The sequence below is a fragment of the Alkalicoccobacillus murimartini genome, from assembly GCF_030813245.1.
Taxonomy (GTDB): domain Bacteria; phylum Bacillota; class Bacilli; order Bacillales; family Bacillaceae_D; genus Alkalicoccobacillus; species Alkalicoccobacillus murimartini.
Window position 1 is genome coordinate 634385 of sequence record NZ_JAUSUA010000002.1, and the last position, 57671, is coordinate 692055.

General features: G+C 40.4%; 52 protein-coding genes (1 of these 52 cut by a window edge). 14 read left to right on the forward strand and 38 right to left on the reverse strand.

What is annotated here, in order from left to right:
• Nucleotides 1–205: 205 nt before the first annotated feature.
• Entirely contained in the window at nucleotides 206–541 is a 336-nt protein-coding gene (locus J2S05_RS09630) for a helix-turn-helix domain-containing protein (protein WP_306982224.1), read from the forward strand.
• A 4-nt stretch (nucleotides 542–545) separates the two neighbouring features.
• On the opposite strand, the gene J2S05_RS09635 is transcribed toward J2S05_RS09630, so the two are convergent.
• Nucleotides 546–806 (reverse strand): helix-turn-helix domain-containing protein, encoded by a 261-nt coding sequence (locus J2S05_RS09635; protein ID WP_306982226.1) that lies wholly within the window; start codon nucleotides 804–806, stop codon nucleotides 546–548.
• A gap of 83 nt (nucleotides 807–889) precedes the next feature.
• On the reverse strand, nucleotides 890–2086 hold the full coding sequence (locus tag J2S05_RS09640) for an ornithine--oxo-acid transaminase (protein ID WP_370873634.1): 1197 nt from the start codon (nucleotides 2084–2086) through the stop codon (nucleotides 890–892).
• A gap of 157 nt (nucleotides 2087–2243) precedes the next feature.
• Here J2S05_RS09640 and J2S05_RS09645 point away from each other — a divergent pair, with 157 nt between their 5' ends.
• Nucleotides 2244–3428, forward strand: a complete 1185-nt coding sequence (locus J2S05_RS09645; protein WP_306982229.1) for an MFS transporter — start codon at nucleotides 2244–2246, stop codon at nucleotides 3426–3428.
• Between the two features lie 406 nt (nucleotides 3429–3834).
• On the opposite strand, the gene J2S05_RS09650 is transcribed toward J2S05_RS09645, so the two are convergent.
• The 3 genes from J2S05_RS09650 to J2S05_RS09660 all read right to left on the reverse strand — a co-directional run bounded on the left by J2S05_RS09650 (nucleotide 3835) and on the right by J2S05_RS09660 (nucleotide 8638).
• Nucleotides 3835–5253, reverse strand: coding sequence for an anion permease (locus J2S05_RS09650; RefSeq protein ID WP_306982230.1), 1419 nt, complete (start codon nucleotides 5251–5253; stop codon nucleotides 3835–3837).
• A gap of 196 nt (nucleotides 5254–5449) precedes the next feature.
• On the reverse strand, nucleotides 5450–6070 hold the full coding sequence (locus J2S05_RS09655; protein ID WP_306982231.1) for a DAK2 domain-containing protein: 621 nt from the start codon (nucleotides 6068–6070) through the stop codon (nucleotides 5450–5452).
• Nucleotides 6071–6229: 159 nt separating this feature from the next.
• On the reverse strand, nucleotides 6230–8638 hold the full coding sequence (locus J2S05_RS09660; RefSeq protein WP_306982233.1) for a bifunctional diguanylate cyclase/phosphodiesterase: 2409 nt from the start codon (nucleotides 8636–8638) through the stop codon (nucleotides 6230–6232).
• Between the two features lie 242 nt (nucleotides 8639–8880).
• On the opposite strand from J2S05_RS09660, the gene J2S05_RS09665 reads away from it, so the two are divergent.
• On the forward strand, nucleotides 8881–9900 hold the full coding sequence (locus tag J2S05_RS09665) for an acyltransferase family protein (RefSeq protein WP_306982235.1): 1020 nt from the start codon (nucleotides 8881–8883) through the stop codon (nucleotides 9898–9900).
• Between the two features lie 39 nt (nucleotides 9901–9939).
• Here J2S05_RS09665 and J2S05_RS09670 read toward each other — a convergent pair whose 3' ends face one another.
• From J2S05_RS09670 to J2S05_RS09685, 4 genes are all read right to left on the reverse strand, one after another.
• Nucleotides 9940–11877, reverse strand: a complete 1938-nt coding sequence (locus J2S05_RS09670; protein ID WP_306982668.1) for an LTA synthase family protein — start codon at nucleotides 11875–11877, stop codon at nucleotides 9940–9942.
• A gap of 172 nt (nucleotides 11878–12049) precedes the next feature.
• Nucleotides 12050–12676: a flavin reductase family protein gene (locus J2S05_RS09675; protein WP_306982237.1), complete on the reverse strand. Its 627-nt coding sequence runs from the start codon at nucleotides 12674–12676 to the stop codon at nucleotides 12050–12052.
• 57 nt (nucleotides 12677–12733) lie between these two features.
• Nucleotides 12734–13351, reverse strand: a complete 618-nt coding sequence (locus J2S05_RS09680) for a hypothetical protein (RefSeq protein WP_306982240.1) — start codon at nucleotides 13349–13351, stop codon at nucleotides 12734–12736.
• A 155-nt stretch (nucleotides 13352–13506) separates the two neighbouring features.
• Complete coding sequence (locus tag J2S05_RS09685; RefSeq protein ID WP_306982242.1) at nucleotides 13507–14295, reverse strand: SDR family oxidoreductase; 789 nt, start codon at nucleotides 14293–14295, stop codon at nucleotides 13507–13509.
• A 168-nt stretch (nucleotides 14296–14463) separates the two neighbouring features.
• On the opposite strand from J2S05_RS09685, the gene J2S05_RS09690 reads away from it, so the two are divergent.
• From J2S05_RS09690 to J2S05_RS09700, 3 genes are all read left to right on the forward strand, one after another.
• Nucleotides 14464–15369, forward strand: coding sequence for a methyl-accepting chemotaxis protein (locus J2S05_RS09690; protein ID WP_306982244.1), 906 nt, complete (start codon nucleotides 14464–14466; stop codon nucleotides 15367–15369).
• Nucleotides 15370–15532: 163 nt separating this feature from the next.
• Nucleotides 15533–16654, forward strand: a complete 1122-nt coding sequence (locus J2S05_RS09695; protein WP_306982246.1) for a 5-methyltetrahydropteroyltriglutamate--homocysteine S-methyltransferase — start codon at nucleotides 15533–15535, stop codon at nucleotides 16652–16654.
• A 65-nt stretch (nucleotides 16655–16719) separates the two neighbouring features.
• A complete protein-coding gene (locus J2S05_RS09700; protein ID WP_306982248.1) occupies nucleotides 16720–17193 on the forward strand; it encodes a DMP19 family protein in 474 nt (157 codons plus the stop codon).
• Nucleotides 17194–17370: 177 nt separating this feature from the next.
• On the opposite strand, the gene J2S05_RS09705 is transcribed toward J2S05_RS09700, so the two are convergent.
• Complete coding sequence (locus J2S05_RS09705) at nucleotides 17371–18252, reverse strand: nucleoside triphosphate pyrophosphohydrolase family protein (protein WP_306982250.1); 882 nt, start codon at nucleotides 18250–18252, stop codon at nucleotides 17371–17373.
• A gap of 200 nt (nucleotides 18253–18452) precedes the next feature.
• On the opposite strand from J2S05_RS09705, the gene J2S05_RS09710 reads away from it, so the two are divergent.
• A complete protein-coding gene (locus J2S05_RS09710) occupies nucleotides 18453–19151 on the forward strand; it encodes a DsbA family oxidoreductase (protein ID WP_306982252.1) in 699 nt (232 codons plus the stop codon).
• Nucleotides 19152–19215: 64 nt separating this feature from the next.
• On the opposite strand, the gene J2S05_RS09715 is transcribed toward J2S05_RS09710, so the two are convergent.
• Complete coding sequence (locus tag J2S05_RS09715) at nucleotides 19216–20766, reverse strand: PTS sugar transporter (protein ID WP_306982254.1); 1551 nt, start codon at nucleotides 20764–20766, stop codon at nucleotides 19216–19218.
• A 228-nt stretch (nucleotides 20767–20994) separates the two neighbouring features.
• Here J2S05_RS09715 and J2S05_RS09720 point away from each other — a divergent pair, with 228 nt between their 5' ends.
• From J2S05_RS09720 to J2S05_RS09730, 3 genes are all read left to right on the forward strand, one after another.
• On the forward strand, nucleotides 20995–21171 hold the full coding sequence (locus J2S05_RS09720) for a hypothetical protein (protein ID WP_306982255.1): 177 nt from the start codon (nucleotides 20995–20997) through the stop codon (nucleotides 21169–21171).
• A 73-nt stretch (nucleotides 21172–21244) separates the two neighbouring features.
• Nucleotides 21245–22060 (forward strand): alpha/beta fold hydrolase, encoded by an 816-nt coding sequence (locus J2S05_RS09725; RefSeq protein WP_306982257.1) that lies wholly within the window; start codon nucleotides 21245–21247, stop codon nucleotides 22058–22060.
• Between the two features lie 117 nt (nucleotides 22061–22177).
• The gene (locus tag J2S05_RS09730; protein WP_306982259.1) at nucleotides 22178–23122 is read left to right on the forward strand and encodes a metal ABC transporter solute-binding protein, Zn/Mn family; all 945 of its coding nucleotides are present in this window, start codon (nucleotides 22178–22180) and stop codon (nucleotides 23120–23122) included.
• A 57-nt stretch (nucleotides 23123–23179) separates the two neighbouring features.
• Here J2S05_RS09730 and J2S05_RS09735 read toward each other — a convergent pair whose 3' ends face one another.
• The 9 genes from J2S05_RS09735 to J2S05_RS09775 all read right to left on the reverse strand — a co-directional run bounded on the left by J2S05_RS09735 (nucleotide 23180) and on the right by J2S05_RS09775 (nucleotide 31100).
• Nucleotides 23180–23422, reverse strand: coding sequence for a hypothetical protein (locus J2S05_RS09735; protein ID WP_306982261.1), 243 nt, complete (start codon nucleotides 23420–23422; stop codon nucleotides 23180–23182).
• 21 nt (nucleotides 23423–23443) lie between these two features.
• The gene (locus J2S05_RS09740) at nucleotides 23444–23707 is read right to left on the reverse strand and encodes a hypothetical protein (RefSeq protein ID WP_306982263.1); all 264 of its coding nucleotides are present in this window, start codon (nucleotides 23705–23707) and stop codon (nucleotides 23444–23446) included.
• Nucleotides 23708–23719: 12 nt separating this feature from the next.
• Complete coding sequence (locus J2S05_RS09745) at nucleotides 23720–24286, reverse strand: flavin reductase family protein (RefSeq protein WP_306982266.1); 567 nt, start codon at nucleotides 24284–24286, stop codon at nucleotides 23720–23722.
• Between the two features lie 134 nt (nucleotides 24287–24420).
• Nucleotides 24421–25578 carry a metallophosphoesterase gene (locus J2S05_RS09750; protein WP_306982268.1) on the reverse strand — a complete coding sequence of 386 codons (1158 nt, stop codon included), beginning with the start codon at nucleotides 25576–25578 and terminating at the stop codon, nucleotides 24421–24423.
• A 122-nt stretch (nucleotides 25579–25700) separates the two neighbouring features.
• Nucleotides 25701–27197: a UxaA family hydrolase gene (locus J2S05_RS09755; protein WP_306982270.1), complete on the reverse strand. Its 1497-nt coding sequence runs from the start codon at nucleotides 27195–27197 to the stop codon at nucleotides 25701–25703.
• 12 nt (nucleotides 27198–27209) lie between these two features.
• Nucleotides 27210–28490: a TRAP transporter large permease gene (locus J2S05_RS09760; protein ID WP_306982273.1), complete on the reverse strand. Its 1281-nt coding sequence runs from the start codon at nucleotides 28488–28490 to the stop codon at nucleotides 27210–27212.
• A 2-nt stretch (nucleotides 28491–28492) separates the two neighbouring features.
• Nucleotides 28493–28975, reverse strand: coding sequence for a TRAP transporter small permease (locus tag J2S05_RS09765; RefSeq protein ID WP_306982274.1), 483 nt, complete (start codon nucleotides 28973–28975; stop codon nucleotides 28493–28495).
• A 13-nt stretch (nucleotides 28976–28988) separates the two neighbouring features.
• On the reverse strand, nucleotides 28989–29999 hold the full coding sequence (locus tag J2S05_RS09770; protein ID WP_306982276.1) for a C4-dicarboxylate TRAP transporter substrate-binding protein: 1011 nt from the start codon (nucleotides 29997–29999) through the stop codon (nucleotides 28989–28991).
• An 87-nt stretch (nucleotides 30000–30086) separates the two neighbouring features.
• Nucleotides 30087–31100 (reverse strand): zinc-binding alcohol dehydrogenase family protein, encoded by a 1014-nt coding sequence (locus tag J2S05_RS09775; RefSeq protein WP_306982278.1) that lies wholly within the window; start codon nucleotides 31098–31100, stop codon nucleotides 30087–30089.
• Nucleotides 31101–31216: 116 nt separating this feature from the next.
• Between J2S05_RS09775 and J2S05_RS09780 the strand changes: the two genes are divergently transcribed.
• Complete coding sequence (locus J2S05_RS09780; protein ID WP_306982280.1) at nucleotides 31217–32083, forward strand: AraC family transcriptional regulator; 867 nt, start codon at nucleotides 31217–31219, stop codon at nucleotides 32081–32083.
• A 253-nt stretch (nucleotides 32084–32336) separates the two neighbouring features.
• Here J2S05_RS09780 and pdxR read toward each other — a convergent pair whose 3' ends face one another.
• On the reverse strand, nucleotides 32337–33755 hold the full coding sequence (gene pdxR / locus J2S05_RS09785; RefSeq protein WP_306982282.1) for a MocR-like pyridoxine biosynthesis transcription factor PdxR: 1419 nt from the start codon (nucleotides 33753–33755) through the stop codon (nucleotides 32337–32339).
• A 110-nt stretch (nucleotides 33756–33865) separates the two neighbouring features.
• Between pdxR and J2S05_RS09790 the strand changes: the two genes are divergently transcribed.
• Both J2S05_RS09790 and J2S05_RS09795 read left to right on the forward strand, forming a co-directional pair.
• The gene (locus J2S05_RS09790) at nucleotides 33866–34567 is read left to right on the forward strand and encodes an aspartate/glutamate racemase family protein (protein ID WP_306982284.1); all 702 of its coding nucleotides are present in this window, start codon (nucleotides 33866–33868) and stop codon (nucleotides 34565–34567) included.
• A gap of 488 nt (nucleotides 34568–35055) precedes the next feature.
• Nucleotides 35056–35619, forward strand: coding sequence for a YdhK family protein (locus J2S05_RS09795; protein ID WP_306982286.1), 564 nt, complete (start codon nucleotides 35056–35058; stop codon nucleotides 35617–35619).
• A 47-nt stretch (nucleotides 35620–35666) separates the two neighbouring features.
• On the opposite strand, the gene nirD is transcribed toward J2S05_RS09795, so the two are convergent.
• From nirD to J2S05_RS09830, 7 genes are all read right to left on the reverse strand, one after another.
• Nucleotides 35667–35993, reverse strand: coding sequence for a nitrite reductase small subunit NirD (nirD, locus tag J2S05_RS09800; RefSeq protein WP_306982287.1), 327 nt, complete (start codon nucleotides 35991–35993; stop codon nucleotides 35667–35669).
• An 11-nt stretch (nucleotides 35994–36004) separates the two neighbouring features.
• Nucleotides 36005–38434 carry a nitrite reductase large subunit NirB gene (gene nirB / locus J2S05_RS09805; RefSeq protein WP_306982670.1) on the reverse strand — a complete coding sequence of 810 codons (2430 nt, stop codon included), beginning with the start codon at nucleotides 38432–38434 and terminating at the stop codon, nucleotides 36005–36007.
• Nucleotides 38435–38512: 78 nt separating this feature from the next.
• Nucleotides 38513–39667 (reverse strand): uroporphyrinogen-III C-methyltransferase, encoded by a 1155-nt coding sequence (gene cobA, locus J2S05_RS09810; protein WP_306982289.1) that lies wholly within the window; start codon nucleotides 39665–39667, stop codon nucleotides 38513–38515.
• A gap of 315 nt (nucleotides 39668–39982) precedes the next feature.
• Nucleotides 39983–40345: a DUF1516 family protein gene (locus J2S05_RS09815; protein ID WP_306982292.1), complete on the reverse strand. Its 363-nt coding sequence runs from the start codon at nucleotides 40343–40345 to the stop codon at nucleotides 39983–39985.
• 96 nt (nucleotides 40346–40441) lie between these two features.
• A complete protein-coding gene (locus tag J2S05_RS09820; RefSeq protein ID WP_306982294.1) occupies nucleotides 40442–42043 on the reverse strand; it encodes a glutathione ABC transporter substrate-binding protein in 1602 nt (533 codons plus the stop codon).
• A 342-nt stretch (nucleotides 42044–42385) separates the two neighbouring features.
• Nucleotides 42386–44467, reverse strand: coding sequence for a Fe(3+)-hydroxamate ABC transporter permease FhuB (fhuB, locus tag J2S05_RS09825; protein ID WP_306982296.1), 2082 nt, complete (start codon nucleotides 44465–44467; stop codon nucleotides 42386–42388).
• A 22-nt stretch (nucleotides 44468–44489) separates the two neighbouring features.
• Nucleotides 44490–45491, reverse strand: a complete 1002-nt coding sequence (locus tag J2S05_RS09830) for an ABC transporter substrate-binding protein (RefSeq protein WP_306982298.1) — start codon at nucleotides 45489–45491, stop codon at nucleotides 44490–44492.
• A gap of 208 nt (nucleotides 45492–45699) precedes the next feature.
• On the opposite strand from J2S05_RS09830, the gene J2S05_RS09835 reads away from it, so the two are divergent.
• Nucleotides 45700–46980, forward strand: coding sequence for a globin-coupled sensor protein (locus J2S05_RS09835; protein WP_306982300.1), 1281 nt, complete (start codon nucleotides 45700–45702; stop codon nucleotides 46978–46980).
• 207 nt (nucleotides 46981–47187) lie between these two features.
• Here the strand turns inward: J2S05_RS09835 and J2S05_RS09840 are convergent, their stop codons facing one another.
• The 10 genes from J2S05_RS09840 to J2S05_RS09885 form a co-directional block, all read right to left on the reverse strand.
• Complete coding sequence (locus J2S05_RS09840; RefSeq protein ID WP_306982302.1) at nucleotides 47188–48186, reverse strand: ABC transporter permease; 999 nt, start codon at nucleotides 48184–48186, stop codon at nucleotides 47188–47190.
• Nucleotide 48187: 1 nt separating this feature from the next.
• The gene (locus J2S05_RS09845) at nucleotides 48188–49678 is read right to left on the reverse strand and encodes a sugar ABC transporter ATP-binding protein (RefSeq protein WP_306982304.1); all 1491 of its coding nucleotides are present in this window, start codon (nucleotides 49676–49678) and stop codon (nucleotides 48188–48190) included.
• Between the two features lie 24 nt (nucleotides 49679–49702).
• Nucleotides 49703–50650 carry a sugar ABC transporter substrate-binding protein gene (locus J2S05_RS09850; RefSeq protein WP_306982306.1) on the reverse strand — a complete coding sequence of 316 codons (948 nt, stop codon included), beginning with the start codon at nucleotides 50648–50650 and terminating at the stop codon, nucleotides 49703–49705.
• Nucleotides 50651–50917: 267 nt separating this feature from the next.
• Entirely contained in the window at nucleotides 50918–52225 is a 1308-nt protein-coding gene (locus tag J2S05_RS09855; RefSeq protein ID WP_306982308.1) for a TRAP transporter large permease, read from the reverse strand.
• The gene (locus tag J2S05_RS09860) at nucleotides 52222–52713 is read right to left on the reverse strand and encodes a TRAP transporter small permease (protein WP_306982310.1); all 492 of its coding nucleotides are present in this window, start codon (nucleotides 52711–52713) and stop codon (nucleotides 52222–52224) included. Before J2S05_RS09860 ends, J2S05_RS09855 begins: the two co-directional genes overlap by 4 nt.
• A 15-nt stretch (nucleotides 52714–52728) precedes the next feature.
• The gene (locus J2S05_RS09865; RefSeq protein ID WP_306982313.1) at nucleotides 52729–53733 is read right to left on the reverse strand and encodes a TRAP transporter substrate-binding protein; all 1005 of its coding nucleotides are present in this window, start codon (nucleotides 53731–53733) and stop codon (nucleotides 52729–52731) included.
• Between the two features lie 153 nt (nucleotides 53734–53886).
• Nucleotides 53887–55029 carry a Gfo/Idh/MocA family protein gene (locus J2S05_RS09870; protein WP_306982315.1) on the reverse strand — a complete coding sequence of 381 codons (1143 nt, stop codon included), beginning with the start codon at nucleotides 55027–55029 and terminating at the stop codon, nucleotides 53887–53889.
• Nucleotides 55026–56114 (reverse strand): Gfo/Idh/MocA family protein, encoded by a 1089-nt coding sequence (locus J2S05_RS09875; RefSeq protein WP_306982317.1) that lies wholly within the window; start codon nucleotides 56112–56114, stop codon nucleotides 55026–55028. Before J2S05_RS09875 ends, J2S05_RS09870 begins: the two co-directional genes overlap by 4 nt.
• Before the next feature lie 24 nt (nucleotides 56115–56138).
• Nucleotides 56139–56960, reverse strand: coding sequence for a sugar phosphate isomerase/epimerase family protein (locus J2S05_RS09880; protein ID WP_306982320.1), 822 nt, complete (start codon nucleotides 56958–56960; stop codon nucleotides 56139–56141).
• Nucleotides 56957–57671, reverse strand: partial view of a dihydrodipicolinate synthase family protein gene (locus tag J2S05_RS09885; RefSeq protein ID WP_306982322.1) — the 3' portion only. The gene runs 464 nt beyond the window's last position; the window shows 715 of its 1179 coding nt (coding positions 465–1179); its start codon lies beyond the right edge, outside the window; it ends in the stop codon at nucleotides 56957–56959. Before J2S05_RS09885 ends, J2S05_RS09880 begins: the two co-directional genes overlap by 4 nt.

Sequence of the window (57671 nt, forward strand, 5' to 3'; positions counted from 1 at the left end):
CTAGATTACGTTTTTACCTTATTAATAGCACTTTTTACCCACTTCAAATGTCTATGTTTATTATTTGAATGCACCAATTATATTGGGAAAAATCATTCCCCAATCACGTATTGTGTCAAGGTTGAGAGGTAATGTTCTATTTACAGAACAAACTGTGTGCTGTTATAATAGCCACTAGTATAAGACATAAGCGAGGTTACCTAAAATGATTGGAAATCAAGTTAAAAAATGCAGATTAGACAGAGGACTTTCCTTATCAGAACTAGCAGAAAATGCCGGAGTCGCTAAATCCTACTTAAGTTCTATTGAGCGTAATATTCAATCAAATCCCTCTATTCACTTTCTCGAAAAGATTTCTCTTATCTTAAATGTCCCAATTGAAACATTGCTTTATGGTAAATCCGTATCCTCTAACACGAATGATTTGGATGAGGAATGGGTTGAACTGGCTCGTGAAGCAAAAGAATCAGGAATTAGTCAAGAACAGTTCCGTGAATTTCTAGCGTTTAATCGTTGGCGGAAAGATCAATCAAAGTCATAAACCGTTATTTTTCCATATGCTTTATTAATTCTATAAATGTAATATCCATAGCCTTAGATAACTTCGATAAGATCTCGATGCTCGGATTTTTCTGAAGACCTCTTTCAACATAACTAATATACGACTTGGACACGCCAGAGTATTCTGAAAGTTGATTGAGTGTCATACCCCTTTCTTTCCTTAGAGATCTAATTCTCTTTCCATCCATTTTCTTAATTCTCCTTATGCCTTTTTTGTTCTCTAATAAGAACGACCTACCCATCATTATACGTTCCTAAAGGTAGTACCGCAATGTTTTTTCCTTTATAAAGAACAAAAGGCCGCTTTCACGACCTTTCTAACGATTATTTACGCTTGATCAAGAACACCTTTAAGTTGGCTAAATGCCCAATCAATTTCTTCTTTTGTAATAACAAGAGGCGGAGCTAACCGAATGACCTTCTCATGTGTCTCCTTGCAAAGTAATCCTGTTTCTTTTAACTTCTCACAATAAGGCCTTGCTGGTTCTGAAAGTTCTAGTCCAATAAAGAGTCCCTTGCCCCGCACTTCTTTAATAATTGGATTTTGAAGCGTTTGAAGCTTCTCCATAAAATAACTTCCTAATTCTAAAGACCGTTCTACTAACTTCTCATCTTCTAACACTTGTAAAGAAGCTACGGATACCGCACAGGCTAGAGGATTCCCGCCAAACGTTGAACCATGTGATCCTGGTTCAAAAACGCCCAATACTCGTTCATCTCCAGCAATGGCTGAGATTGGCATAACCCCGCCACCCAAGGCTTTCCCAAGTATATAAATATCCGGTATGACATTAGCCCAATCACTGGCAAACATTTTTCCTGAACGACCAAGTCCTGATTGGATCTCATCTGCGATAAATAATACTTGCTCTGAACGGCAGATCTCAGCGGCTTCTGCTAAATAACCATCTGGCGGAAGAACAACACCTGCTTCTCCTTGTATTGGTTCTATTAAAAAAGCTGCCGTATTTTCTGTTACTACTTCACGTAAAGCCTCAATGTCTCCATATGGAACAATCTTAATCCCAGGAAGCATTGGCCCAAAGCCTCGTTTATATTCAGCATTAGATGATAAGGATACTGCGGTCATTGTTCTTCCATGAAAATTATCTTCACAGACAATGATTTCTGCTAGATTATCCGGCACACCTTTTACATCATATGCCCACCTTCTTGCTGCCTTCACTGCTGTTTCTACTGCTTCTGCTCCTGTATTCATAGGTAGAACCATACTTTTTCCTGTAATAGAGGCTACCTTTGAATAAAAAGCACCTAACTGATCATTATGAAAGGCTCTTGAGGTTAATGTAATTTGTTCAGCCTGATCTTTTAGTGCTTGAATAATGACTGGATGGCAATGACCTTGATTAACAGCTGAATATGCACTTAGCATATCCATATACTTCGTACCTTCTGGATCCCAAACCCAAACCCCTTTCCCTTTTGAAATAACTATGGGAAGCGGATGATAATTTTTCGCTCCAAATTGTTCCGTTTGTTTAATAATGTCGTGTGTTGTAGCCATCATAAATCCCTCCTCACACTAATTGGTCCTGCATTTCCATTGTACGTTTAGTACCAACTATTCAGCAAGCTAATTAAAGCTTGCAAGCTCAATAGCGATGTAATAGGTTAGATAGGTACACCATGAGTAATTTGCTAAGCGTAAATAGGAGGCCTTTATGTCAAATGCACCACAACAGTCTGTAATTCAAACAAAAGACCACGTTCTATTCCTATCTACGGTTTTTTGTTTTTGGTTTGCTACTTATATTTACGTCCCTACATTTAGTCTGTACTTAGAATATAAACATTTCTCTTATTCGGCTATAGGCATGATTTTAGGTAGCTATGGAGTGACCCAGGTTTTACTACGCTTTCCACTAGGTATTTTATCTGATATTTTGCAGCATATTCGGAAGCAACTCTATATTGCAGGGTTTGCTGTCGCTATGATTAGTGGGATCATTCTTGTTTATTTCGATTCGTTTGCGGCTATCTTAGCTGCCCGTCTTCTAGCAGGAATCACGGCTTCAATGTGGGTTATGGCCACGATTCTTTATGCTCAGTATTTCGTTCGCTCTCATTCTTCTCGAGCGATGGGGACCCTGCAGTTCCTAACGGTTATGCCGCAATTTGCAAGCATGGCCCTTGCAGCACTTATTGTTCAAAGCTTCGGATGGACGCTTCCTTTTTGGATAGCTGTGGTCGCCTCATTCGTTGGATTCATTCTGGCATGTTTTATTAAAGTGATTCCACAGACACGACCGGAGGGACAAGTACGTATTAAACAATACATTTCGCAAACAATACGAGTCCCCTCCTTGCGATCCATTACCGTCTTATCTATGATTGGACATGCCATCTTGTTTATCACAATATTTGGGTTTACACCGTTATATGCAGCAAGTATCGGGATAACAGATGGTAGCTTGGTTTGGCTCGTTATTGCCTTTTTTATTCCACACGCTGCTGCATCATTAGGACTGGCTTTTGTTAAGTTACGAGATGCTTATATTGATCGAATTCTTCTAATTAGTTTTATTGGAACAGGGATCGCTATGTTTGCTGTCCCCTTTACAAACAGCCTCATCAGTTTAAGCATTGTACATGCTGTCATTGGTTTAACACTTGGACTCTTACTTCCTTTGTTACTCGGAAAAATAGCTGGTCTACCCGTTGATTCTCTTAGAACGTCTGTTATGGGCTTTTATCAATCATTTTATGCCTTAGGTATATTCCTCGGGCCACTTCTAGCAGGATCCATTGCTGAGTGGTTTGGATTAACTGAAATGTTCTGGTTCGGAGGAATTTTGGCTTTAATTGGACTACCCTTTCTTTTTGTCATTAGAAAACGTATTGCTTGAGTGTGGTTAGTAAAGAAACAAGGAACAGTGCAACAACTCGTGTTAGAAGAAATGAAGAACGATAGCGCGTCATTAGAATACCACTAATCAAGCGGACGAAAATGGAGGGCCGACACCTGCGGGATAAAAAGGCATATTGAAATAAACGGGCTTGCCCGGTTAGTTCAATGCCTTCCCGCGGTAAGCGTGCCCCCATTTTCGGGAGCGATAGCGAAAAGCCTTATATAGTTAGCCACTGAACCCTTCTTGCTGGAGTACCGGGTCATCTTACCAGCTCCTAAAACATCAGAGTATCTTTCTTAATGGGAGCTTATTCTTATATAAAAAGGCCAAGCAATAATGTCTGAAACATCATTGCTCGGCCTTTAATGTGTTTAAAAAACTTTCCTAATTGCGGTTATTCTGTTCACCATAATCCGATTATTTTCCACCAGATTCCACCAATTCCTAGCCATACAACAATATGAATAATAGAAATTAGAAAACCAAGTGACCACCACTTTTGTTGTGTCACATACCCTGCTCCAAAAAATGCTGGTGCAGGACCACTACCATAGTGCGTGGTGCAGCCGAACAAGTTACTAAAGAACCCGAGTACTAGAGCAGATAATACAGGTGGTGCACCTGCCGCCACAATAACTGATAGAAACGCCGCATACATGGCACTAACATGAGCCGTGTTGCTCGCAAAGAAATAATGAGAATAAAAATACACAACAGCTAAAATAACTAACGTATAGGTCCAACCAAGCCCTTGAACAGCTCCTTGCATAAGATCACTGAACCATGGAATCATCCCTAAGCTATTTAAATAGCTGGCCATCATGACCAAAACCGAAAACCAGACTAGCGTATCCCAAGCCCCTTCTTCCTTCTTAATATCTGACCATGAAAGTACCTGAGTCAGAAGTAAAATAACAAGGCCAATAAAAGCAGCTACGGTTGCATCAATTCCAAAGGTAGTTCCGCCTATCCATAAGACTAAAAGAATGATGAATACCGAAATCATAAACCATTCTTCACGCTTAAGTGAGCCCATTTCCTTTAACTTTTCTTTCGCCATCGTTGGAGCTTTAGGTGTTTCTTTGACTTCTGGAGGATAAAGCTTATAGATAACTAAAGGAATAATGAATAAGCTAATTAAACCAGGGACAATAGCTGCCAGCATCCAGCCCGTCCAAGTAATCTCCACTCCTGTTATATCACTCGCTAGTTGAACTGCTAATGGATTTGCTGCCATAGCAGTTAAAAACATAGCTGAGGTGATCATATCCCCTTGAAAAGAAGACTTAACTAAGAAGGCGCCAATCTTACGTTCTGTCCCATCTCCAACTCTAGAACCATACGCCTCAGACAAAGAACGAATGATTGGCATAATGATTCCGCCTGCTCGAGCTGTATTAGAAGGCATAGCGGGAGACAGCATCAAATCACTGGCAATCAATGAATAAGAAAGCCCAAGTGTCTTTTTTCCAAATAGATAAACAAATAAATAAGCAACTCTTGCTCCGAGTCCTGTTTTAATAAATCCTCTTGATATGAAAAAAGCAATAACGATTAACCATATCGTCTTATTTTGAAACCCACTTAAAGCCTCTTCAATTTCAAGTGTATTTGTTAACACAACGGCTGTGAGACCCATAATTGCTACACTGCCCATGGGTAGCGGCTTAATAATTAATCCAATGATCGTTGCTACAAAGATAGAAAATAAATGCCAAGCTTGCTGATCCAATCCTGCTGGAGTCGGAATAAACCAAAGAATTGCTCCAATTGCAATCGTTATGAATAAATGCAAATAACGTACCTCAGATGTCTTGTTCATTTTCCCACTCCATTAAGAACACTCTTTTGGTTAATACGGACAAAACTATATCATTTATTAGTGTTTGATAAAAGAAGATCGCCATTCATTTATTGCTTTATTTAATTAAAAAATAAAAAACACACGAATCATCAATTGATAATCCATGTGTTCATTTTGAGCGATCGTAAACAGCTCTATGAAAGTCCTTTTTCTATTATTGATTCCCTTGTTCAAATGCTTTTGTTAATGATAAGAACAAATGGTAACTTGATACGATACCTGGATCAAGAAAACCAACCGAATTTGATCCATACTCTGACGCTTGACCTTTTTGCGCTACGAGCCTTTTAGAGGATTTCAGTGCACTTTTGGCTGCGTCTTCAAACACTAATGAACTTGGATGATCTTTGCTTTGTATCGAATCTGCCACAGATGACCACACGTCTACTAATGTTTTATCTCCCCTTTTGGTTTGACCTACTTCTTTCATTTTTTCGACAGCCGCCTGTAGCGCCTCACCAAATTGAGTAATAGACACGTCCTTTCCATTTAGATGATCAGACATTTCCATAAATGCTTCTCCGTATAAAGGAATGGATGAAGACTCTGACTCAGTCTTTAGTGTTTGTCCGACATATTCGAATATCTGTTCAAGTGTGTCCAGCTTTTGTAGCTCTTCTGACTTTATCCCAGAAAATCCGTTTGCAACATGCTGCCCATGATCCCCATCTCCAACATCTTTATCTAGTAGTGACAGATACTCGTTAACTTCAAAAAGCTCCTGAGTGCTTATTCGAAACCAAGATTTGGCTACATCACTTGTGAAAAATTCCATGCGAATCATCCCTTCTTAAACTATTCTCTACTATTTCTTACATACCCGAATGGATTCATATTAAAAACAACGTGGACAAATCAAAAGTATCCAATAAAAAGACGAATCATCCAATTAGGACCATTCGTCTATTTGTTTCATTTTCTTTTATTCGAGCGCCTATTCCAAAACGGCTCTTCGCATATAATGTATTTCTACATCTTCTGCAGTAAGTGGTTTACTAAAGTAATATCCTTGAATTTCCATTGATTTGTTTGGTAGTAGAAAATCAAGTTGATCCTTTGTTTCAATTCCTTCAGCTGTCACTTCCATGTTTAAATGTTTAGCCATTGAAATGATCGTAGATACGATGGCTTTGTCGTGCTCGTTATTCGTGATATCCATAATAAATGAACGATCAATTTTCAAGCGATTGATTGGAAATTGTTTAAGGTAGCTTAATGAGCTATAACCAGTCCCAAAGTCGTCGAGACTAATCTTCACACCAAGATTGCTCAGCTTCTGTAGTGTTAAAGTTGACGTTTTAGCATCCATCATCATACTCTCGGTGATCTCCAGTTCTAAGAACTTTGGTTCTAGCCCTGTATCTACTAAGATGGATTGAATATGCTGTTCAAAGTTTAATTGATGAAACTGCTGGGATGAAAGATTAACTGCTATCGGAATCTGCAAACCTCCCTTATCCTGCCATGTTTTCATTTGTGAGCAGGCCTTCTTTAAGACCCATGTCCCTATATCAAAGATAAGCCCAGTTTCTTCAGCAATGGGTAAGAATAAGCCAGGAGGTATCAGTCCTCTTTGAGGATGCTGCCACCTAACTAGAGCCTCCATTCCTAATACTACTTCTCCATCCACACTAAACTTAGGCTGATAATGCAGAACCAATTCATTATTAGCTATGCCTCTTCTTAATTCAGACTCTAGTTCTAGCTTTTCTTCAAGGTGTTCATTTAAAGACTTCGTATAAAATTGATATCCGTTCTTGAAGTTTTTCTTCACTTCATACATAGCCGTATCTGCATGTTTGATTAATTCTCCAGCTGCTTCTCCATGCTCTGGATAGATGGCTATACCAATACTTGCAGAGATATAAAAATCATGTTCTTTTAGGTGAAATGGTTTTTGAATAAGAGTTAAGATCTGTTCAGCAAAAGACTCAACTGTTTTTATATCAAGATAATTTTTGTACACAATAACGAATTCATCCCCACCTAGCCTTGCTAAAATGGCATCGTCATTTTTTATTTGATTACTTATACGTTTACTAACCTTTTGCAAAAATAAATCACCATACATATGGCCTAGAGAGTCGTTAATCATTTTAAAGCGGTCAATATCCAGCGCCAATACAACAAATGGATCTCCCGTTTGATTACTATCTTGTACTGCTTTTTCGATTAAATGGTTGAATCTCCGGCGATTTGGAAGTCCTGTCAGTTCATCATGATAAGCTAAATGCTGGATTTGCTTTTTCGTCTGTTTTTCCAACGTAATATCTCGCATCATAATATGTGTTCCTGCTACTTTTCGATTGATAATTACAGGGACATGCATTAAGTTCAGATCTATTTTTGCTCCATCGGGTCGGATGTACACTGTGTCATAGTTTTTACGTTTAAATTGCTGAAATTCCTTATCACTACATCCTTCAATTAACCCTATTTCAGTTACTGGCTGTTGAAGAAAATGTGCTGTATTCATCCCTGTAATCTTCTCGACAGCTGGATTCACATGTAGAATCTTACCTTCGTGACTAACTGAAATAATGCCATCTATATTATGGTCATATAACGAGCGATACCAGCGTTCATGTCGTTCAATATCAAAATCTTTGTCACTCAGACGTTTATTCAGAAGAGACGTTAGGATTGTGATTGTTAAGGTCAGGAGTGTAGCTGCCCCGATTCCATAGGCAATTCCTTGTGGCTGCAGCAAGCCTGAATTAAGCTCTACAGAATTAGAGACATTAAATGAAGCGGCCGCCATGCCTGTATAATGCATTCCAGTTATGGCCACTGCCATAATCATGCCACTACCCACTTTAAACCATACAGCATATGGGGATTGTGTATCTCTTAGTTTAAGCAGTAACCATAACGCAGCGAACGATGCTAATGCAGCAATCGCTACCGATAGCATGACAATTCCCCAATCATATGAAATCTCAAGAGACATAGCTGCCATTCCTACATAGTGCATACCAGATATCGCTGCTGCCATAAGTAGCCCACTAGCGAATAGTCTCCCTGAACGATTCTCTTTGTGTAAACCTACAATTGATAAGGCGATAGCTGAGGCGATAATAGCAAAAATGATCGAAAGAATCACAGTTCCTATATGATAAAAAACTGGAATGGGGAATGAGAACGCCAGCATTCCAACAAAATGCATAGACCATATGCCTATTCCCATGGAGAAGGCTCCACATAGAAGCCAAACAATCTTTATCTTTCCCTTTCCAGCTTGAATTCGACCTGCTAGATCAAGTGCGGAATAGGAAGTAGCTGTAGCAATAATAAAAGATAAAAAGACAAGCGGTAAACTATACGAACCATGTAAATGTTCCATATTATGAGCTCCTTCAGTTCAAACCCACCCAAAATAGTTGGGCCGTACGTGTTTATGTCATGCTATTAATAAAACGCAATATTAGATCTATAAGATCACAACTATAGACCTATTTTAGCATAAAAAATGAAACAGGATGTATTATTACAAACCATTCTCTATAGTTGTTTTCAAGTTAACTGAATGAGGGTAGGATATAGGGGTTAGGTATAGTTCGCACACCAAAGAAGGAGCACAGGACGATGGATAAACGCGTTAGATGGATTGATACAGCTAAAGGTATTGGGATCATCCTAGTTGTTATGAGCCATGCCCCTATTAATGATACGTTTAAAGATTTTTTATTTGCTTTTCATATGCCTTTATTTTTTTATTTATCTGGGATTGTCTACAAAACATCAACGATATCGCCAGGTTCGTTTTTGCTAAAGAAAGCCAGAGGACTACTACTCCCTTACTTTTTGTTTTCATTTATCACGTATGTATTGTGGTTTTTTGTTACACGTCATTTCCCTTTCACGTCGGGTGATGATGTCGATCCAGTTGTACCCTTTTCAGGTATCTTCATTTCTACACCGCAGGATTATCAACTTACCTACAATCCAGCTATATGGTTCTTAACCTGCTTATTTGTGGTTGAAGTTCTATTTTACTTTTATGATCGTATTAGCAAAGGCCGTGGATTGCCTATTTTCCTAATTAGTTGTGGCATTTTGGGTTACGCCAGCTCCATGTTATTTGAGTCGAATGCCTTACCTTGGAGTATACTTGTTGCACTTACAGCCATTGTCTTTTACGGACTTGGTTATCTAACAAAACACGTTTGGTCAACGATTTCATGGCCGTTTGTCATACCTGCTGTCAGCTTACTTTTCTTCGTGACATATGTAGCTCATACGTTTAATAGCGAAAGGATTGACATGAGAGGGAATGTCTATGGAGAGGTTTGGTTCTTCTATCTCGGAGCCATAGCAGGCGCTGTAGCGATCATCCTGCTTGCCCATAAGTTAGCTCGATTTAATTTCCTTGTGTATCTGGGACAATTCTCTATCGTTATTTTAGTATTACACTTTACTGCCCTTAACCTTGTCAAAGCATCTGTTTATTATGGGTTAGGATACGAGATGAGTGATACAACAACGTTACCTTGGACGTTATTTTATACCACGGTCACTTTATTGCTTATGATCCCATGTATTATGTTTCTCAAACAGTTTCCTATGTTGTTAGGTAAAGGACGGAAAAAGACAAAAACGCCATAGAAAAATCCGCTGTCACCTTTTAGGTAACAGCGGATTTTTTTAATTATCTTCCTGGTCAGTGCCTCTAGCATCGTTCTCTCCATAGTCATATTGCTTTGGATCGGTTGGTTCAAATCCAGGAATCTCATGAAAACGAAGTAGATCTTGATACAAAACTTCATCAGAAAGCTGCAGCTGTTCATCTACTTTCTCTTTCAAACGAGCTGTTTCTTCATTTGGTTCTACTTCTTCACCAGAGTCCGTGTCATACACGGTACCTCCGACATTTGTATATTCAGGTGAGACAAAGCCACCATCCCGGAAAGCCACAGTCTCGTCATGTTCATCAGAGAATAGGTCTGTTCCGAAGGTCATGTACTTTTTATGATCAATTCCTTGTAGATGAAGCAACGTTGGCATCACATCAATCTCTCCACCATATGTGTGGTTCACTCCACCCTCTTCACCGGGTACACGAATCATTAGGGGAACGCGTTGATTCTGGGCATTTTGATATGGAGTAATTTCCGTTCCAAGTACCTCTGCCATCGCACGATTATGGTTCTCTGATATCCCTTGGTGATCTCCGTAAATCATAATAATTGAGTCATCATACAGGCCTGCCTCTTTTAACTCACCAAAAAATTCTTCCACTGCTTCATCTAGATAACGGGCCGTTTGGAAATAACCATCAACTGTTTTATCCCCAGTTGTGCCTCGATCTAGCGTCGCATCTTCTTCATCCAAAATAAACGGATAATGATTGGTTAGTGTTAACAAGTGTGCATAAAAAGGTTGTTCCAAGGATTGCAGCATCGGAATTGATTCCTCAAAAAATGGCTTATCTTTCAGCCCGAGATTCACTACCGACTCATCATCCATATTATATGAACTGGCATCAAAAAACGTATCTATGCCAAATTGTTTATATATCTGATCACGATTCCAAAATGACTTATAGTCACCATGAAGAATGGCACTAGTGTAATTCTCTTCGCTGTTAAGGATAGCAGGAAGGGATTGATACGTATTTTGACCTTTAGTCACAAAAGCAGCACCAGTTGGTAGACCAAACATGCTGTTATCTAATATCAACTCTGCGTCAGCTGTTTTTCCCTGACCCGTCTGATGAAAGAAATTATCAAAATAATTCATGTCTTCCCCACCATGCGCCAAATCATTTAGGAAAGGCGTAACTTCCTCTCCATTTAGTTCATAATCAATCAAAAATGACTGAAAGCTCTCCAAGTGAATCTTGATGATATTCTTCCCTTGGCCTTTACCAAACATCTTCTCGTCTGGTTCTGCATAATGTGAGCTTGTGTAATGCTTAGCATTCGACAGATCATCACTACTTGCGTAAGCCCTTTGAGATTCCATTTGAGCAGTCTGCACACCATCATAGACAGTGTAGTTATACAAACCAAGATATTTAACGATGTAATTACGGTCAAATGTACGCGTAAGAAGTTGAGGTCGATCAATTTCTGCCAAAGTAAGGTTCAAAGTAAAGATAGCAATCCCCGCGATAATGGCCGTTGAAGCCAAGCTTTTTCTGAACTTAGTTTCGCTAATTGCTTTATTTCGAAGGAGCCATAACAAAAGAACAGCCAAATCGATGAAATAAAGCACGTCGTACCCGTACATAGTAGAAAAAATACCTTCTGACATATTGCCAACATTGTCGGTTTGAAGCAAATTAGGCAAAGTCAAAAAATCATCAAAAAAACGATAAAACATAATATTTGAGTACAAAACAATGGTCATTGCTGTACTCATTCCAAAAATCCACCAGCATGCTCGTTTTCCTTTCGCAAACAAAGCAAAACCAAATAAGATGACGGCCGCGCTAATTGGATTAATAAGTAATAAAAATTCCTGAAGCATTCCTTTTACGCCCAAATTAAATTCAATCTTATATGAGAGATAGGTCTTGATCCAAAGAAGGATGACAGCAAGCAGGAAAAAACCACCCTTGCTGCTTCGTAGTGTTTTCATCATGCAACTCTTCTTTCTTTTCTTAATCAACGACAAATAATGTTCATAATTGTAGGACGGCAAACCTAAAGTGACAAGTATCAAAATTAGCCATATATCCGCTTATTTTAGAGAAATAAGCTTGTAAAACGATCTCATGCACTCATTTCTTGGTCTCAATCCTTCTCACACATTATGATGTCGGTCGGGCCATTGCATATGTTTTGCCTAAAGAGGCATAATCATGACCAGCTAACCGGGCTACTGGCCTTAATTTTTCAACAGATATATACCCAGCCTCTGCATCATATACACCCTCTGAGATATGATAACACACTACTTTTGCAAGGATCAGATCATTCACAACCGTCCCTTGGTCATTCTTAATTGTAATATGTTCATGTAACACACATTCGTAGCGGATTTTCGCTTCTAGTATGCCCGGAACTTCAATCATTTCACTTGGTTTTACATGGAATTTCGTTAATTCAAGCTCACTTTGGTTTGGCTTTAGTGGTGCTGCCGTTTCGTTAATATCTTCAATCATCTCTTCAGTAGAGACATGAATCACCAATTCTTTGTATTGAAGAATATTACGTGCTGTATCTTTCATCTCACCATTAGATCTAGATATAGAAACAGATAGTAAAGGTGGATCTGCTGACACAACATTAAAGAAACTAAAAGGAGCCGCATTTACGACCCCTGAGTCTTCCGTTGATAAAGTTGTAACAAACGCAATGGGTCTTGGGACAACGGACCCTGAAAGTAATTTGTAATGCTCTTTCACAGACAAATCAGTTGCTGACAATATATGCATATTCTTTGCTCCTTTTTTTATGCTTTTTCATAGCTTATACTTGCTTCACTACCGCAACTATTCTTCGTTTGATCTTAACTCACTTATATATTGATACACCTTATTAATTTCTTCTTCTGAACCATAGGCATACGTAACATTCCAAATCTTATCTACATCAGTGTCGTTTAATTCTGCATCTATATCATGAAAAATACGATGAAGATAACGGACCGACATCTCATTTGTATGTTCTTCGGAAACGTTAATTAATGCTTCTGCATTTTTTAAATCATTCACAGCTTCAGACGGAGCAAGTCCGTGCTCTTTGAGCCATTGTACATCCTTTTTTAACTCTCTCCACTTCTCCTTTTCAGAAAGTTCGGAGTGATCAAGCCTCTCTACACCGCCCCAACCAGCTAGGCTGTTTAAATAATCATGCTGCTTCTTAAATAATTCTTTAACCGTCTCCTCTTCTCCTTCTTGAAAAGCAATTCGTTTATCAGAAACTTCATAATCGATGATTCCTTCAGCCGCATCTGTTTTCGTCCCCAATTCTCTTGTCGAGACTTCCTTCTCTTGCTGACTACGATCTGATGAAAATAAACTACCGCGTTCTGAAAAACCTATATATGCGATTGCAACTCCAGCTAATAAAATTAGGACTGTGGATATAATAGAAATTCTCTTCAACAATAGATTTCATCCCCTTAAACTAATGAAAAAGTATTGTATCAAAGGTAACATAAACCCCAGGTTCCTCCTATCTAAAGTTGTATATCTTTAGAAAAATGTAACAAAAAAAGGCGGGAAATAGTCCTATGGTAGAACTACACGCCTTTTTTCATTTTCTATATAGCTCTAATCATGCCACCATCCACTAATATCGATGTTCCAGTCATGTAACTAGAAGCATCTGATGCTAAAAATGTGACCACATTAGCAAATTCCTCTGGCTTACCGTAACGCCCTAATGGAATATTCTTTCTTGCCTGTTCTGCAACCTCTTCGGTTGAAATGCCTTGCTTTTCTGCTTTTAATTGATCCAGGTGTGCTACTCGATCCGTTGAAATACGGCCTGGTGATACGGTATGTACTAAGATCCCGTATGGAGCTAACTCCTCAGCTAGACTTTTCGCTAATCCTTGAATACCCATTCTGAATGTGTTGGATAAGATCAAGTTAGGAATTGGCTGCTTAACAGAGGACGACGCAATATTAAGGATACGTCCCCCTTTTTTCTTAAGATCAGGCAATACCTCACGAATGAGTCGAATATAACTTAGTAAGTTTAGTTGAAAAGCCTGTTCCCAATCCTCATCTGAGAACTGCTCAAACCCTCCACCAGGAGGACCACCTGCATTATTAACAAGAATATCGATGGCACCGAACGCTTGCCTTGTTTTTTCGGCTAGCAGCTTAATCTCTTCTGCCTTCGTAATATCGCATGCAAAATACTCAACACGGCCTCCACCTTCTATTTCAAGAAGCTCTTCTTTTACTTTAGCCAATTTCTCTGCATCTCTGCTCGAGATCATGACATCTACCCCTTCTTTAACAAACTGGGTAGCAACCGCCTTTCCTAGCCCTTGGCTAGATGCAATCACTAAAGCTGATTTCCCTTTCAAATGTAGATCCATTTTCTTTCGCCTCCATTATTTAGACTGATTTACTCTGTATTTTGACCAACTATTTATAAAAAGGCAAATGATAAACTTTATTGTTCACAATGGTTTCGGTATGATGAGCACGGGGTATATAGAACTACGACTTGTTTATCATTAAGTAGAAACCGGAGGATTACGAACTTGCACAAATCAATGAATGAAGTGAATGATGAGTTGGTTGTAAATTCACTCGAAAACAACCTCGCCATTATTCGATTTGATTTAAATCGTCGTGTCGCATATGTAAATGACATCTTTGCCCAAACAATGGGTTATAAAGTGGATGAAATGATAGGGATGCACCATAAACATTTTTGTTTCCCTGAATTTAGTAACAGCTATAGTTATGAAGAATTTTGGAATGGCCTGCTATCTGGTAAGAGTTTTCAAGATAAGATTCTTCGAAAGAATGCAAAAGGTGAAGAATTATGGTTAGAAGCAACCTACATGGCTGTTTTTGATATAAAAGGACAAGTAGTCGGCATTTCAAAAGTTGCCACTGATATTACAAAGCGCCAAACAAAGATTACGTCTTTTGGTGAAAGTCTTCAAGGTATGTCTGAGCGATTAAACGAACGTGCTGAAGCAGGAATTGGACGAAGCCAAGAGCTCTTAGCAAGCATTAATCAAATTGCCGACCTATCCACACAAAATACAGATACTCTTACAGAGCTGCAAAAGAAGGCAGAGTCCATTCAAGGCATCACAAAAACGATTCAAGGTTTTGCCTCTCAAACAAACCTTCTCGCATTAAATGCCGCCATTGAGGCCGCTCGCGCTGGCGAACACGGTCGAGGTTTTGACGTCGTTGCAAAGGAAGTACGCAAGCTATCTAAACAAATTGAACAATCCATTATTGAAATAAGTGATAGTATCGCATCCATTACCAAAGAAGTGAACACCATTGCAACTGGTACCATGCAAGCTAAAGAACATGCTATCCGTAATCAAACTCAAGTTCATGTAACACTAGATGATTTCAAAATAATTTCTGCAGATGCTGCAAGCCTCGATGCAGAGACAAAGGAATTCAAACAAGTTATATAGTCTAGCGAATCATCACTCCGGAGAGTAGGAGATCTCTCTGGATTTTTGTTGTGTCTTGATTTGATTTAAATAATTACTTATCGGAATAATCTGGAATGTATATTTTACTTTTTTCAGATTATTTGATACTATTCACTTTATTATAATAAAGAGGTGAGTGGTCATGGGAGAACAAGAGGCGTATACACATAGTAGAAAAACGGCACCATTTCGAGCAGATCAAGTAGGTAGCTTATTAAGGACAGATGTCATTAAGACAGCTCGCCTCAAACAAGCAGCTGGAGAGATCACACCTGATCACCTTAGAGAGATTGAAAACGATGAAATCATTCGAATTGTTGAGAAGCAAAAAGAAACAGGTATACAGGTTGTAACGGATGGTGAGTTTCGCCGTGCGTGGTGGCACTTTGATTTTTTAGAAGGTCTTGATGGCGTAGAAGCTTTCTCGGCAAATTCAGGTATTCAGTTCAAAGGAGTAACCACAAAAGCAAGAGGTATTAAAGTAAGCAGTAAGCTAGACTTTACTAGCCATTCGATGCTTAAAGATTATGCATTCCTTGATAGCATTAAAGGTTCACATACAGCAAAAATGACCATTCCTAGTCCCAATATGCTTCATTTTAGAGGGCAAATTGATCCCGCTGTTTACTCAGATGATGACGAATTCTTTCACGATCTTGCTCAGGCCTACAAAAAAGCGATAAAAGCATTTTATGACGCTGGTTGTCGTTATCTTCAATTAGACGACACAGCATGGGCTGTATTCTTTTCTGAAGCAGGCGAAGAACAAATTCGAGCAAAAGGGTACACACCAGAAACATTGCGTGAACGCTTTGCACGTAGTATTAATGAAGCGGTTGCCGACAAGCCAAGTGACATGGTCATCACGATGCATATCTGCCGTGGGAATTTCAAATCTTCATGGACCGCGGAAGGTAGCTATGACGGGGCATCTGAAACGATTTTCGATGGCCTAGATTTAGACGGCTTGTTCCTTGAATACGATGACAATCGTTCAGGATCATTTGATGCACTACGTTATGTCAAACGTCCAAACCTTCAGTTGGTCCTTGGATTAGTCACCTCTAAATTTGGTGAGCTTGAAGATCCGGATACCATCAAACGTCGTATTGATGAAGCATCAAAGTTTGTTAACTTAGACCAGCTTTGTCTGAGTCCTCAATGTGGATTCGCCTCAACAGAAGAAGGAAATCTACTAACTGAAGATCAACAATGGGAAAAGTTAAAGCACGTTGTTCGAATTGCAGAAGATGTTTGGAAATAATTATTGCGGAAACGACTCGCTCTCCACTGATGGTGTGCGAGTCTTTTTTAGGCAGGGGGACAATGATGAAACATGTTATGAAAAGATCTGACTTAATGAGTAAAGAGGATATTTGGAATGCTGTTCTCTCTGTACTAGGCGAGTATGACTTTCCTACTGATAACTCAGCTGTTAATGATCTGCTTATTATTTCTCAATATTATTCTGAATTAGAAAGTGGAGGTCATGAAAGCTTATTAAACTGGACCTCAGAGTACATTGAAGAAGTGGGGATTTCTAGTTATCTGAACGACCTTATCCGATGTCTTGAAACCATCGGAGCGCACGATTATGCTAAGATCGAGAAACAGTACGGTGAAGAAATGTGGAGGTTATTTAAAGCTTCAGAAGAAGACGAACGTGTCACAGAAGAGTTTTATCAAGTCATTGAGGCTGCAGACCAAGCTTATCATAAGCTAAATAGCAAATTAGAAAATGTAATAGAGACGTATTTTCTGAAAACATATACTCAATTGATAGAAATAAATGAGGATGAATGAGAGTCTCTAAGACAGTGCTTTTTTTTGTCCAATAATAAGAGTAGAAAAAAACATTGGACATACAACTTCGCACCCTCAGGAGGCTAGTCTGTCCAATGCTGTTTTAAGCTAATCAGTGAGCAGAGTTGTGTCACTTACAGGTTAGCGAGATATTACTGTAGCTACGCGATTCTGTTTTCATTCAACATAACGAATGATAAAAAAATCACGTTTATCCGATTCTGTTTTCATTACGCTAAACGTCTTCTCATCAATATAGTGTTGTATTTGATGACTCTCAACTGTTTGCTTAGGCGTTTCTAGTACAAACCCATCTAATCCTTCAATAACAGCACATTTTACATAGCGCTGAATTGACTCATTAAACCAATTCAAATTTTCTTGGACGGGTTGATCATTATCCCATGGCTTCGCTCCCCATATCCGAGATCCTTGCTTAAATGAGGTATTCTCGAGATTCTTAGCGTTGCAATAATGGGATACAGATATCTCCGTCACTGGGTCTGAAGTTAACGCAAACCGATTCTTATCCCTCTGTAAATTCTTCGTGAGAGTACTCTCTACATATTTGAGAAGGTTCGTTTCAAGTGCAGCCGCAAAATGAAATAAATGCTGATGAAAAAGCGCAAGCTGTTTACCAACAGACATCTGTTTCTCACTTTCCTTCATTGGTTTGTCCCCATCATAATGATTAATGATACGAGCTACACTGCCCGCCGTCTGAGATAATTGAAGAAAATGGTGTGATGCAGATCCTATTTCACCCGACAAATCCAGCTCGTGAATTAAAGCAGGCAGACCAAGCTCCGCGTATTCCTTTGTTAAATCCGTTGCAAACTGATTGGCTAAACAAGTCGAAATGATAAACACGTCGGCAAGCTCGCCACCTACTGTATCTGGGTCCTTCTCCTCCGTGAGCAGTAACTCAGCCAATTCTCCAAGCTCTTCTGTCACCCTAGCGAGACCTGAAAGTGTGCGCCAGTATCCACCGAGATGGCGAATGGATTGATCAATCAGTACTTGATAATCATGAATTGTATGTAACGTCCTATCTGTCATTGTGACCCCCTACTGTTGCTCCGTTTCTCCACCCTAGTATACTAAATTTCTTCTTACTTGTAATAGTTGTTCCATTTCGTATGTATCGTGAGCACCCACGTATTTTCTAGAAGGGCTACATCGATGGGTCTCAATATTTGCTTAATTTTCACTTCCGACATACACTACTTTTATTGGAAAGAATCCGAGGAGGAACCCTTATGAATATAGAAATTTGGTCTGACTTTGCTTGTCCATTTTGTTATATTGGAAAACGAAAATTAGAACAAGCTCTAGAGCAATTTGAGCATAAAGCTCAAGTGACCACAGAATTTAAAAGCTTTGAGCTCGATCCTAATGCTGCAAAGCATACTGATAAAAGTATGGCCGAGTTACTTGCCGGTAAATACAAAATGCCTCTTCGACAGGCAGAGGCGATGACAGCTAATGTAGCGGCACAAGCTGCCGATGTTGGCCTTACGTATCATTTTGATACTATGCAGCCTACTAATATGCTTGATGCCCATCGTTTGACTCACTATGCCAAAACACAAGGTAAGGCAAATGAACTGGCAGAACGCCTGCTTTATGCTTACTTTACCGAATCGAAGCACCTCTCTACTCCTGATACGTTGATTGAATTAGCAGGTGAAGTTGGTTTAGTAAAAGAAGAGGTTGCCAAGGTTTTAGAAAGCGATCAATTCGCGGACGCAGTCAAATACGACCATAATCAAGGAGTTCAGCTTGGTCTTCAGGGTGTCCCGTTTTTTGTCATTAATCAAAAGCATGTTGTCTCTGGTGCTCAACAATCCTCTGCTTTTCTTGAAGCACTCACTACTGCTTGGAATGAAGAAAAAGCTCAGAAGACATCAACAGAAAACACTGATGATGCTTGTGCAGATGGCCTGTGTAAGTTTTGATCATACAAAAAATCACCTGCTCCACAATCTAGTGGAGAACAGGTGATTTTTTTCGTCAATGCTGCTACTTAGACTGGGAAGATTTGCTCCATTTATTGGCTACCATTGTAAACACAAATGCACTCACAAGTGAAGCCGCCATGGCTAGGATAAACCCTAGCACATTATCAGAAAGCCCAGGTGCAGCAAATGATGGTACATATGCTGTTCCTCGTAAATTGAACATCCCCACAATGGCACCACCAATACCCGCTGATAGGAGTGCACCAACAAACACAATCTTACTTGCGAACATAAATGGGTATGCAGATTCTACAAAGGTACCAAAAATCATATTGATTCCAAATGATGGTCCAGCAGCCGCTGCCTCCCCTCGACGTCTTGGGAAAAGTAGATTCGCCAGGTTAATTCCGGCGGCTACCATCACGAGACCTACCATATCTATCGCTCCAAGAAAACTAGTCCCTGTATTCTCCATTTCCAATAAGACAATGGGCAGAATCGCTGCATGATAGATGCCCGCAATAATTGCTGGCCATATTAACAATCCGGCGACAATTCCCGCCACAATCGGGTTAAAAGAAATCGTTGAATCAATGGCTAATCGAATCCAATCCCCCACCTGTAACGCAATTGGTCCAAGGACAAAGAAAACAAGAAGACCAGGAATAAGGCCACCAAACCCTCCTGCAATAATATTTACTGTTGTTGCAGGGAAGTTCAACTTCAAACATTTCGTGAATAAGTAAGGAACCATGTACCCTGCACCAATCCCGGCTAGTAGGCCACCAATAATTCCACCATCAACGGAAAGTAAGCCTGCAACAATGCCTGCAACAATAGACACTTCATCTAAGTCTGCTATTTGTCTTGCTGCAATAACCGCTACCACAACAGGTAAGGCGCCTATTAGAATATCAAATACACTTCCGAGTGCTTCGAGTCCAGGTATTTTACTTAAAGCTAACACAATGGCAAGAGCAATAAATGCTGGAAGTGAGGAGGTCATAATGCCTCGCAAATTCACCTTTTGTCTTGTAGATTCAGTAGATTCAGATGTATTTAGCTTGGGACGGTATTTGCTTCCCCAATGCTTAGATAAGGATGTCACAAATCCAATCGCCCGTGTTTTGTTTGATGTGCCTGTTGTCCCAGATTGAGAAATAATACGAGCACCCATCGAACCAATGGTTGCCATAGACGTTCCACCCGTACCAACTACAGGAATATTTGCTTTAGCTGCTGCTTCAACGGTTTGTTTGTTTGCTCCGGTTGGATCTGCACTCATGGCAATGAGTCCGTCAATTTCTCCGGCTTTGATCTGATTTGCTTGCTTTTGATCCCGCTCAGCTGCATATTCATTCACTTCAAGTAATGTCCCTGAATATAACAGCTCTAATTCTTGCGCTTGCTCATCCCAACCAAATAGCTTAGCTGCCGAATGTGGTTTGACAGAGTCCATCGATTGTTCTGTTGCAATAAATTGAATACCTTTCACTTCTATACCAGCTGCTTCAGCTTGAATATGAAGCTCTTTAATAAGCCGATCAGGTCGACTGCCTCCAAGGTTATAAAGATTTCCTCCACTACTAGCTATGATGATTACTCGTTTCATTTCGTCTCGCTCCGTCCCTCTTGGTGTCTATACGTCAACGATCTACATTTTATCACTCTACCAGTTTAACAGAGTAAAGGATCTCTTGAAAAGTGTTATAAGATAATTAATCCTTGGTCGTTCTACCCTTTTTTGACTTTATGATTTTTAGTGCCCATTTTTCGTTCTTCCGCATAAGATAAAAAACACCGCTATAGGTGAATAGTTAATCAACCAGGAGGGACTGTGATGAAGGAATTTCTACTCCTTCGACTAAGTGTTTTTATATTCTTAGGACTATTAGCGTATATCCAAGTGAATCAATATCTCTCGCCTATTTCTATCATTGTCGTTTTATTTGTCAGTTCTTTGACTTACTTCTTGATTTATTATCACATGGCGAAAAAAAGAATTCCGCCTTCATAAAGGAACCTGTAGAGATGTAAAAATCTCTTACATACCCTCTCAAAGGGGGCATTAATGAAAGGGTGACCTTTATATGGGATATAAAATACCTGTTGAGCAAGGCGTTGGAGTATATGTTGAGGACATTGGACCTCGAGATGGGAAGCCGATTCTATTTATACACGGCTGGCCGCTAAGTCATGAATGCTTTGAGTACCAATATAATCAACTACCTAAAGCCGGCTATCGTTGTATTGGTCTTGATTTGCGTGGCTTTGGACAATCGGATCGACCGTGGTATGGCTACACATATAATCAATTAGCTGACGACATTCGTGTAGTCATTGATTCGTTAAATATAAACGATGTTACACTAGCTGGCCATTCAATGGGCGGAGCCATTGCTATTCGTTACATGGCTAGGCATTCTGGACATCGCATTGCGCGTCTTGCATTACTCGCAGCGGCTGCACCAAGCTTTACAAAAGGTCCTGACTACCCTTATGGCATGACAAAAGAAGACGTCAATGAATTGATTCAACAAACATACACAGACCGCCCTGCTTTACTCGATCGCTTTGCTGATTTATTTTTTGAAAAGCCGATCTCAATGCCATTTAAACAGTGGTTTATTACTATTGGGTTAGACGCAGCAGGTTACTCTACAGCCTATACAGCCGTCTCTCTTAGGGATGAAAAACTTTGGGATGATCTTTCGAGTATCCACGTACCTACGGGCATTTTCCACGGTGAAAAGGATAAGATTTGTCCAATTGAATTCGGTGAAATATTGCACCAACTGATATATGGTTCTCATTTTTTCCGTTATGAAGATAGTGGACATGGGTTGTTTTATTGTGACCAACAACGTTTTAATTACGATCTTTCTCAATTTATTGAAACAACATAAAAGACTAGAAAATAAATCTTGACATTATTGCTCAAGGTCATTAAAGTTTCATTAGGGAAACTTTTTAACTCAAGAGCATATTTTTTAGTCTTGGCAATAAAAAAGGAGTGATATAGTTTGAAGAAATATTATTCAATTACAGGAGGGGCTTTATTAAGCTCAACCATTCTACTCGCAGGATGTGGTTCAGAGAGTAACCCAACATCTGCAACAGAAGAGGGAGAAGATTCGATTCAGATTGTGGCGACCATTGCCCAGATAGCCGATCCTCTTGAGATCATCGGAGGAGAGCATGTCTCCGTAAAAGCATTGATGGGACCAGGCGTTGACCCTCACCTTTATGAGGCCACACAAAGTGATATTGGAACGCTTCAAGAAGCTGATCTTATTTTTTACAGTGGGTTGCACTTAGAAGCTAATATGATGGATGTCTTTTCAAACACAAGTGTGCCCTCAACAGCCATTGCTGAAGCAATCCCTGAGGAAGATTTGTTAGAAGATGAAGAAGACGAAGGAGCAATAGACCCACACGTTTGGTTTGACCCAGAACTGTGGACCACCGCACTCGATGCTGCTGTAGAGGAACTAAAGGCTTATGCGCCCGAGCATGCAGACGAATTTGAAGAGAACAAACAAACATATTTCGCTGAACTAGAAGCTCTCCATCAAGAATCAAAAGAAACGTTAGCTACCATTCCTGCTGAGCAAAGAGTGTTAGTTACGGCTCATGACGCATTCCAGTATTTCGGAAGAGCCAATGATTTAGAAGTGGTGGCACTTCAAGGCTTAAGTACGGAATCAGAGATTGGCTTATCTGATGTGCAATCAACAATTGATACGATTATAGAAAAAGAAGTACCTGCTGTTTTTATTGAAACGAGTATAAACGATAGCTCCATCCGTTCAGTGATTGACGGTGCAGCACAAGCAGGTGTTGACGTAGAATTAGGTGGAGAATTGTACTCTGATGCTATGGGTGAAGCAGGCACAGAGACTGGAACCTATATTGGTATGTACCAACATAACGTCACAACCATTGTAGAAGCTCTATCTGCTGAATAGAAAAAAGGCACATCGCGGTGTGCCTTTTTTCTATTGATTAAAGTTTATTTCACTGCTCTAAACAACCATAACATTCATTGCAAAGAAGAGGATCACTAACAAATGTCCAATCAACGTGAACCAGGCAATGATTTTAGTTGCTGTTTTTAATCCGCTTTGCTCCGGTGCCGTCACCTTTGAAATCATCACTAATGCGATGATAGCCAATATAATTCCTATTCCCGGTACAAAAAAACCAATACCAGCCAAAACTAATGCTCCTACTGCTGAACTTTGCTGATTTGATGTTTGCGTTGTCATTTAATCCCCTCGCTTTTTTGGTTAGATAGCTTCTGAAAACATCATATAACTCATGACTCCTGTTATCGCTAAAAATCCTAAAACCACTTCCATTACTATGGAAATCCATGCGATCACTTTCGTTGCCGTCTTAAGTCCACTTTGGTCTGGAGCTGTAACTTTTGAAATCATAACTAATGATATAATGGCCGCAACTAATCCTAAAAGCGGGACAAATAAACTAACGATCGCTAAAACCAGTGCGCCTACCGCTGAGCCTTGCTGGTTTGTTGTTTGAGTTGTCATGATTTCATCCTCCTATAAAGAGTCCGTTATTCGATGTTTTTTACTATCTGTTTTATGATTAATCAATCGATACTCAGAGCGACCCATATACGTGGGGATGCTGATTTTTGAAAGGTCAGGTAGTCCATTTTCTGAGAACACATTCTCGTCCTTATACGTGAGCAGTACCTCACCTACAATCCACTCATGATCACCATACGTAGTAATATCAATCACCTTACATTCATAGGCAAAGTAAGCATCCGTTAGAATCGGTACATCTACTTTTATTCCGTTTTCATATGGAATATGCAAGGCCTCGAACTTATCCATAGTTGACCCACTATATGTTCCGGTTGCTTGAATCCATTCAGAATGAGTTCCTGTGAGAAAATTCACACCAAATACTCCACTTTCTTTAATAAGATTGAAGGAGTGAGTTTCTTTCCTTAAAGAGATTCCATAATAACCTGGGTCTTGTCCAATATAAGTATGCCAGCCTGCTGCCATCACATTTTTTTGGTTCTCATTCATCGATGTTACAATCGCCACCATACCGGGATACGTATGCCATCCAGGTTTTGAAGTCGGCATTCTCATTTTTACCTCTCCTTTATAAGGGACATTTACTCCATACCCAAAATAGTAAACTTTCAATCTAAACTTTCCATGATATCCAATTAAACCAATATACTATCATTAAATGATAAAAAAATAGAGAAGTAGAATGATTCTTACCTCTCTTCTCCTTCTCCCACAAAGGTTAGATCAATCTGTAAAACTTCAGAACGACTCCCTATTCGGATTGGCGGGCCCCAGGAACCATACCCTGACGATACAAGGGCGTGCATCGTTCCTTTGAGCTTGTATCCATAATCAAGTTCAAATAAACGTGATGTAATCCAGTGGTTTGGTGCCATCTGACCTCGATGGGTATGACCAGATAACATCAGATCGGCTCCTGCCTGTTCAGCTTTGTCCAAATGGTACGGCTGATGATCCATGAGTAGGATTGGCTTATGCTGAGATAACGGAGCTAAGAGATCGTGTACACTTTTCCGACCCCCATATCTACTTCCTTCAGCTGTCTTATCTTTACGTCCGACAATATAAAAGGTGTCATCTATTTCAATCGCCTCATCCTGAAGCATCTTAATGCCCGCACCTTCAACAAGTTCGATAAATTCCTCAACGGCTCCACCATAATACTCATGATTCCCCAGAACCGCATAAACGCCAAGAGGGGCCTTTAGTGACCTTAAGGTTTCCGCCATTTGATTGCGTTTAAATGGCTCAATGTCTCCATCCAGTAAATCTCCAGGAATTAAAATAAGATCTGGTTTTATTTCTTCCGTCTTCTTAATTAAGTTCTTTAAAAATCGATTACCAATAATATTTCCTAAATGAATATCTGATGCCACCATAATACGTAGTTGAGAGCGCTCACTAGCAGCTTTTTTTACCGTTAATGAATATGGTCTCACAACTGTACTCCAGTTATTTCTTGATCCCCAGATTAGTAGCAGTGCAAATCCTATCAATACAATGGTTCCAATCCATGTAACATGCTCACTGACTGTGAACCCCGCCAAACTCAAACACCAAAGACCTAGATCTAGAACAGGCAGAAATAAAATCGCATACTGCAGAATCGCAAAGTAAAATGATCCTACCACTTTTAATAACCTACCAATTGGACCTTTGATACCTTGAGCAAGGATATATGCAAAGGAAACAATAGCAAGTAACACCCAAAACAAAGTCATTGAACCTGTACCTGTTACGCCTAGTGACTTCATCCAAATGGCCCCATGCCAACCTATGTATAGATTGATACCTGCATACAAAACCAAACCCAACACAACACTAATGATTCCACGTAAAGATTTCACGTTTCTTAACCCCTTCTCCGTATCCTCTATCTATTTATTCGTATCATAGCATGCTCGACCAAATTATAGGAAGAAAGAGAAAAACAGCTAATAAGAGAATCTCTCATCAGCTGTTCAAACACTTATAACATCACACCATCTTTAAAAATCGCAATCTCTCTAAATCCATTTTGTTCATTTCGAGTACGTGTTTCTCCGGAAGCTACATCAAGTAAGTAACTAAAGAAATGATCACGCACCTCATCCATACTTTTTCCTTCTACAAGCTCGCCTGCATTGTAGTCAATCCAGTTCTTTTTCTTATTATACAAGGTAGAGTTAGTTGAAATCTTAACCGTTGGAACAGGGCCGCCAAAAGGTGTACCTCTTCCCGTTGTAAATAGAACAATGTGGGCTCCTGCTGCGGCAAGCGCAGTAACAGAGACAAGATCATTCCCTGGACCCTGTACAATATTTAATCCGGTTTCAGACACTTTTTCTCCGTAGTCCAATACATCAACGATGGTTGCAAATCCACCCTTCTGCACACACCCTAGGGATTTTTCCTCTAGTGTTGTAATCCCCCCTTGTTTATTTCCAGGAGATGGATTCTCATAAACAGGCTGATCATGACGAATAAAGTATTCTTTGAAGTCATTAATTAGATCTACCATTTGATCAAATACGATACGGTCCTTCGAGCGGTCCATAAGGATTGTTTCTGCCCCAAACATCTCAGGTACTTCAGTAAGAATGGTTGTACCACCCTGACTAATTAATAGATCTGAGAAGGCACCAACCATTGGATTAGCAGTAATACCAGACAAGCCATCTGAGCCTCCACATTTTAACCCTACTTTCAGCTTGGAAATAGGCACAGGCTGTTGTTTGAACTCTGTTGCGAAATCTACTAGCTCTCCTAAAAGCTCTAACCCTTCCTCCAATTCATCCTCTGTTTCTTGTGCTGCTAGAAAACGAATACGGTCGCTATCGTAGTTAGGCATGGCTTTTTTGAAGGATTCGATGAAATTATTCTCACACCCTAAACCTAGGACAAGAACCCCTGCAGCATTTGGATGCTCAACTAACCTAGCAAGAAGTTTCTGCGTATTCTCTAGGTCATCCCCTAACTGCGAACAGCCAAAAGGATGAGGGAAATAGTGTACCCCATCAAAATCACGACCCTCATGTGCTTTATTTGCTAATCTAGCTAAGTTCTCTGCTACCTTGTTAATACAGCCTACTGTGTTAATAATCCAGACTTCATTTCTAATTGCTACTTCACCGTTTTTTCGGACATAACCAGAGAAGGTTTGTCCAGATGGATGAATGCCCATTATTGATTCATTTGTATCTTGATAATCGTACTCTAACGCACCTGATAGATTTGTTTTCACGTTATCTGTGTGTACCCAAGAACCGCGTTTGATCTCCTCAGTTGCATGTCCAATCGGGAAGCCATATTTTATAATATTTTCTCCCTGTCCGATATCCTTCACCGCAATCTTATGTCCTGAAGGGATATCCTCGACCAGTTCAAAATTCTCATCGTTATAATGAATGGATGTTCCTTTTGATAGATCCTGTAAGGTGATAAGCACAGAATCCTGTTCATGTATTTGTGTAAATTCCTTTATCATATGCTCCTCCTATTAAAGAATTGACGGTAACCATAATGATATGGCAGGAATATAGGCAATCAGTAGAATGGCTACAATTAATGCCAACCAGAATGGCCATACTTCCTTGATGAAATCCTCGATCTTAACCTTGGTAATGGCAGCCGTTGTGAACATAATGGTTCCAACTGGCGGAGTAATCGTTCCAACACTGAGACACAAGATAAAGAACAGTCCAAAGTGAACAGGATCAATACCAAATGAATTCACCATAGGTAGAAGAATCGGCGTCAAAATAATGAGTAAAACATTTCCTTCAATTAACGTTCCTACAGCAATCAAGAAAATCATGACAACAAATAAAAAGATAGCTGGACTGCTTATATAACCCGTCACATATTCCGTCAAAAATTGAGGAACCTGCTCAAGAGTTAGAATCCACCCAAATGCCGTTCCCGCAGCAATGATGATCATAATCGTTGCGGTTAGGTTCACGGATTCCTTTAAAGCTTCAAACAGATCTCTTCCTGTCATTTTGCGGTAGATTAAAAATCCAAGTAATAAGGCATAGATAACAGCTACAGCACCGGCTTCAGTTGGACTGAATACACCGAATCGAATTCCACCAATAATGATAATTGGTAGTAAGATGGCAAGTATTGCATCCTTAGACGCAAACAAAATTTCCTTTGGTTTAGCAGCTGGTTTCTTTTCCACTTCAAATCCACGCTTTTTAGCTAAAAAATGAACCAGAATAAGAAAAATGACACTGAGCATAAGGCCTGGAACAATACCGGCCATAAACAATTGACCAATTGAAACGTTTCCAATATAGCCGTACATGATTAAGGCAATACCCGGTGGAATGATTGGTGTAATAAGAGATGTCGCTGCCGTAAGCGCTGTCGAAAACGCTGGCGGATAATTACGCTTTGTCATCTCTGGCACTAGAACCTTTGACTGCATCGCAGCATCAGCAATATTAGAGCCAGACAGGCCACCCATTAGTACACTTAATAGAACATTAACCTTGGCAAGTCCACCAGTCATATGTCCGGTTAACACTTGTGCAAATCGTAGCATCCGTTCTGTAATGCCGGTATAATTCATTAAAATACCCGCTGTTACAAAGAAGACGATCGCTAAGAGTGGAAACGATTCAATTCCGCTCATCATTCGTTGTATTAAAATCTCATTAGCAAAACTATCATTAAAAATAAAATAGAATGCACAGGCTGCAATCATCGCATAGGCAACCGGGATATTCATCATCATTAGGATAAGCATTAAAATGAGTGTAATGGCTAGTATCATACCTATTCTATTCCTCTCTCTTGATTCACATAGTCTCTATCTTTTCTAATGAAAACCCGAATAAGATGGTATAAGACAAGTACAGAACCAACAGGAACTGCCAATGTGATGAATGTATAGCTTACTCCTAGAACTGGTGTAACCTTAGCCACCCCATGAATAGCAAATGCCGCGCCCCAATAAACAAACACGACGAGGGTTAAGGCAAAGATAAAAACTAATCGGAAGACCTGAAGTCTAAACCTCCAACGTTCTGGTAGCTTTCTTACAAAATAATCGATCCCTACATGAGAATTGGTTTTCATCGCTGAGCTAAGCCCTACAAATACAAGCCAGATAAACAACGCTAAGCTAATTTCCTCAGTCCACGTAATCGGGTTATTTAACACAAAACGAAAAAATACATTTAAACTTATTAATAGAATAATTCCTGCAAGAGCAACAGCTGATAGAAAATCATCAATATTATTGATTAATCTCTTCATAACGCGCCCTCCTTCATTGGGTAGTGGATCTATTTTCAAGTAATTCTTCAATCGTTTGTTGTAAATCTGGGCTCCACTCAGGGGTTACCTCAAAGATTCGTTCAGCCTTTTCTTTAAAGGCATCCTGGTCTACTTCATTAATAATAATGCCTTGCTCCTCAAACAACTCTAATACGTCTTCTTCCTGCTCATAGACAATGTTTTTTCCATACTCCCCTGCTTCGTCTCCTGTTTCGCGAAGAATCTCAAGCAAGTCATCAGGGAGCTCATCCAAAAAATCTGTCCCACTCACCCATGGGCTCATGATTTTTGTGTGACCAGTTAGGGCAAGATACTTAGCCACTTCATTGGTTTTTGAAGCTTCGAGTACTGGAATAGGATTCTCCGCACCGTCAATGACACCTTGCTGTAATGACGCATACATATCTCCAAGTGGTAGGGGTGTAGGTGATGCCCCGAGCACACTAAAGGTATTGATATACATCTGGTTATTCGGAACACGAATTTTCATTCCCCTAAGATCATCAGGAGTCAGCACTTCACGTGTAGTCATTAAATGTCTTTCACCATAAAGTGTATTGGTAGAAACAATATCAAATCCAATATCCATTAATTCTTTTCGTTGTTCCTCAAACCATTCTGTTTCAGCTAGATAGAATAAGTCATCGACATCATCTACGATATAAGGAGCCGTAAGTACTCCTAGATCCTGTACAAAGTTCATCAAGAAATCATACCCCGTAAAAATAATCACGTTACTTCCAAACAGGGCCTGTTCGACCACATCAGCCTCTGAGCCTAGCTGTGAGCTTGGATAGATATGAAAGTCCAATCGTCCATCACTTCTCTCCTCTGCTAGCTCCTTCCACTTTCTTGCAACCTGATCCACTGGTTCACCAGGTTGATTTCCATACGCTATGTTAACGGTAAAAACCTCTTTCTCCGAAGTAGCCGTTGGCGTAGCACATGCACTCAAGACAACCAGTAATAGAATAAAGAGAAAAGAATGTAATAGCTTAGACATCTAATTGTCCTCCTAATAGTAGATAACGCTTTCATTTCAGTGGTAGAGTTGATTCTAATGATGTCATCACTAGAACCAATCCACTCCTTATATCGTTACCATCGCTTTAATAACTTTGGATTCAGGCTTTAACCATTCTTCAAACGTATCAATCAACTGATCAAACTCACATCTATGACTAATATACGCATCCATATCATACTGAGCTGATGCTAATAAATCAGCTACATCTTCAAAATCCTTCTTTGCCGCATTTCTACTTCCAAGTAACGTCAGCTCTTTTTTATGAAAATCTGGATCATTAAAAGTTAGCTCCTGTTTTACTAAACCAACATAGACTAGCTTGCCACCAAAGCCTACATAGTCAAAGGCCTGTGTCATTGAATGTACATTCCCTGTTGCATCAAAAACCACAGCTGGCATCGTACCTATTGTCTCACGAAGCTCTGATTCTGTTGGCTTACTAGAACAAATGGTTTGATCAACCTTCGCCCATTTTTGACAAAACGCTAAACGTTCCTCATTCACATCGAGAACTGTAACGACTGCACCCTTCCGTTTGGCAAAAGCCATCACACCAAGTCCAATTGGTCCTGCACCAACAACTAGCACCTGATCACCTTCATTAACCTGTGCACGATTAACAGCATGAGCCCCTATTGCCAGTGGTTCAATTAAAGCTGCATGATCAAGCGAGAGATGATTTGTTTTAATGACATGCTCTTTAGGTACAACTAGCTTCTCACACATCCCACCATCTGCATGGACACCAAGCACCTGCAACGTTTCACAGCAGTTTGTTTTACCAGATAGACAAGCATCACACTTGCCACAGTGCATGTAAGGAATAACAGCTACCCGATCACCCGCTTTAAGATCTGTTATCTCCTGACTAACTTCTTCAATCTCACCTGATAACTCATGTCCTAGAACCCGAGGATATTGAAAAAAAGGCTGGTTTCCCATGTACGCATGTAGGTCTGTGCCACAGATTCCCACTCGTTTTATTTGTATCAGTACTTCTCCTCGATTTAATGTAGGCGCTTTCATATCGTCTCTAAAAATAAATTCCTTTGGTTGATTACAAACTATTCCCTTCATCGTCTACCTCCTGCTTTTCTATATACTGCGATTCTAACAACATTATTAAGCTATAGATATTGCGTAATTTGACTAGTTTATACCTTTTATTGATATAATGAGTAGGAGGTGATAGTATGAAACTCGTTGAAAAGACAATGACACCTGGTAGAAATCTTCCTGTCTCTCTTACGTTTAAAGATACGAAGACTCAGAAAAATGAACTCCCTCACCACATTCACGAGTGGAACGAAATTATTTATGTATATAAAGGTAAAGGTACCTTATTAATTGATCAAAACTTATATCAGGCAGAGGCTGGAGATCTCTTCATTATTCCAAGCAACGTCATTCATCAAGCCATTCCTTCGTCTGAACATTTAATTACATCAACAGCTGTATTTTTTAGTTCTTCGCTTACTCAACTACCTAACGTTTTGTATGCGCATTCAAGAAAATCTATTTTAGATCAGGCTCGTGCCGAGAAGAAATATCGCTTCAAAATTAATGAAACGAGTCATGAAGAAATTGAGTACTATTTTGATCGATTAAATAGTGAGATCAAGGAATCAACCAAAGACTCTGAGCATGCCTTGTTTTTATGGTTGCAGCTTCTCCTTGTTTATTTGGATCGTCATTGTGTATTTAGTTCCTATACACCGAAATCCATTGGAGAACCCGAGTGGATGCGGAACCTACTTCTATACATCGAAGGACATCTAGATCAAAAACTTGAATTAGAACAGTTAGCCGGACGAGCATCAATCTCAAGTGAACACTTAAGTCGAGTGTTCAAAAAATATTTAGGCATTCGTTTATCCGACTACATTACAACCAAACGCATGGCTCAAAGTAAACAATTATTACTCCAATCGAACGACAACATCGAAACGATAGCAGAGTCCTGTGGGTTCACAAGCATGCCTCACTTCTATCGTACCTTTAAAAAACATACCAACATGACCCCATCACTCTATAGAAAAGCAGGAGCCTTTAATGAATAGGCTCCTGCTTTATTTGATCAACACGATTAACGCTTGTCTTCTCCCTTACTAAGTGGAGGAACAAAGAAACCAAGACAGCGTGAGATCCATTACGAAGTAGAAGGCATGACTAAGAGGTATCTAAGCGAAACCAAGCTGGACTTTGGTTTACCAAAGGCTGCAGTGCTTCACCAAGAGTAACCGTACATCCATCAAGAAAAATACGCCCATTACCAAGACACAATCCCATTTCCGAAATTTAAGTAGTGTTCAGTTAAATCAAGTCTTCTGTATAAGATCCAACTGCTTCGCGCAGTCTTCTTACACCGAGCTGTATATCAGATTCCGTCAAGCTACCATACCCAAGGACCATTTGGTGGGTGTGGTAGCCTTTTTGTAGTGCATAATATTCAACTGGATAAATAATCACCTGATGCTGTTTGCAATGTTTAACAAACGTATCATCCACAACAAGATCCTTCCATTCAACGACCACATGCATGCCAGCAGCATGACCTACGATCGTAAGGGCGGGAAAGCTTTCTCTTAGGGCAGCAACTAAGGTTTTTCGCCTTTTCTCATAAATGCGTTTCATTCTCCGTACATGCTGATCCAGATGTCCTTCTTCTATAAACCTTGCCATAATTTGCTGCTCAAGTGTTGCTGTATGACGATCAGAAAACCACTTTAGCTCTTTAAATCGCTCAACTAAATGATAGGGTAAGATCACATAACCAATACGGAGTGCTGGTGAGAGAATTTTGCTAAAGGTCCCAACGTAGATCACTCGCTTAGCATCCAGTCCCTGCATCGAAAACACTGCTGTTCCCTCATAGGTAAATTCACTGTCATAGTCATCTTCCACTATATAGCTATTCATGCTACGCACATATTCAACGAGTTGAATTCGACGCTGAATCGGCAGGACCGCTCCGAGTGGGAATTGATGAGAAGGAATAACAAACACAAAGCTTGGTTTTCCGTCGCGAGATAACTTCTCTGGCATGATTCCATGATCATCTGCTTTTATTGGTTTGACAATCGCTCCAGCATTGGTAAATATCTGTCTCATTTCATCCGTGACAGGATCTTCAACGGCAACGTATTCACCCTCATTCATCAACAGTTGCGTAATCAATGCCAACGCTTGAGTGGCTCCCGCTGTAATTACAATTTGCTCTGGGTGACAGGACACCCCTCGTGTACGGGCTAGATATGTGGTTAGGACACTGCGCAATGTCTCATCACCAAGTGGCGTTCGATAGCCGAACAACTCGTCCGATGAGTCATAGCACACTTCCTTAGCGAGTCTGCCCCAGACCTTCCTCGGAAAATGGTCCATGGCTGGGTGACTCGCCCGAAAATCAATGAATTGCTCATCCCCCTGCTCGGTTTGCAGCCAATTTGTCAGATCGTCTTCCTTCCGTTCTATCTCCGCTGCTTTTAATACAACGCCTTCTGCTACATATGTGCCAGAACGAGGTTTCACGATTAAATACCCCTCAAGAATTAGCTGATCATAGGCATCTGTTACCGTATTTCTGGAGACACCAATTGAATCAGCTAGTTCTCTTGTGGATGGAAGCTTCTCATGCTCCTTTAACTGTTCACTTAAAATCATCGTTCTAATCTGTGTATAAACTTGTTGCACGAGGGATGTGGAGATATGTCGATCTACTGGAAACCAAAGCACTATTCATTCTCCTTTCAATCTGGCACCTTAAAAGTAACTCTAACCTGGATCTTATTCATACCAGTATAGCATGCTACGATAGAACAAATGAATGAACGGAGGAATTCAGCATGAAAACCATTGGATTTATTGGAGGACTTAGCTGGGAATCAACAGCAGATTACTACAAGTATGTGAATGAGTATGTCAAAGATGAGTTAGGCGGACTTCACTCGGCTAAATGCCTGCTACATTCCTTTGATTTTCAAGAGATTGTGAACCTGCAAAAGCTTGGACATTGGGAAGAAGCCACTGCTAAGATGGTTGACGCTGCCCAAAAGCTTGAAGGTGCCGGTGCAGACCTCATTGTCATTTGTACCAACACCATGCATCTCATGGCAGAAGATATTGAAAAAGCTACGTCTATACCACTTATCCACATTGCAGATGCAGTAGCTGAATCCATTAAAAAACAAAAGTTAAAACGTGTAGGGTTGCTCGGCACAGCTTTCACCATGGAAAAAGACTTTTATAAAAATCGCCTTGCTAGTCATGGGATTGAATGCATCATTCCATGCGACATAGGTCGTAAAGATGCTCATGACATCATCTTTTCAGAGTTGTGTCGAGGAGAGATTCGAAATGAATCAAAAGTAAGATATCAACAGCTCATCCACGAACTAGCTCTAGAAGGAGCAGAGGGTGTCATCCTTGGATGTACGGAAATTCCGTTACTGATTAAACAGGAGGATTCCTCCCTGCCTGTATTTGATTCAACGAAACTTCATGCAGAGTCAGCGGTCGCTTTTGCAATGGAGCAAGTACTCGTATGATTTATTAGGGACTGGAAAAGAACTGTTTTAGCTATCTAAAAACCCGAATCATTATGATGTTTAGCGCACATAATGATTCGGGTTTTTGTCATTATAAGAGAGTGAGGCCGCCGCTCCGGACATACACCCCGCTAGTTTAAGCTAATCAGTAATCTGAGTTGAGTTACTTCCAGGTTAGAGTTACTGCAGCTATGCTGTTCATTCAAATTATTCGCTTTTTCATTAAGATATATTATAATGTCCCAAAACCTTTTCTGTGGATAAAACCAACTTATCCTCAGTGTTATCCACATATCCACGTTAAATTATACTAAGTATATCAATTCGCGTAACTAGTTATTCACAAAACGAACGGCTATTGAATAACAGTTATCCACAGATTCTATACAAATTGGTTCATTGGGTTTTAAATTAACGCTGAACGTAAAAGCTATACATAGAAACAGACATACTTACTGAAGATCAAAAACAACTAGAGGTGAGTTCTATTGAAGAAAATTCCGCTTTTATTATGTATAGCTACTTTGGTGACCTTAACTGCGTGTAATGAGGATGGAACGATTAAGGGCGATCAAACAGATATGAATGAAACGTCCACTCACGACGACATGGATCATTCAGGCCACTCCAGCTCAGGAGACGTTCCTGAAGGCTTACAAGAAGCCGAAGAACCAAGATTCCAAGTCGGGAGTGACGCTGTGATTCAGACGGATCATATGGAAGATATGAATGGAGCTCAAGCCACTATTTCTGGAGCATATGATACAACGGTCTATGCTATCTCGTATCAACCAACAAATGGTGGTGAAAAAATTACACATCACAAGTGGGTTGTTCATGAGGAGCTTGATTACGCTGGAGCAGAGCCCCTTGAAACAGGTGATAAAGCAATAATTGATACCGATCATATGGCGGGCATGAATGGTACAGAAGCAACCATTGAATCCACTGAACAAACAACAGTTTACATGGTGGACTTTACGCCGGTCAGTGGTGGAGATCGGATCATGAACCATAAATGGGTCACAGAGGATGAATTACGCACGCCTTAACCATGAAAAAGAGGCTGTCAGTTTTCTGACAGCCTCTTTAAACATAGTTAACTGATTAAAAGATAGACTTTGTCCTCAATAATTGAAACATCATATGTTTTTACACAGCCTACATCTGGAGCTACCGCCTCTCCCTTTCGCAGATCAATCTTCCAATCATGCATTGGACAAAAGACATGTTCTCCACTAACAATTCCATCAGAGAGAACACCTCCTTTATGAGGGCATCGATTCTCAACAGCTAGCACTTCGCCATTCTCTTGTCGAAATAAGGCAATTTCTACACTGGAAATGGTTAGCTTTTTTCCTATGTCTACAGAAAGCTCATTCAGATCAGCTACATAAATATGTTGCTCATTCACTACTTGTGTCATCTCGCACCTCCTTAGTTGGTCACTTCCACTTCTTTCTTTTCATAAAGAGCTTGTTGCTTATCCTTACTCTCCAGTACTTCATTCCAAGGGTCATGTTGTTTCGTTAAGGCTAATTCCACTCGTTCAATGAGTTGCGCTCGTTTTTCTTCGTTTTCAAGAGCTTTTTTGATATGTTCCAAGCCTACACGCTCAACCCAATGAGATGTTCTTTCAAGATATCTAGCATCTTCACGGTAAAATTGAAGGAATGCGCTAATGGTATCTAGAACCTCCTGATCTGTTTCGACCTTAGAGAACAATTCAGCACTTCTCAGATCTACACCGCCGTTCCCACCAACATAGATCTCCCAAGACCCTTCGACTCCAACGATACCAATATCCTTAATCCCAGATTCGGCACAATTACGCGGGCAAGCGGAGACTGCCATTTTTACCTTATGAGGCGTACTTAAGCCTTCGTACTTCTTCTCAATCTGAATACCCAAGCCAATGGAATCCTGGGTCCCAAAACGGCAGAAGTTCTCTCCAACACATGTTTTTACCGTTCTGATCGACTTTCCATAGGCATAACCGGAGCGCATTCCGAGATCACTCCATACATTCGGAAGATCTTCTTTAGGAACTCCAAGCAGGTCAATACGTTGGCCACCAGTCACTTTTAGTAATGGCACCTTATACTTATCCGCAACATCAGCAATTTTTCTGAGTTGTTCTGGATTGGTAACTCCTCCATACATTCTTGGAACAACAGAGAAGGTACCATCGTTTTGGATATTTGCATGTAGACGTTCATTCACAAACTTCGAGGTTGAATCATCTTCATATTCAATCGGATTATTTAGACCTAAGTAATAATTTACAGCTGGACGGCATTTAGAGCAGCCGTTCTCAGACGTCCATCCTAAAACATTCATAACCTCTCTTACATAACTCAAGCCTTTATCCTTAATTTCTGCAGCTACTTCCTCATGAGAAAGATCTGTACATCCGCATATAGGTTCTTTCTGGTTAGAAGCTTCTTCTCCTGTTGTTACAGCTAAAAGATCGGCAACAAGTGGCTTACACCCGCCACAGGAACGAGAAGCATTCGTGCATGCTTTAACCTGTTCTACTGTTGATAAACCTTGCTCATTAATAGCCTTGACGATATCTCCTTTTGACACTCCATTACATCCACAAATGGTTTCACTATCAGACATGCCAACAACAACACTTTCCTTCTCATCTGATTCATTCTCAGATGGTAGGATAGCCACCTTACTCATTTTTGAGATATCCTGACCATTTCTCATCATCGTCAGAAGTCTCGGTGAATCGGATGTATCTCCAAATAATACTGCACCAATCACCTTGTTATCCTCTACAACAACCTTTTTGAAGATGCCTTCAAATTCATCATGCACACGGATTGATTTTGTCTTATCTCCATCCTGAAAACGGCCCGCAGAAAACACATCCACACCGGATACCTTAAGTTGTGTATACACGATTGATCCTTGATAACCTGGCTCAGATAACGCCTCATTTGCACAAATATGCTCAGCTAATGCTTTACCTTGCTCATATAATGGGGCAACAAGACCATACACGATCCCATTATGCTCTGCACACTCACCAACAGCGTATACATTAGGTACCGAGGTTTGCATATAGTCGTTCACCAGAATGGCACGGTTTGTATCGAGTCCCGAATCTTTTGCCAGCGCTACATTTGGTTTAATCCCCACTGCCATAACCACTAGGTCAGCATCAAGTTTTGATCCATCCTTAAATTGCACGCCATCTACCCGCTTATTACCAGTAATTCGTTCTGTATGTGCGTTAAGGCGGAACGTCATTCCCTGCTGTTCTAACCCTTCCTTTAGCATCTTCCCAGCTTGATTATCTAATTGTCTTTCCATTAGGTAATCAGCAATATGAATAACTTCCACTTCCATATTTAGATTCAATAATCCTCGAGCCGCTTCTAATCCTAATAATCCGCCACCAATAACGGCTGCTTTCTTATAATTCTTAGCCGTATCAATCATCGTTTCACAATCTTGAATATTACGGAAAGCGATCACACCCTCTTTATCTGCACCTGGTAGCGGTAGCATAAAAGGGTTTGAGCCTGTCGCAAAAATTAATTGATCATACGATCTACTCAGACCATTTTTACTTAATACGGTTTGAGATTTTGTATCTACTTTGACGATTGGGTCCCCAGTGAACAACTCAATTTGGTTCTCCTCATACCATTCGTAGCTGTTTAGAACAATACTTTCAATGCTCGCATCACCTTGCAATACAGATGACAGTAGAATTCGATTATAGTTTGGGTGAGGTTCTTCACCAAATACCGTAATTTCAAATTGATTTGGATCTTTTTTTATTATTTCTTCAAGCGTTCGTATCCCTGCCATTCCATTTCCAATTAAAATGATTTTTTGCTTCAAGATGTTTCTCCCCTTTATGATGATTTAGCTGCCAGACAAACCAACCTGTAAAGAATGCCTTTGAAACAGCACTCTTTACCTTTATTGCTGTATCACTTGACCCACTTGCGGTAGCAGAGCTTCAACTACCGACTGGACTGTTAATACATCATTAATAGTTTGGTTAGCCTCCACACCATGTGCTGCCAAACTAAGACTCGTTTCAAGCCCGTTGCAAATCCATGTAAAATCGTTTAGTTGGTCCTTAGTAATGCCAGATAAATCGATATATTCAAAAAATTCAAGGCAGTCTTGAACACTTTTTAGAAGGATCGTATTAATATGTTTGTCTTCAAACAAACGCGTTAAAACAACCTGATCACGTTTTATGATAGACGATTGGTTTAAGAATGGATATTGACAGATATCTGCGCCTTGGCCTTTCAACTGATCCATCTCATCGCTCGCATCGTTTGTCGGAATCAATATGCCTCGTCCTGATAATGGCTTATTTTCAAACCAATTCAGTTTGCTTCTCATTTGAATCACATTGCCTACAATAATAATAGCTGGATTCTCGATACCCATGAGTGTGGCTTGATTAGCAATCGTTGAAAGTGTACCCTCCACTGACCGCTGTTTGCTATATGTTCCCCACTGTACAATCAAAATGGGCGTATCCTTGCTCATGCCATGTTCAGTTAATTCTTCAGATATTGTTCGAAGATGCTTAATCCCCATGTAAAATACAATGGTATCCACCGATTTCGCAAGCGCTTCCCAATTAACCGCTGGCTTGCCATCTTTTGTACAGGTATGACCTGTTACAGTAGCAAACGAACCGGAAAGATGTCGGTGAGTTAGTGGAACACCGGAGTAAATGCTTGCTGCACTTCCTGATGTAATACCAGGAATCACCTCGTAGTTAATTTGATGACGAGCACATAACTCGGCCTCCTCGCCAACTCTTCCAAAAATAGAGGGGTCTCCACCCTTCAAGCGAACAACCTTTAACCCTTTTTTCGCATGGATTAATAATTCCTTTTGAATGTCTTCCTGCCGCAGCGTATGCTTACAGGGTTGCTTTCCACAATAAATTAATTTTGCTTTTTTATTTGTCTCTGTTAGTAAAAATGGATTAACAAGCCGGTCAAATACAATGACATCAGCTTTTTGAAGCAGGCGTAAGCCTTTTACAGTGATCAATTCTAGATCCCCTGGTCCAGCGCCTACAAAATAAACACAGCCTTGGTTCATCTCTCCATCCCTCCCTATTTAAGTTGTTATTCTAATAGAGATACGAGAATCACAAGGGTTAATTGTAAGTATTTCTTACAAGGTTTTTTATTCATTATTAGTGTTAGATAACTTACCTTAAACATATTAAAAAATACGATAACCGCAAAAAAAGGCTCATAGCAGTGTATAAGCCACCAATGGAAAAATGCAGGTAATACATATTCCCATTTATATATAATTGCAATATAGTATCATTTTCTTTGTTCGAAATTCGTAATCATCATCTGATAAATATTCGTTTTTCTACATGTTCATTTCCTACCACTTGAGCATTCACCAAAAACGCAGGTAAATTCCTAGAGGCAGAAATAACCCTATCATGATCGTAGCAAAAAGGACGATCATTAACGAGACCGTTGTAAACTTCGTCAAATCACCTTTATTAAGATGCATAAGAAAGATTTCTATCATGCCCATACTAATAATACCTAATAATAATTTCCCACCACGTAGAATGGAGAATGGCATCATAGGAACAAGTAGTATGCCTGTTGCAAGGACAAACAGAAAGGACACTCTCATTACCTGATGAAGGATCACAGCCTTTCTTTGCTGCCCCTTACGATAGAGTGAATAAACAAGTCCAAAAAGAACAAGTGTAAGAATAATAGCTAGTAGATGATATTGAGTTAACATGATCATTCCTCCTAAAAAACCTTCTTACTAGTGTACCTTTTTTCAAGCAAAAAAAGAGCGTCTACCCAAAAAGGATAGACAACTCTTATACGTTTGTTACGGTATCGTGACGTCTCTTAATTGATAGAATCCAGAAGCATCCGCCCAGAAACCTTCTACCCCATCACTGTAGCCCATAATATGAGAAGGGTGATATAAGAACGCCATTGGTGCTTCTTCATTTAAATAGTTAGTCGCTTCCTCGTAAAGACCTAAGCGAGTATCTTCGTCCTGCTCAATTCGAGCATTATGAAGCATTTCATCAAATGTATCGTCTTCCATAAATACTCGGTTCCCTGGAGGACCTGCATTGTCAGAATGGAAGAGCATATGCATTGGATAGTCTGCATCCCCAGTACCTAAAGATAAGCCTAGGATGAACATATCATGCTCTCCGCCACCTGTTGCATCAAGGTACGCTCCCCATTCCACAACATTGATCTCTGCATTTATGTTGATCTCTTGTAAGTTCTGTTGAACCATCTCTGCGATATCCATACGTTCACGATTATCGTTTGTCCAAATGGTTGTATCAAAGCCATCTTCGTATCCCGCTTCGGCAAGAAGCTCCTTGGCCTGCTCAACATCTCTTTCAACTGGATCGACATTTTCGCTATAGCCGAAGTTAGTATCATTAACAGGACCTAGTGCAACTTCTCCTGTCCCATCTAGAATACCATTCATCATATCTTCTTTATTAATCGTCATTGAGATAGCTTTCCGCACATTTTTATCCGTGTACGGTTCCTTCTGCATGTTATAGCCTAGATACGTTATGCTTGCAGCGTTTCGATCATAGGCATTAATTCCATCAGTAGTATTTAGACGATTAAAATCACTCGCTGTAACAGGGTCAATAATATGCGCTGCTCCTGTTTGTAAATCTCCAATCCTTACTTGATCCTCAGGGACAACACGGAATGTCACAGTATCAACTTTAGCAGGCTCACCCCAATAATCAGGATTCTTGTCGAGTACAATTTGATCTCCGGGTGCCCAATTGTTAAATGTAAAATATCCGGTCCCTACAGGATTTTCATTTATGTATTCTCCTGGTTGACCGCCAGCTTCAAAATTTGCATAATCTTCTTCAATCGATTCCAAGCTAACGATACTTGAAGCATAATGTGCAAAATGGGCTGGAAGCGGTGCAAATGGAACCTCAGTTTTTAGTTGAATCGTATGATCATCAATCACATTAATATCTTCAATGATTTCAAATAAAATTCTTCTAGGTGAAGCCACTTCTTCGTCAAGGATTCGCTCAATATTAGCTTTTACAACCTCGGCATTGAATTCTGAACCATCATGAAAAAGAACATCTTCACTTAGTTTAAATTCCCATACGTCTTCCTCAATCGCATCCCACGACTCAGCAAGTAAAGGTTCAAGTTCCATGTCTTCATTGTACTTAACCAGTGTTTCAAACATATTAGTCTGGATGTTGCCAGATGGAACATCGTTAGCCGTATGTGGATCTAGCGTATTGGCGTCTGATAAGACGGCCAAGACAAGGTCTCCACCTCCAGTTCCAACTTCCGAATCCCCTCCATCTGCACTACTCTCTACATTTGCATCACTTGCGCATGCCCCAAGAACTAATGCAGCAGCAAAGCCCATCGTTCCAAAACCTAATTTCCTTTTTACGCTTTTTGTCATCGTTTTCCTCCTTCATAATATTTGTTCTTTCATTCATTTGTCCTCTCTCCATTTACCGTTCCCCCATAGAAACATGTAAGCTTATTTCGACATTCTCAGGGGAGAAGACAAAGGAACGAAATCGTATCTATGGAATAGACCTCTTTAACCTACTATAATTTTGGATAGGAAAGCGATTTATAATGTGAAGGTTTTGTGTCTTTTGTTAATTCTGACTATTCAATATTCCAAATTGTAGGAATATATAGAACTTTAGTAGGTGAAATACCAAACTACCAAAATCACAGATTTAAGATTATAGAAAACAGGGACAAAATCATGTTGATTTCATCCCTGCTTATTTCATCTGTTTATAATAGTAGGTTTTGCTGATCGATACATTAGATATAAGAGATAAGGTGCACCTATTAAAGCGGTAACCACACCTGCAGGTAACTCTTTTGGCGCGAGGAGAACTACGCCAATCCAGTCTGCTGCGGCGAGTAGTAGTCCACCAATTAATGCAGATAATATGACGGCTTGCCGATGGTGCGGTCCTACAAGCATTCGCGCCGCGTGAGGCGCGAGTAACCCTATAAAACCTACCGCCCCAACATTTGCAGCTGCAATCGAAGCAAGCAGCACAGCAATAATGGCTACAGACAATCGTGTCTGCTTTACCTTGAGTCCGAGCCCGGTTGAGCTCTCTTCACTGAAGGAAAGTAGATCTACTTTCCTTCCCTGCCACCATGCGATCAATAACAGAATGACAACCGATGGAAAAAGAACACGCAGCTCGCTCCAGCCTCGTCCATAGGCACTTCCTGCCATCCATGTTAAAGCTGGGGCTACAGATACTTTAGCGTAAACAATTAAGATATTGATAAAAGCTGCACCAGCAGCAGCCACTGCTATTCCAACTAACGTAAGGATCATTGGATCGAGTCCACGACGCCAAGAAACAGAATACACAATACTAGCCGCTGTAATACCTCCGAGCACTGCTCCAATTACAAGCCAAGCTCCAGTTAATTGCGGAAATACAACAATGATTAACAGAGCACCAACACCTGCACCACTTGTGATCCCAATCACTTGAGGGTCACCAAGTGGGTTTCGAATTGTATTCTGAATGAGACTTCCGCTTACAGCAATCGCCATACCTGAAATACCTGCTATTAATAATCGCGGTAATCGGAAATCAAATAGAATCTTCTCATGAATGGCTTGTCCCTGCCCAACTAGTGCCGCCCAGACATCCGTGAGAGGAATATAAAGACTTCCACTTGTTAGACTCAATGTCCAAACAGACAGCATCAGAATGGAAAATACACTCACCCAAATTTTAAAGGAGCCAATTCTACGAGATCCTCCAACATTCATTGACATATTGGAGCTAAAGCCTGTACTTCCTTTTGATAGTTTAGACATTCTTAGTGCAAGCCAAATTAACCAAGGCGCTCCAATAGCTGCCGTTATGGCTCCAGCTGGCAGTTCCCCATAGGCATCAATCAAACTTCTAGCGATTGTATCTGCCAAAAGTAAAACAACAGCTCCCCAGAGCGCACTAATTGGAAGTAACCATATATGTTTTCTTACACCCATCATACGAACAAGGTGAGGTGCGACTAATCCAATAAAACCAATAGGACCTACCACACTCACACTGACACAGGCGATAACAACGGCAACTGTCATGGCAAGAAAACGAGTTTGCCGGACTTTTTGACCTAAGGATTTTGACGTTTCCTCATTTAACGTAAGAACGTCCAACTGACGCGCCGTTAAACAAACTAGGAGGATTCCTCCTACAACCCACGGCCATGAAAAACTGGCGCCGCTCCAATCATTTTGCACAAGCGAACCAGAGCCCCAAAGGAAGACACCTTGCACCGTTTGCTGGTTGAGCATAATTAATGCGCTAGTCACGGATGAAAGGACAAGGGTTACAATCATACCTGAGAGAGCTACACGAATCGGTGTACTTCTGCGTCCCCCACCTAAAGCAAACACAGCCGCTGCGGCTCCCGCGCCACCGAGAACAGCAATAGGAAAAGCAAATTGAGACTGGAGTGCTGGGAAAAAGATCATACCTGTAATGACTGCCAGATATGCCCCTGCATTTACACCTAAAGTCGTCTCTGAAGCTAGTGGATTGCGAGTAACTGTCTGCATAAGAGCCCCAGCAACCGCAAGCGCACAGCCCGAGATTATACCCATTACCGCTCGTGGTAATCGATTCGCCCATATCAAATGATGCTCAGCAAGATCCTGACGGTTAAATAATGCCTGAGTGACATCATGTACTGACACATCTGCCCTTCCCTGAGTCAAACTAATGAACAAGGTAAGAACTAAAGCAATAAAACCACCAATTAACATCATTAGTGGCCTCAAGCTTCTTTTGACTGAGATGTCAGGAGGTAGTCCACTACTTGCAACCACAGCTCCATCACCTCTCTTTTTATTACTCATTCGTAATTGCGTTTACGACCTTTTCAGCATATACCTGTGCAGAAAGAGGTCCTCCATATGGCCACGCATCGCCACCTAATGGATAAATACGATCTTCTTGTACAAAGTTTAATCCGTTCCAAATTGGGTTATCTTTTAATTGATTCTCAATCACGTCATCACTATCTTGCATAATGGTAAAGAAGTTCACATCTTCTATCGCAGGAAGAGCTTCAACGTCGGCCGAAGTAAAACCATATTGTTCAAATTGATTAGATTGGAACCCATTAACAAGCCCCATTTTTTCAACCATAGGAGCCGCCATTGATGTATCATCATGTAATCTGAAGGTTACTGCATTTTGGTCACTATAAGCCATCGCAACGACAAACTCTTCGCCGCCCTTACCAGCGTCCTCAATTTTTTGTTTCGATTCTTCAAACATCTCATCAATTCCATCTAATACTTCTTGTGCTTCTTCTTCCTTGTCCATAATGGTCGCAATTTCATTAAACGTTTCAATCATTCGATCGTATTGCGTACCTTCTCCTTCAGCAGGATAAGGATTATAAACAAGTGTAGGAGCAATCTCTTTTAACTCATCATAGCTCGTCTCCACATTTGATTCCAATCCTACAATTAAATCAGGCTCAAGTGCTGCGATCATTTCGAGGTTAGGCGTATTACGCATTCCGATGTCTTCAATTCCATCAGGCATCTCCATTCCAATATCAACCCATTGACTCATTCCTTCTATATCTGCAACTCCCACAGGATTAATTCCGAGTGCTAAAAAGTCTTCTACATAACCCCATTCAAGCACAACGACTTTTTCTGGAACACCTTCAATTTCTGCCGTTCCTCTTGTATGTTCAAATGTACGAACCTCACCTGATGCTTCGTCACCTTGTGGATCCGTTGTATCATTCTCAGCGTCGCCACTTCCACAACCTGCCAATAATACTAATGATGTACCTAGAACTCCTGCAAACGCTTTGCCTTTTAACCATACCATCTTCAATTTCCCCCAGTATATATGTATCCGTTTCAAACGGTAATAAAAATCATTCTCAATTGAGAATAGCAAGTTCGTTCGTTCCCGTCAATAAGCAGTTTTATAGCATATGAAAAAAAGCTAAAAATCTTTTAAAAAACACAGTAAAATTCCAAACATTTCAAGTTCTTGCCGATATAAAAGAGAGAATGAAAAAGGGGAGACAGATATGAAGCTCACATTCAAAAGAACACAACCACCCATTGTCGCTGAACCAGAGCACATGGTGGATTTCAACCCACCTGAGGATATCTTAATTCAATTAGAGATGATCCATCTATCAAAAAAAGATATCATTCATCTCATGCAGATCAAACATGCCGTTTGTGCTTCAATCGACGAAATAACCGATTCATTTTACCAATCCATTATTCAACAACCAAATTTACTTTCCATGATCAATGCTCATTCTTCTGTTGAAAAGCTTAAAAATACGTTAAAAGCTCATATACTAGATATGTTTTCAGGAACTTTAAATAGAGATTTTGTAGATAAACGAAAACGAATTGCCACTGCTCATGTTCGTATTGGCTTACAATCGAAGTGGTATTTAGCTGCTTTCTGTAATTTGCAATCAGCCATTTTTCAAGTCATAGCCAAAGATTCACGTTTGCTCGATTCACAAAAATTTGAAGCCTTTGATTCTATCGCCAAAATCCTTAGTTTTGAGCAGCAGCTTGTTATGGACTCCTATGAAAAACAGGATCAGGTGCGTAATGAACAAGAACACGCTCGCCGAACAGAACTTTTAGATCGAATGAATCAATCGGCCGGAGAGTTAGCAGCAATATCTATTGAAACCAACACGTCCATTCAGGCAACTGAATCTCATGCCCATTTGATTAATGACATCGCTCGTGAAGGCATGACACTTGCAATCAAATCAGCCACATTATGCAAAGATGGCCAAACACATATGCAGGATCAAAAAGAGCAATCAACCATGCTAGAGAATCACATCCACAAAGTAACTGCTCAAACAGATCGGCTCCACGCCAGTACAAAAGAAATTACAGATATTATTGGGATGGTAAGCTCTATTGCAGAACAGACAAATTTACTAGCTCTAAATGCTTCCATTGAAGCCGCAAGAGCGGGAGACGCAGGTAAAGGGTTTGCGGTCGTTGCAGAAGAGGTCAGGAAACTCGCTGAAGAAACCAGGTTGGCCACTACACACATCAAAAAACTAATCGCAGATACAGCCGAACAAATGGACAATGTCTCATCTGCCATGACAACCATTGATTCCTCTATGAAAAAAACACAGATGCTAACAGGTCAGGCCGCCTCATCATTTACACGCATCCAGGATTCAACCAATCTAAGCAAACAGCAAAATGATACAATCACAGAAAAGATCACAGAACTACTTTCAAAAATTGACGGAATGAAACAAGACGCTATGCAGGTGTCTATCTCCGCGGATCGCCTAAACGAAATGAATCATTAATTTATGTAAAGGGACTGGAAAGAACTGCTTTAGCTATCTAAAAACCCGAAAGATTATGCTGTTAATCTCGCATGATCTTTCGGGTTTTTCTCGTTATAAGAGAGCGAGGTCACCGCTCCGGACATACACTCCGCTTTCCATGGGAGTCTACATGTATGTCCTACGCTAGTTTTAGCTCATTTGTAAGGGGACAAAGACTACATACTATTACGCTTCTTTTGTCTGTCCACGTTGACGAAGAACATCGATGTAAACGGCTAGGATAATAACCGCACCAATAATGGTCATCTGTAAATCAGAAGAGACATTTAATAAATTCAAGCCATTTCTCAAAACAGCAATGATTAACGTACCAATCATCGTTCCCCAAACCGTTCCAATTCCACCAAATAAACTCGCCCCACCAATGATGACTGCGGCAATTGCATCAAGTTCATACCCCATCCCTGCTAGTGGAAAGGCCGAGTCTACTCTTCCTACCATTACTAATCCCGCAACACCCGCCAATAGACCACTTGAGGTATAGACAAGGATTAAGATCTTATCCACATTTATACCGGAAAGTCGGGCCGCTTCTTTGTTTCCTCCAATTGCGTAGATATAGGTGCCAATTGTCGTCCTCGTCAAAAAGAAATGCATAGCCACATATAAGAAGATGACAACTAAAAAACTGACTGGAACCGGACCAATTGATCCGCTGCCAATATATTGAATAGAAAATGCAAATCCTGCAATAGGAGCAGCCCCAGTAATAATAAGGGCAAAACCTCTGGCAATGTTCATCATTCCTAATGTTGAGATAAATGGATGTGGCAAGCGTAGCTTTGTTAAAGCCAGTCCATTTAGCCATCCAAAAAATGCCCCTACCGCTAAACAAGAGATAATCCCAAGCACAGGACCTAACCCCCAGTTAACAGAAACAACCCCCATGACCATAGCTGAGAGTGCCAGCAAGGATCCTACTGATAAATCAATGCCCGACGTAAGAATAGGTAGTAACACAGCAAGTGCCAGAATGGCAATAATACTTGCCTGACGTGTAATGTTAAACATATTATCAACTGTAAAGAAGTACTCTGTGGAAAATGAGAGAATGATACAGAGAATTAATAAGCCAAAAAGCGCACCAAACTTAGTCAAAAAATCGCGATAAAAAGAAGATGATTTCGTGTCTGCGGTCTCCGTATTTTGTTGTAGCTCTGCCATATTATTTGCCCCCTGTCGCCGCTCTCATGATCCGTTCCTGAGATGCAGTTTCCCTATCAAAATCTCCTGTAAGCGTACCTTCATGCATCACTAATATGCGATCACACATTCCCAATAGTTCAGGTAACTCGGAGGAAATGACTACTACAATCTTTCCTTTTTCAATCAATTCATTCATTAATCTATACACTTCCACCTTTGCCCCAACATCAATACCCCGTGTTGGTTCATCAAAGATAAAAACCTCAGCATCCGTTGAAAGCCATTTGGCAATAACCACCTTTTGTTGGTTTCCACCACTTAAAAAACGCGCCTTCATTCCAGCTTTGGCTGGTTGAATGTTCAACTCCTGTACATAGTGCTCCCCATTCTTATATAGAGCCCGTTTTTTCAACACCCCTGCTTGTTTATACTTAAATAAAGATCCGAGATTTATATTAAATCGAAGGGTTTGTCCTAAAACTAATCCTTCACCTTTTCGATCTTCCGTTATAAAAGCAAGGCCTGCCTGGATGGCGTCTTTTGGGGAATTGATGGTCATTTCCTGACCAAATATAGAGATTGAGCCTTGTGTTTTGGGATCTGCGCCAAATATGGCTCGGGCAAGTTCGGTTCGACCTGCGCCCACAAGCCCAGCAAGTCCGAGAATCTCCCCTTGATAGGCAGAAAATGAAAGAGGTTCTGGATACATCGCGATCTGTAACCCATCTACACGCAACCCTTCCTTTCCTCGCTCAGATTCAATTTTAGGAAATTTCTCATTAAGTGTTCGTCCAACCATCAGTTCGACCATTTTATCCGAAATTGTCTCTTTAACTGGCAATGTCTCTACCTTTAATCCATCTCTTAAAATAGTGACCCGGTCACCAAGCTCCTTAATCTCCTCCAACCGGTGAGATATAAAAATAATAGCAAGGCCTTCTTTTCGTAGCTCCTTTACAGATGCAAAGAGCTGCTCTACTTCTGTTCCACTTAAACTAGAAGTAGGTTCATCCATAATTAATAGCTTCGCATCAGTTGTCAAAGCCTTAGCAATTTCAATAATTTGCTGTAAACCAATACCTAGTGATCCTGTTCTCTTCTCAATTAAATCCGGATTCTGCCCCAGGCGTATAAGTAGCTCTCTTGCCTTCCTTTTCATATGTTTACGATTAAGCATGCTAAAGCGATGTCTTTCGTTCCCTAAAAAGATATTCTCATATACTTTTAATTCCGGAATCATATTTAATTCTTGGTAGATCGTTGCAATGCCAACATTCATGGAATCAGAAGGAGTTTCGAAGGTTACCTTTTCTCCCTGCCAATACATCTCCCCTTCATCCATGGAATACGCTCCCGTTAACATCTTTATTAACGTTGATTTTCCCGCCCCATTCTCTCCTAATAACACGTGCACTTCTCCAGCTTCCACATCGAGATCCAACCCTTTTAAGACCTCTGTACCGGAAAAAGACTTTTTGACTTGTATAACCTGAAGCAATGGTTCACTCATCTACTCACCCTCTCCAAGTATGTGTTATCGATTAAGGACTCCTCTGATAAATTCTGCTTGTTCAGGCGCTGAATCCTCCGTAATGGTTTGAATTTCCGTTGGGATTCTTGCTTCTACCTCCTGTCCACTTGCCGCCTTTGCTGCCGCTATAACAGACTGGTATCCCATATCATAAGGGCTTTGTGCAATCGTTCCTGACAACCCTCCTGCAATGATATTTTCCGTTGCTTCAAGATTTCCATCTGTGCCTATCACAGGAATATCTAAATTCGTTTGATTAACAGCGCGATAGGCTCCAATCGCCATATCATCACTTGCAGCATAGATGCCTTTAATTTCTGGATTTCTTTGTAGGATATTTGATGCCACATTAACTGACTCAGACTTATCGCTGTCGCCAGATTGCCTTGCTGCAATTAATACTCCATTCTCCTCCAAGACATCAACTGCACCATCAATTCGAGAATCAATTGCTGTGTTTCCAGGCATTCCTGTAATTAACGCTACCTCATCTCCTTCTTCCACACTTTCAAGCATCAACTTACCAGCAGCTTGTCCTGCCGAATAATTATCTGTCCCTACGAAGGACGTCTTTTTGTCCCACTCTACATCTGTATCTAATAATAAAACTGGAATATCTCTTTCATAAGCACGTTCTAATGCCGGCACTACAGATGATGGCTGAATAGGCGCAATGACAAATGCATCGGGTTGCTGAACAATGCCATCCTCAATTAAATTAACTTGGTCCATAATTTCCGATTCAGCAGATGGACCCGTCACTCTTACATCAATACCTAATTCTTTGCCGGCCTCCATTGCCCCAGCCTCTACCAGCTGCCAATACTCGCTGCTTAAGGTCTTTAACACAACCGTCACTTGTGTTGTTGATTCTTCTGCATTGGTTGTTGAGCAACCAACAAGCAACCCACTTACGCAAATACCAATTAAAAACAAACCAATAGACTTCAAGGTTTATCTCTCCTCCCGTATATCTCGTAAGCTTGACTCGCCTTCATGTGACTATTCCGCTCTGTTATTTACTTTACTAATATAGTGAAACTTCTAACACATACTCACATTTTAAAAGATTAGTCGGATTTTGTCAGTTAAGTAGTTAGATAATTTCACGTAATAATAACATTCTGACAATTTAACATAAAAAAAAGCCCTTAACCTTTTTAAAGGCTACAGGGCATAAATTTGACTATAGATTGGCTACTAGTATTGGAGTACTAATTAATCAATTAGTCCAAATAAACGAGGTAGCCATAAACTAATCTCTGGGATAAACGCAACGGCTAACAGAGCAACAACCATAGGTATATAAAAAACTAACAACGGTTTTATCACTTGTTCCACACTAACGTTCCCCACCTTACTCCCTATAAAGAGCACGGTTCCTACAGGAGGTGTAGTTGTTCCAATCGCTAAACCAAGTGACATAATCATACCAAAGTGGACAGGATGAATGCCTAAAGAGGTAGCAACCGGAAATAAAATTGGGGTAAAGATAAGCAAGGCTGGAGCAATATCCATAAATGTTCCTAGAACTAATAGGAGCAAAACCATAATTAAAACTAATAATATTCCATTCTCGGTGATTCCAAGTAACCCACTTGAAACGGCCTGGGGAATTTTTGAATAAGACAACACCCACGACATGGCACTCGAAGCACCAATAAGTAGGAGTATTATCCCTGAAAATATAACTGTGTCTTTTAAGATAATTGGAATGTCTTTAAATTTCAAACTACGATAACAGAGACTTAACAGGATAGAATAGAGGACGGCCACTGCCGCACCTTCTGTTGCTGTAAAAATCCCCCCTGCTATTCCTCCAATCACAACAACGATTAGGAATAAAGCAGGAATCGCTTGAAGAATTACCTTTAGTGCTTCAGAAAATGGCACGGGGTTTTCAACAGAATATCCTTTTCTTTTAGCGATTATGTAAGCCACCACCATCACTAGAAATGCCATAAGGAAACCTGGCAAATAACCAGCGATAAATAATGCACCTATCGAGGTTCCACCCGTTAAAAGAGAGTATAAAATAGGCGTTCCACTTGGTGGAATAACAAGACCCGTTGGAGCTGATGCGATGTTCACTGCTGCGGAGTATGAAGGATCGTACCCTTCTTTCTTCTGCATAGGACCCATAATTCGCCCCATCGTAGCAGCTGAGGCAATCGCTGATCCAGAAATGGACCCGAATAACGTGTTACCGATTACATTTGTGTGCGCTAACGACCCCGACATTCTTCCACCTAGGAGTTTAGCTAGATTAATAAGCCGTAATGCAATACCACCTGTATTCATGATACTTCCAGCTAACGTGAAAAACACTAAAGCCAGTAATACAAAGCTATCAATTCCCGTAATAAACTGCTGTGAGAGGACCATTAGTGCATCCCAAAACGGCAGGATCACTAAAGCAGCTGAAAAAGAGGCAATACCAATACCAATACTGATCGGCACCCCAATTATGATCAATAGAAAAAATACGGAAAAGAGAACGATCCCAGTTAAGACAATATCATTCATGCAGCTTCCCTCTTTTCATTCGCTAGTTTAGCAGCATCAATCTTCATATTCAGCACTTGATAGAAGATGATTAGTACTCCAGCTAAGGGTAGTACACCGTATACAACACCCATAGGCAATCCAAGTACGGGAGATACCTGATTAAGGGTTTCCAACACCAATCTAGATCCGCCTACCACAAAAACAAGGACAGCAAAAACAAGAATACTACTATCAATTACCAGGTTGGATACTCTCTTTTTCCGCCCCTCAAACCTTGATGTAAGAAATGTTAGAGCAAGATGCTCTCTATGTCCAAACGCATAACTGGCACCCAAAAATCCAATCCATATTAACGAAAATCTCAAAACTTCTTCTGTGAAAACACTTGGATTTTGGAGAACAAACCTTGTAAACACCTGCCAAATTGCGCCGACAACAAGGAAGACTACTAACACACTTGAAAATCCAATAATGATGCGGTCAATCACACTTTTGATTCTCTCCACGATTCATCCACCTCTTTATTCTAGATTTGAAAACGCATCCAAAATTTCTGCTATTTGTGGATTTTCTCTACTCTCTTGTACTAAAGGTTCGACTAACTCGCGAAATGGTTCTTGATCTACTTCATTAAATGTGACGCCCATCTCTTCTTCTGCTTGCACGACGCCTTCATCAATCATGTCTTTCCAACGCTCATTGTGTTCAAGCGTTGAAGCTTTTGCCTCTTCCTCGATAATCGCTTGTTCTTCTTCTGTTAATCCATTCCACGTCTGATCACTCATAATTAAAAAGTCAGGAATACGTGTATGTTCGTCGTATGAAAAATACTTTGCTACCTCTCCATGATTCGCGTCAACTAATGCAATAGAGCTACTCTCAGCGCCATCAATAACACCTTGCTGAAGTCCTGTATATACCTCTGATGCTGGCAACGGAGTTGGTGCTGCTCCTAATAGCTTCATGGTTTCAATCGATGTTTTGTTTGTCATGACTCTGATCTTTAAACCAGATAAATCCTCAGGTTTCTCTATTGGATTATTTGCAGTATAGAAGCTTCTAGCTCCTGCATCAAAGTACGTGATTCCTTTTAATCCGATATCTGCTAAGTCCTCATACATCTGTTGAACAGTATCCGAGTCCATCACACGTTCAAAATGCTCTTCATCACTGAACACATACGGCAAACTAAAAACAGAAAAAGAAGGATCAAAACTTTCCAAAGCCCCCGCGTTAACTTTGACCATGTCAATTACACCTGTTTGTACTAATTCAAGCATGACACGTTCATCACCGAGTGCTCCATTTGGATAAATCTCTAGGTCCAAATTGTCGGTTGTTCGTTCATTCACTCCACTAGCAAAATCCTCTAAACTCTGATAAACAGGAGCAGAATCGTTGTGGATATGAGCAATTGTTAAAGTCTTTGTCTCACTTCTCGCTTCAATGATTTGCGGAATTGCAAATGAAGCGCTTCCAATGATCAGTATAGAAATTCCAAGCGCAACTGGTACCTTTCCTTTCATTTTCTTCACACCCCTTGTATACAAACAAAATGTGACCATAAAAAAAACTGCTAATATAATGATACAAAGCCCATTATATTAACAGTAAGCGCTTTCGTCTTATTGAATGTAGAAATCTTTCTCATTATCGGAAATAAAAACCTAGTAACCGTCTTAAAACGGCTGGACAGGGATCGTTCCCTTCTGATAAGAATCCGTTAACACTTGTTGTACATTTTGGACATAATGAAGCTTAGTCTCCTCATTGTACAAGCTCGTTTCTTTCGGAAACTCGATAACTTGATCCAATTGATTGTTTAAAACACCTAGCACCTGAACATGAACCGCGGCAGTAGAATAATCGCATGGTGGCTGAGCCTTATCATCGTGCACAGCTTTCAGACACCAATTAAGTTTATCGATATGGGGAATATGTGGATTTCCATAATCCTTTGTTGTTCCATCTTTAAACTTGGCAAGCATCGTTGGCTGTTCATCCTCTGAGTTAAAGTAAATCGTTCCCTTTTCAAATTCATATTCAAAAATAGGTCCTTCACTTTCTTCTACCGCATGAGATGCATTAAAGAGTAATTCCGTGCCAGTCTCTGTCTGCATTTTCACTAAGCATGTATCAAAGGTTTCAATATCATTCACACGGTACAACTGTGCTTCTACATTCTTAACAGCAGCACTTGTCTCTATTTGGTCACCCAGCATATAGAACATATTATGAAGAAAATGCGCTGTGGCATTATTCGCAATGCTATCCATAATCATGACACCTTGTGGGCTATGTTTTTTTCCCGCCCAAGAAGAACGATTAAAATAATCCTCTGTTCGCGGCCAAAGAACCAATGTTTTTAATTGAATCGCTTTGCCGAATACGCCGGCCATGATGTCTTGTTTTAATGATTGAATGGATTCAGTGAAAGACCAATTAAAGCCAATAGCTGCCCATTTCCCTGTTTTTTCAGATGTTTCCTTCCATAACGGCAAATCTGTCGGATCACCCGTTAGTGGCTTTTCACAGAGAACGTGACTTCCTTGCTCCATCGCATAGATTGCTTGTTTTGTATGCAAATGGATTGGCGTAGATATGATGGCGAGATCCGCTGAGTGATTCTCATAAAAAGCTTCTACCGTTTTAAAAATAGGGATCGTTCTTTCTTTTAAAACGTCAAAGAAGCTGCTCTTTTCGGCAGCAATTTCAACTACCCCTATGAGGATAGCGTCTGTTCGTTCAAGCAATGACCGTAAGTAACTCTCTCCATACCCGTTGATTCCGATTAATACGACCTCAGCCTGTTTTACACTCATTTTTCTACCTCCCAGCCATTTAAGCGCACAGCCTGATTCTGGGCCTCAACTGCCAATTCAGCAACTCGAAACACATGCTCTTGTGACATGGCTTGCTCAGTGCCATTCTGGCAATCTTTCAGTAATTCATAAAAATATGGTTTGCCTACCCTGCCACTAACAGGAACATAAAGCTCTTCCGTTTGCGTCACAATATACAAATGGTCTTTCTCTTTTGAACGTGCTACATCAACATATTTCCTAAGTTCGATATAGCCATCTGTTCCAAATAGAACGGTCCGTCCATCTCCCCAAGTTGGTAATCCATCGGGTGTAAACCAATCAACTCGAACATATTGAGTCGCTCCATTATTACCTAGCAATGTCGCGTCCCCGAAATCTTCCCAGTCTCCATACTCTGGATGCTGATAGTTAGCCGTTTTACTATGAAGGACTTTTGCATCCGTTGCCCCAGAATAGATTAAGAATTGATCTATTTGATGGCTGCCAATATCTGTTAGGATTCCACCATTTTGCTCGGGATCAAAAAACCAATCGTCTCTAGTTTCTTTCTTCAAGCGGTGGGGACCAGATCCAGTTACTTGAAAGACTCGACCTATTAATCCTTTTTCAACAATATGCTGTGCAAGCACAGCTGACTCCACACCCAAACGTTCACCGTAAAAAATAGCCCACGTTTTATTTGATGATTCAACAGCTTTTCTTGCTTGTTTGACTTGTTCTATTGTGGTAAATCCTGCTTTTGCCGAAAAAAAGTGCTTATCATGTTTCAGTACGTTTAGTCCTAGTCCAGCTCGTTCAGCAGGAATGATACTTGTTGCAATCATTTCAGAAGAATCCTCTAACACCTCTTCAATTGATTCAGCCGCTATCGCTGTAGGATAGGCCTTTAGTAGCTTTTCTTGCTTTTTCACATCTCGATCAAAGACATGATGAAGGGTTGCGCCAGCCTGGCATAACCCTTCAACCATTCCAAAGATATGAGGATGATCCATTCCAATAACAGAAAAAGAAAAAGGTTCTTCGATTTGACGATTTGCATCAATCGATTGAATGATGTCATCAATAGTTGCTTGTAATCCCATCTAAAAACCTCTCCTTTTTATTCTTTATACATGTTTAGTATATCGTTCTTTCATCTGTTGGAGAACTTCATCTCCTGGACGGTCCCAAATCTCTTGATTAATAATTTCTACTTCGATTGGACCATGATAGCCTGCCGCTTCTACTTGAGTACGCATGCCATTCAGGTCAATCACTCCATCACCCATCATGGCACGTCCTTTAAACATATCAAGCATCGGTACTTTCCAATCAGATACATGGAAACCAAGAATGCTACCTTTAGCCGCCTCAATTTCCTGTGCTAGTTGTGGATCCCACCATACGTGGAATACATCAACAACAACCCCTACTTGTTTGGAATTATAGTACTGTACTAAAGAATTGGCTTGCCCTAATGTATTAATAACAGAACGGTCTGCGGCATACATTGGATGCAATGGCTCAATCCCAAGCTTCACACCATGCTGTTCAGCGTAAGGAATAATAGCCTCAATTCCCTCCTGAACATGTTTACGCGCTTGAACTAAATCTTTATCAGGAGAAGGACCGCAAACAAGCACTAACGTGTCTGTATTGATCTCAGCCGCTTCTTCAATGGCGCGCTTATTGTCTTCAATTCTTTTGTCTCGCTCTTCTTGAGTAGCTGCAGGAAACATTCCCCCGCGACAAAGACTGGAGACCTTGATCCCGCTTTGCTTTAAGTGGGCTGCCGTTTCTTTCACTCCATACTCAGCTAGCTTGTGACGCCAGATTGAGATCCAAGGTACTTCATTACGTTCACAGCCATCTATTGCTTCAGATAAAGACCAGTTTTCCGTTGTAATTTGATTTAGACTTAGCTTGCTTAATTCTGCTTGGCCACTCATGTGAGCACCTCCTGTTCAATTCCAGCAAGTTGCAATACACGGTTCATACGAGTCACAGCAAGCTCAGGATCTTCAATTAAATTAGCCTCGTCCATTAGCTTAAATAGCTTTGTAAGATGCTGAATAGAACGAGTTCCCTCTGCTCCACCAATCATTTTAAAATGAGACTGATGACCATTTAAATAGGCCATAAATACAATACCCGTTTTATACGCATAGGTAGGTGTCTCAAAAATATGACGGCTTAATGCAATGGTCGGTTCTAGAACACGGTTATAGGTCTCAAGATCATTACGATCAAGAGCTTTTAGCGCATGTGATGCAGCAGGTGCAATGGCATCAAAAATCCCTAAAAGGGCATGACTATATCCTTGCTCATCACCTGCAATTAACTCTGGATAGTTAAAGTCGTCCCCTGTATACATACGTACAGATTCCGGAAGTAGTCGACGCATTTTGATCTCTTTGTCTTTATCGAGCAACGAGATCTTAATTCCGTCCACTTTTGCTTCGTTTTGATGAATCATTTCTAAACAAACGTCCATGGCCCGATCATAATCCGCTTCACCCCAATATCCTTGAAGTGCCGGATCAAACATTGGTCCAAGCCAATGAAGAATAACTGGTTTAGTCGTTTGGCCTAAAATCTGCCCGTAGACATGACCATAGTCCTCAGGACGTTTAGCTGTACGTGCCAATGCACGACTAGCC

Excerpts from the sequence above, each read along its gene's own strand:
- J2S05_RS09630 (WP_306982224.1), top strand. The coding sequence starts at position 206 with ATGATTGGAAATCAAGTTAAAAAATGCAGATTAGACAGAGGACTTTCC.
- J2S05_RS09635 (WP_306982226.1), bottom strand. The coding sequence starts at position 806 with ATGATGGGTAGGTCGTTCTTATTAGAGAACAAAAAAGGCATAAGGAGA.
- J2S05_RS09640 (WP_370873634.1), bottom strand. The coding sequence starts at position 2,086 with ATGGCTACAACACACGACATTATTAAACAAACGGAACAATTTGGAGCG.
- J2S05_RS09645 (WP_306982229.1), top strand. The coding sequence starts at position 2,244 with ATGTCAAATGCACCACAACAGTCTGTAATTCAAACAAAAGACCACGTT.
- J2S05_RS09650 (WP_306982230.1), bottom strand. The coding sequence starts at position 5,253 with ATGAACAAGACATCTGAGGTACGTTATTTGCATTTATTCATAACGATT.
- J2S05_RS09655 (WP_306982231.1), bottom strand. The coding sequence starts at position 6,070 with ATGGAATTTTTCACAAGTGATGTAGCCAAATCTTGGTTTCGAATAAGC.
- J2S05_RS09660 (WP_306982233.1), bottom strand. The coding sequence starts at position 8,638 with ATGGAACATTTACATGGTTCGTATAGTTTACCGCTTGTCTTTTTATCT.
- J2S05_RS09665 (WP_306982235.1), top strand. The coding sequence starts at position 8,881 with ATGGATAAACGCGTTAGATGGATTGATACAGCTAAAGGTATTGGGATC.
- J2S05_RS09670 (WP_306982668.1), bottom strand. The coding sequence starts at position 11,877 with ATGAAAACACTACGAAGCAGCAAGGGTGGTTTTTTCCTGCTTGCTGTC.
- J2S05_RS09675 (WP_306982237.1), bottom strand. The coding sequence starts at position 12,676 with ATGCATATATTGTCAGCAACTGATTTGTCTGTGAAAGAGCATTACAAA.
- J2S05_RS09685 (WP_306982242.1), bottom strand. The coding sequence starts at position 14,295 with ATGGATCTACATTTGAAAGGGAAATCAGCTTTAGTGATTGCATCTAGC.
- J2S05_RS09695 (WP_306982246.1), top strand. The coding sequence starts at position 15,533 with ATGGGAGAACAAGAGGCGTATACACATAGTAGAAAAACGGCACCATTT.
- J2S05_RS09700 (WP_306982248.1), top strand. The coding sequence starts at position 16,720 with ATGAAACATGTTATGAAAAGATCTGACTTAATGAGTAAAGAGGATATT.
- J2S05_RS09705 (WP_306982250.1), bottom strand. The coding sequence starts at position 18,252 with ATGACAGATAGGACGTTACATACAATTCATGATTATCAAGTACTGATT.
- J2S05_RS09710 (WP_306982252.1), top strand. The coding sequence starts at position 18,453 with ATGAATATAGAAATTTGGTCTGACTTTGCTTGTCCATTTTGTTATATT.
- J2S05_RS09715 (WP_306982254.1), bottom strand. The coding sequence starts at position 20,766 with ATGAAACGAGTAATCATCATAGCTAGTAGTGGAGGAAATCTTTATAAC.
- J2S05_RS09720 (WP_306982255.1), top strand. The coding sequence starts at position 20,995 with ATGAAGGAATTTCTACTCCTTCGACTAAGTGTTTTTATATTCTTAGGA.
- J2S05_RS09725 (WP_306982257.1), top strand. The coding sequence starts at position 21,245 with ATGGGATATAAAATACCTGTTGAGCAAGGCGTTGGAGTATATGTTGAG.
- J2S05_RS09735 (WP_306982261.1), bottom strand. The coding sequence starts at position 23,422 with ATGACAACGCAAACATCAAATCAGCAAAGTTCAGCAGTAGGAGCATTA.
- J2S05_RS09740 (WP_306982263.1), bottom strand. The coding sequence starts at position 23,707 with ATGACAACTCAAACAACAAACCAGCAAGGCTCAGCGGTAGGCGCACTG.
- J2S05_RS09745 (WP_306982266.1), bottom strand. The coding sequence starts at position 24,286 with ATGAGAATGCCGACTTCAAAACCTGGATGGCATACGTATCCCGGTATG.
- J2S05_RS09755 (WP_306982270.1), bottom strand. The coding sequence starts at position 27,197 with ATGATAAAGGAATTTACACAAATACATGAACAGGATTCTGTGCTTATC.
- J2S05_RS09760 (WP_306982273.1), bottom strand. The coding sequence starts at position 28,490 with ATGATACTAGCCATTACACTCATTTTAATGCTTATCCTAATGATGATG.
- J2S05_RS09765 (WP_306982274.1), bottom strand. The coding sequence starts at position 28,975 with ATGAAGAGATTAATCAATAATATTGATGATTTTCTATCAGCTGTTGCT.
- J2S05_RS09770 (WP_306982276.1), bottom strand. The coding sequence starts at position 29,999 with ATGTCTAAGCTATTACATTCTTTTCTCTTTATTCTATTACTGGTTGTC.
- J2S05_RS09775 (WP_306982278.1), bottom strand. The coding sequence starts at position 31,100 with ATGAAGGGAATAGTTTGTAATCAACCAAAGGAATTTATTTTTAGAGAC.
- J2S05_RS09780 (WP_306982280.1), top strand. The coding sequence starts at position 31,217 with ATGAAACTCGTTGAAAAGACAATGACACCTGGTAGAAATCTTCCTGTC.
- J2S05_RS09790 (WP_306982284.1), top strand. The coding sequence starts at position 33,866 with ATGAAAACCATTGGATTTATTGGAGGACTTAGCTGGGAATCAACAGCA.
- nirD (WP_306982287.1), bottom strand. The coding sequence starts at position 35,993 with ATGACACAAGTAGTGAATGAGCAACATATTTATGTAGCTGATCTGAAT.
- cobA (WP_306982289.1), bottom strand. The coding sequence starts at position 39,667 with ATGAACCAAGGCTGTGTTTATTTTGTAGGCGCTGGACCAGGGGATCTA.
- J2S05_RS09815 (WP_306982292.1), bottom strand. The coding sequence starts at position 40,345 with ATGTTAACTCAATATCATCTACTAGCTATTATTCTTACACTTGTTCTT.
- J2S05_RS09820 (WP_306982294.1), bottom strand. The coding sequence starts at position 42,043 with ATGACAAAAAGCGTAAAAAGGAAATTAGGTTTTGGAACGATGGGCTTT.
- J2S05_RS09830 (WP_306982298.1), bottom strand. The coding sequence starts at position 45,491 with ATGGTATGGTTAAAAGGCAAAGCGTTTGCAGGAGTTCTAGGTACATCA.
- J2S05_RS09835 (WP_306982300.1), top strand. The coding sequence starts at position 45,700 with ATGAAGCTCACATTCAAAAGAACACAACCACCCATTGTCGCTGAACCA.
- J2S05_RS09840 (WP_306982302.1), bottom strand. The coding sequence starts at position 48,186 with ATGGCAGAGCTACAACAAAATACGGAGACCGCAGACACGAAATCATCT.
- J2S05_RS09845 (WP_306982304.1), bottom strand. The coding sequence starts at position 49,678 with ATGAGTGAACCATTGCTTCAGGTTATACAAGTCAAAAAGTCTTTTTCC.
- J2S05_RS09855 (WP_306982308.1), bottom strand. The coding sequence starts at position 52,225 with ATGAATGATATTGTCTTAACTGGGATCGTTCTCTTTTCCGTATTTTTT.
- J2S05_RS09865 (WP_306982313.1), bottom strand. The coding sequence starts at position 53,733 with ATGAAAGGAAAGGTACCAGTTGCGCTTGGAATTTCTATACTGATCATT.
- J2S05_RS09870 (WP_306982315.1), bottom strand. The coding sequence starts at position 55,029 with ATGAGTGTAAAACAGGCTGAGGTCGTATTAATCGGAATCAACGGGTAT.
- J2S05_RS09875 (WP_306982317.1), bottom strand. The coding sequence starts at position 56,114 with ATGGGATTACAAGCAACTATTGATGACATCATTCAATCGATTGATGCA.
- J2S05_RS09880 (WP_306982320.1), bottom strand. The coding sequence starts at position 56,960 with ATGAGTGGCCAAGCAGAATTAAGCAAGCTAAGTCTAAATCAAATTACA.